The sequence below is a fragment of the Aquibium microcysteis genome (assembly GCF_014495845.1).
GTDB classification, from domain to species: domain Bacteria; phylum Pseudomonadota; class Alphaproteobacteria; order Rhizobiales; family Rhizobiaceae; genus Aquibium; species Aquibium microcysteis.
In genome coordinates this window covers 57,145-114,815 of the sequence record NZ_CP061080.1, presented here as the reverse complement: position 1 = coordinate 114,815, position 57,671 = coordinate 57,145, and the positions used below count along the sequence as shown (strand labels likewise).

The following is a 57,671-nucleotide window of genomic DNA, read 5'->3' as shown; positions in this document are numbered from 1 at the left end:
ATCACCCGCGACATCAACGGCAAGGTCATGACCGGCCGCGTGCTGACGTCCGATCCCATCCTTCCCGGCGATACGGTCTATGTCCGTGAACGCCTGTTCTGATCAGGATGGGTCACGCCTCCGGTGAGCCAGGGCCTGCGCATCGTCCACTGCTTCCGGTCGCCGGTCGGCGGGATATTCCGCCACGTGCGCGACCTCGCGGACGCGCAGGCGGCGGCGGGACACAAGGTCGGGATCGTCTGCGATTCCTCCACGGGAGGAGACTACGAGGCGCGGCTGTTCCGCGCCATGGAACCGAAACTCGAACTGGGCGTGCGGCGCACGCCCATGCAGCGTCACGTCGGGCTCGGCGACATCGCCGCGGCCTGGCGGACGTTCGGACTGATCAGGGAATTGCAGCCGGACATCCTGCACGGCCATAGCGCCAAGGGTGGCGTCTATTCGCGCGTGTTCGGCTCACTGTTGCGGGTATCCAGGTCTCGCGTCGCCCGCCTCTACTCGCCCCACGGGGGCAGCCTGCACTACAGTCCCTCGAGCATGACGGGCCGCGCCACGTTCATGCTCGAGGGCCTGCTGGAGCGGGTTTCGGAGCAGATACTCTTCGTGTCCGAATACGAACAGGACACCTATCGCCGCAAGGTGGGGGAGCCGAAAGTCGGCCATCGCGTGATCTACAACGGCGTGACGCCGGCAGAATTCGAGCCCGTCCTGCCTGCCGCCGACGCCAGCGACTTCCTCTACATCGGCATGATGCGCGACCTGAAGGGACCCGACATCTTCATCGATGCACTCGGGCTGGCCGAGAATGCGCTTGGCCGGCCGCTGACGGCCGTCATGGTCGGCTCGGGTGACGACCGCGACCGCTACGTCGCCACCGTGGCGGAGCGCGGCATGTCGTCCCGCGTCACCTTCCTCGATCCCATGCCCGCCAGACAGGCCTTCGCGCTCGCCCGGACCGTCGTCGTGCCGTCGCGCGCGGAAGCTCTGCCCTACATCGTGCTCGAGGCGCTGGCGGCCGGCCGGCCGATGATCGCCAGCGCGGTCGGCGGCATCCCCGAGATCTTCGCCGGTGCGCCGACGGCGCTGGTGACGCCGGATCCGGTCGCCATCGCCGGCAAGATGGCCCTGGCGGTCGGCGATCCGGATGCCTGGGCCGCCACCATGCCGCGGCCCGCCGACATCGCCGAGCGCTTCTCGGTCGCCCGCATGGCGCAGGAGATCGAGGCCGTCTACCGCAGCGTCCTGCCCTGAGGCCGTGCGGAGACGCGCGTCGAACGCCACGCCCGGCCGCCGGATCCGTCCAATACGCGGCGCGATCGCAAGGGAATGTTAGCCGATCCGCGCTAGCGTTCGAGCCACAACAGGCTCAGCGACATGAACCAGATCGACCCGTCATCGCGCTTCACGCCGGATGCCGTTCGACGCTTCGACGACCCCCACGCGCCGCGGGGAGGGCCGACGGAGCTCGGACCTTTCGCGAAACGGGTGGCCGCGCAATATCGATCGGACACCATGTCGCCGGTGATGGTGAGCGGCAAGCTGCGCATCCTGGAATTCCTGCTGCTCGCACTCTGCGGCGCCGCCGCGCACTACATGCACTACGACCGGATCGGCATGGACTGGAGCTACGTCTGGACGAGCTTCGGCGGCGCGCTGCTCGCGGTCGTCCTGCTGGAGATCGCCGACGCATACCAGATGGCAGCGCTGCGCCGTCCTTTCGCGCATGCCCGCAGGATCGTCCTCGTCTGGTCAGGGGTCTTTGCCCTGATGGCGCTCGGTGCCTTCCTCATGAAGACCTCGCAGGACTTCTCACGCCTCTGGTTCGGCACCTGGTACCTTTCCGGTCTCGCAACGCTCTTCGTCCTGCGGCTCGTGATGTCGCGCCTGATCCGCCGCTGGGCGCGCAACGGCACGATGGAACGCCGCGCGGTGATCGTCGGCGGCGGCAGCGGGGCGGAGACGCTGATCCGCTCGCTCGAACAGCAGGCCGACAACGACATCCGCATCTGCGGCATCTTCGACGACCGCAGCGACACCCGATCGCCGCCGATCGTGGCCGGCTACCCCAAGCTCGGCAACGTCTCGGAACTGATCGAGTTCGCCCGCATCGCGCGCATCGACATGCTGATCGTCTCGCTGCCGCTCACCGCCGAGTCGCGCGTCTTGTCGCTGCTCAAGAAGCTCTGGGTGCTGCCGGTCGACATCCGCCTGTCGGCGCATTCGAGCGAGCTGCGCTTCCGGCCGCGCGCCTACTCCTTCGTCGGGTCGGTACCGCTGCTCGACATCTTCGACAAGCCGATCAACGACTGGGACTCCGTCGCCAAGCGCGCCTTCGACATCGTCTTCTCGCTGCTCGGCATCCTGGTCTTCTCGCCGGTCATGATCGCGACGGCGATCGCCATCAAGCTCGATTCGAAGGGGCCGGTCCTCTTCAAGCAGAAGCGGCACGGCTTCAACAACGACGTCATCGAGGTCTTCAAGTTCCGCTCGATGTATGCCGACCAGTCGGACCCGACGGCGAAGCGCGCCGTCACCAAGGGCGATCCGCGGGTCACGCGCGTCGGTCGCTTCATCCGCAAGACGTCGATCGACGAGTTGCCGCAGTTCTTCAACGCGCTGCTCGGCAGCCTGTCGCTCGTCGGGCCGCGGCCGCACGCCATCGCCGCGCAGTCGCACAACCTGCTCTACACGGAGGTGGTCGACGGCTACTTCGCCCGCCACAAGGTCAAGCCGGGCGTCACCGGCTGGGCGCAGATCAACGGCTGGCGCGGCGAGATGGACACGGACGAGAAGATCCGCAAGCGCACCGAGTTCGATCTGCACTACATCGAGAACTGGTCGCTCTGGTTCGACCTCAAGATCCTCTTCCTGACGCCGATCCGGCTGCTCAACACGGAAAACGCCTATTGAGCGCGAGCGCCGCCCTTTCGCATCGCGCGGTCCCGCGCGCGGAGGTCAACGCCTGGCTGGCCGGCCTGCTGCCGACCGGCGCGGTGACGCTCGGCGTCTTCCTGTCGGGCTTCGTCATCCGCGAGCCGGCGCCTTACGAGCTCTACATGGTGGCGCTGATCGCCGTCTGGGCGCTGTTCGGACTGCGCATCTCGCGCGCCGTCACCCCGCTCGCCGTCCTGCTGGTCGTCTTCAACATCGGCGGGATGATCGCGGCGACCCAGATGGCGGTGCTGGGCGACGCGCCGCTCTACATCGCGGTCTCGCTGTTCCTCGCCTTCACCGCGATCTTCTACGCGGCCGTGCTCGACGGCCGGCCGCAGCTCTTCCGCCTGATCTTCCACGCCTGGGTGGCGGCGGCGCTCTTCACCTCCGTCCTCGGCATCCTCGGCTATTTCCACGCCTTTCCCGGCGCGGAGATGTTCACCAAGTTCGAGCGCGCGGCCGGCGCCTTCCAGGACCCCAACGTCTTCGGCCCGTTCATCACGCTGCCCGGCATCTACCTGCTCTACCGGATGCTCACCGGACCCGTGGCCAGGATGCCGCTGCTCGCCCTGCCGCTCGGCATCATCACGTTCGGCGTGTTCCTGTCCTTCTCGCGCGGCGCCTGGGGCCTGTTCGCCTTCTCGGCGCTGCTGCTCTCGCTGCTCCTGTTCATCCGCAGCCGCAGCGCCTTCTTCAGGCTGCGCCTCCTCCTGATGGGCGGCGTGGCCTTCGGCCTGCTGGCGGTCGGACTCCTTGTGGCGCTGCAGATCCCCGCCATCGCCGACATCTTCTCGACCCGCGCCCAGCTCGTCCAGGACTATGACGGCGCGCGCCTCGGGCGCTTTGCCCGCCATGCCATCGGCTTCGTGCTCGCGATGGAGAAGCCGCTCGGGATCGGCCCGCTGGTCTTCGGCAAGCTCTACGGCGAGGACACGCACAACATCTGGCTGAAGGCCCTGATGGACTATGGCTGGCTGGGCTTCGCCTGCTGGCTCACCATGATCGTCTGGACGCTGGCGGCCGGCCTGCGCATCCTGTTCCGCGACCGGCCGTGGCAGCCCTACCTCCTGTGCGCCTGGGTGGTGTTCCTCGGGCACGTGCTGCTCGGTACCGTCATCGACACCGATCACTGGCGCCACTTCTATCTCCTGCTCGGCCTCGTCTGGGGCGGGATCGCGCTGGAGCAGCGCCACCAGTGGACGGTGATGCGCCACTATCGGCCCGCGACATGCGCAACGACGGCAGCGCGCTGACGCTGCTCCCGGCCTCGATGCGATCCGGCCCTTGCGCCGACGGTCCGGCAAGGGCACTCCTGTCGCGACAAGGGAGACTGACATGGATCTGGGACTGAAAGACAAGGTGGCGATCGTCACCGGCGGCTCGCGCGGCATCGGCTTCGCCTGCGCGGAGGCGTTCCTGGCCGAAGGGGCGCGCGTCGGCATCGTGGCGCGCAACGAGGCCAGCCTTGCGGCGGCGAAGATGCGGCTGCCGGGCATCGCGACCGCCGTGGCGGATCTCGTCAACGCCGAAGCTGCACTGCGAGCCATCGACGCGCTGGAAGAGGAACTCGGAGCCGCCCACATCCTCGTCAACAGCGCCGGTGCCGCGCGCCGGACGCCGCCCGACGAGCTGTCCCCCGCAGCCTACCGGGCCGCCATGGACGCCAAGTTCTTCAGCTACGTCAACGCGATCGATCCCCTGGTCAAGCGGATGGCCGCACGCGGTGCCGGCGTGGTCGTCAATGTCGTCGGCAATGGCGGCAAGGTCGCGTCGCCGACGCACATCCCCGGAGGCGCCGCCAATGCCGCGCTGATGCTGATGACCGCGGGCCTCGCCAATGCCTACGCAGCGCGCGGCGTGCGGGTGGTGGCGGTCAATCCCGGAATCACCGAGACGGAGCGCATGACCCAGGGGCTGGAAGCGGATGCCCGTCTCGCCGGGACGACCGTCGAGGAGGCGCGCGCCCGCGGTCTGGCGCGCATTCCGCTCGGGCGCTTCGCGGCGCCGGGCGAGATCGCCGACATGGTCGTCTTCCTCGCTTCCGCACGCGCCAGCTACGTCACCGGCGTATCGATCGGCATGGACGGCGCGGCGAGCCCGATCGTCGTCTGAGGGAAAGGCACCGGGGGCCGCCCCGCCTTCGAGCGGGAAAGACCGGATTTTCCCCTTGCGCCGGTCCGCATCAGGCGATAGGGCTTCCCGCGGTTCGGAGCCGCGTGCTCACGGCAGGTCCCAGGGATCTCCGGCGGCTTCGGGCGGTTGAACAGGCGCCGAGCAGGGACTTCTTTCCTTCGGGCAGTAGCGCAGCCCGGTAGCGCACTTGACTGGGGGTCAAGGGGTCGTCGGTTCGAATCCGGCCTGCCCGACGGAAAGAAGTCCCGCCGTTCCCGGACCACCGATCCGAGAGGCCGACGCGAAGGCACCGCGGCCGATCGCTGCGAACCTCGTCCATGGTCAGGCCCGCGGCACGCCGGCGTGCGCTGGCCTGGTGGAGCCTAAGGGCGGCCGGCTTGCCGATCGGCCCGGGCTGCATCGGCGAAAGCATGTCTCCCGAAGGCGGGTATCGGTTCGGGCGAAAGACATGTCCGAAGACGAAGCGCCAAGGCGCGGCGAACGGATCTGGGGGATCGACGGACGCTGCAGTTTCAGTCCCGCGGCGGAATGGGCCTGGCGCTCTCCGGCGTCTCCATGTCGCCCGGCGCGTCGGTGTGGGTCTCTTCGCCAGTCGGCGGCGCGATCGGCGACGTCTCGGCGGACGGAAGGATCAGGAAGCACCCCAGGACGAGGCCACGAGCATCAGGACGCCCGCAAGGGCGATGATCTCGGTGCGCCGGCGCGGACGCGGATTGCCACTCGCCACGGCGGGTCGGTCCTCTCTGCTCCGTCCGGCACCGATCGTCTCAGGGCCGGCCGCGCGCGGCGGCCTCGGGGTCGCGACGGGTCACGGCGGCGACGACGATCTCCATCAGACCGACCATCAGGTGCGGCCACCAGATGATGCCGGCGAAACCGAAGAGCCACGGCGAGACGGCCAGCAGCGCCCCGCTCGCCATGTCGACGCCGAGATGCGCCCGCAGCGGGATGACCTTGGCCGCACTGAGTTCGTAGCGCGTGAGCAGGCTCATCACGATGACGACCGCGCCGATCAGCTGCGGCAGCCACTGCTCGACGCCGCCGGTGGCAAAACCGAACAGGTAGGGCGCGACGAGCAGAAGCAGTCCGGTGGCATAGTCGATGTATCCATGTGTCTTGGTGTCGATCATCGGAGGGTTCCCTTCCATCGCTGCGGGACCCGGGCATCCGCCTGCCCTCATGAGCGGCGGGTCCGTCCCCGTTCCGCCCTCCGAACCGCGACGCCGTCGGATCGTTCCGGCGGGAGGCCCGCACCCGGTCGCAGAGACATCCCACGCGCCCTTGGGCTGCTTGACGGCGCCGCGAAAATCGGACCTAACGCGGCCATCGAAAGGCCGGCCGGTCGTCGCCGATCGCGACGCCCGGGGGATCGGCGGGCGCGCGGGAGGCTGCCATGCAGACGGTGTTCATCCTCAACGGACCCAACCTCAACCTGCTCGGCAAACGCCAGCCGGAGATCTACGGCCGCGAGACGCTCGCCGACGTCGAGGCCGCGTGCCGGGCGCTCGCGGAGACGTCCGGCCTCGGCCTGCGCTTCATGCAATCCAACGCCGAACACCAGATCATCGACTGGATCCACGAGGCGCGGGAGGCGGCGGCCGGCATCATCATCAATCCGGGCGCCTTCACGCACACGTCGATCGCGATCCTCGACGCGCTGAACGCGTTCGAAGGACCCGTGCTCGAAGTCCACATCTCGAACGTGCACAAGCGCGAGAGCTTCCGCCATCATTCCTACGTCTCGCTGCGGGCGGACGGCGTGATCGCGGGCTTCGGGGTCGAGGGATACGCGCTCGCGACGCGCCGGATGGCGACGCTGCTGCGGCGCGGGTGACCGCATCGCCGGACGAACATGTCTGCCGGAAGCGGGCATCGGTTTCGGGTGAAAGACATGCGCGGGAACGGGACCAGGACCATCCGCTGCGCGTCACAAGACCACGGCACCACGGCGCGCTCCAGCCGCCGCGGAAATCGCGCCGCCGCGACCTGCGCGACGGCGCGACCGCCGCAGTCGGGTGTTGGGCCAAGTGTGCGGCGGCTTCGCAAGAACCACTGACTCGTCCCGGGGTTCCCTCGTCCACGCCGGCCATCCGCATGTCGGGATTCCGCCCTCTTCCCCGCGGAACCCCGCGCCATTGCCTGCGTTTCGTCCGGATCAGGCCGGCCTGCAAGCACGGGGACGTCGTTTTGGCGAGTTACGAAGATGGGAAGACCAGGATCCGCGCAGGCGACACCGGGTCGCGGATCCTCGTAATGGATCCGCCGCCGTCGGGAACACAGTCCGGGCCGTCCGGCGATACCCAGCGCTTCGATCCCCAGCCGCTGATCGCGTCGCTGGAGCGGCGCGACGCGCTGTCGGACGAGGAGCGGCAGGCGCTGCGCGATCTGCCGTGGCGACTCAAGCGTTTCGGCGACGGCGAGGAGATCGTCGCGGAAGCCGCCCGGCCGACGGAGAGCTGCCTTCTGGTCGACGGGCTGGCCGCTCGCAGCCGGCACCTCGCCAACGGCAACCGCCAACTGACGGCGCTGCACGTGCCGGGCGATTTCGTCGATCTGCACGGCTTCTTTCTCAAGATCATGGACCATGCCGTCATCTCGCTGACCCCGGTGACCGTGGCGATGGTGCCGCACCGCGACATCCAGCGGCTGGCGACCGAGATGCCGCATCTGGGCCGCGTGCTCTTCATGATGGTCGCCATCGACGCCGCCATTCAGCGCAACTGGATTGCCTGTATGGGCCGCATGGAGCCGATCCGCCACCTCGCCTACCTTGTCTGCGAAGTGTACCGGCGCCTGGAAGTGGTGGGGCTCGTGGAGAACGGCTCCTTCGACTTCCCGCTGACGCAGGCGGAGATCGCCGACCTCGTGGGGCTCTCGATCGTGCACACGAACCGGACGTTGCAGGACCTTCGTGCGACCGGCCTCACCACCTGGAAAGGCAATCGCATCACGATTCGCGACTGGGACGGTCTCGTCAGGCTCGCCGACTTCGATCCGACTTATCTCAACCTTTTTCATCACCCGCGCTGACGCCTCTTGCAGGCCGGATCCACCCTTCTTGCGCAAGTGTAACCGCATCGGCTGCACCAACTTTATTCAAATGATCCGCCGTTGCCTTCAAACTGTGCTGCGGCCTGTCGCCGAAACGACACAGTGAGCCGATGGCGGACTAGCGCCGACCCCGCGCAATCTCCAATGCATTGACACGGCTTCTTGTTTGACCCAACGTCAGACTGGAATGACGCGGCGGCCGGAGGGTTTTGTGCAACTGAGGATGCGAGTTCTCTTGGCGGCGGGCGCATTTCTGTGCTCGACCGCCGCTTCCGCGCAGACCGATCCCAAGGTCGCGCCGAAGACGGTTGCCCCTCCACAGGTCACCGCCGACGTCGCGACCCTGCAGGCGCAGCGCACGGCGCTGTTCCAGCGCATGCTCGAAAAGCCCGACGATCTCGACACGGCCTTCCGGTACGCAGCCCTCTCCGCGCAAGTGGGCGATCTCGAAGCGGCGATCGCTACGCTGGAGCGCATGCTCATCTTCGCGCCCGGCCTGCCGCGTCTGCAGCTCGAACTCGGCGTGCTGTACTACCGGCTCGGCGCCTTCGAGACGGCACGGACCTACTTCACGTCCGCGATCTCCGGCCAGCAGGTGCCGGACGAGGTGCGGGCCAAGGTGGAGGAATACCTGGCGGGCATCGCGACGGCGGAGATGGATACGCGGTTCTCGGGTCAGGTCCGTCTCGGGGTACGCTACCAGACCAACGCCAACCGTGCCCCGGGCATCGGCACCGTCCTGACAAGCGGCGGCCTGACGATCGATCCGGGATCGGCAGGCGCGTCCGACGGCAACGTCTACGGCGCCGGGCTGTTTCACTTCAGCTACGACCTGCCCAGCCAGGGCGATTCGCTCGAGGTCGACCTCATCACCTATGCCTCAAAGCAGTTCGAGCGCGACGAGCTCGACACGGCGCTCGGGGAGGTCACCTTCGGCCCGGCCTTCGACATGGGCCGTTTCGGCATCGACAACGCGGTGCTCGGCGTCTACGGCATCGCGTCCGGCGCTTTCGTCAACGACCACTTCTATTCGGCGGCCGGCGGTGCGGGCGCACGCTTCGTCATCCGCCCCTCGGCCCGAACGTCGCTGCTCACCGCCTTCGAATACCGCTACCGGGACTACCAGGAATCCAGCGCGGCTCCGACCGCCGACAACCGCGACGGCAGCGAGTACCGCCTCTACACGAACAACAGCTACATCGTGACGCCGAGCTTCATGCTGACCGGTGGCGGCTACGTGCAGCTGACCGAAGCCGAGCGCAGCTATCTCGCCTATGTCGAGGCCGGCATCTCGGGCGGCTTCAGCTATGCCTTCGCCTCGCCGCTGGGCGGCCAGTACGGTCCCTGGACGCTGTCGCCGACCGCCGGCTACGTGTACCGCGCGTATGACGAGGCCGATCCGGTCATCGACCCGACCCAGGCCGAGGTGGACCACGAGGCCTATGTGGGCGCCAGCCTGCTGGTGCCGGTGTCCAGGAGCTGGTCGCTGATGGCCGACGGCGAGTACCGCAACGTCAGTTCCAACTATGCGATCCGCGACTACGACAACGTCTCCGTCTCGCTCAGCGTCGTGAAGAGGTTCTGACCATGGCTGCCCCCTTCGCACGATCGGTCCCGATGCGCAGCCTCGCCGCCGGCGTGGCCGCCGTCGCTCTCGTGTCGGCACAGGCGCCCGCCTTCGCCAAGGTAGGCGTTGCCGCCGCCGTCAACACCGACGCCAAGGGTCGGCCGCCGGGGGCCGCGCCGCGCATCATCTCGCTTGGTCAGAACGTCATCTTCAACGAAGAGATCACCACCGACGGACGCGGGCTCGTCCAGATCCTGCTGCTCGACGGCACCACCTTCACGGTCGGGCCGAACAGCCAGCTCACCATCGACGAGTTCGTCTACAACCCCGCGACCGGCGACGCCAAGGTCGTCGCTTCCGTCGCCAAGGGCGCGTTCCGCTTCATCGGCGGCCAGACCAGCCGCCGGCCGGACGGCGCCACGATCAACACGCCGGTGGGCACCATCGGCATCCGCGGCGCCATGGTCGAGGGTCGTGTCGAATCCTCCGACAAGGCCCTGTTCTCCATGATCTTCGGCGACGAGGTGCAGTTCCGGGGCCGCGACGGCCGGCGCTCGCGCATCTACGAGCCGGGCTATACGCTGGTCGTCCAGGGCGGCCGCGGCGGCGGGCTCGACACCAACGTGCGGCGCCGAACGGAGAGCGACGCCTCGACGTTCCAGTCCGACCTGTCCGGCGGCGACGGGCAGACGGGCGGCTCCGACGAGCAGCCGAACGACGGGACGGTGCAGAACAGCCCGCTCCCGCAGAGCAACTCGAACCTCCCCAACAACGCGCCGCTGCCCACGCCGCGTTCGGTTGCGGTGAAGGCGACGGACGTCGACGACATCGAGACCAATGTCGGCGACGTCGACACGCGCGGCGAGGTCACGACACCGGCCACGAGCTCCGGCACGGTCTATTATGGCGGACCCGGCGCCGTTTCGGGCTTCAGCTTCAGAAGCCTCAGCGTGCCTCAGATCTTCACGCAGGAAGAGGTGACCTTCACGAAAACCGGCGGACGTCTGGTTTCGGACGAAGCCGCGATCGACCTTCCCGACTACACCGGGACACAGGGCGATGCGGGCCTCGAGACCTTCACGGTCGACGACGGACTCTTCGGCGCCGATTCCCTCACCGGCTATGCCTATGCCGGCCGCGGCGATTTCGCCGCCTACCTGCTCGAATACGGGACGGAGACGGCCTACCCGTTCTACATGATCCACGGCACGGGAACGGAGCTCACGGAAGCGCCGGAGAACGTCTCGCTCAACGACATCCGCCGCTACACGCTGACCTCGGACCCGAGCACGGGCGGCGTGCCGTTCTTCGCGCCGACCTCCTACGGTCCCGTCACGAACGCGAGTTCGACCGATTTCTACATCGTCGAGCCGGGCGGTTCGACCACCGGCGAATTCGAGACCTTCATGAGCTGGATCTCGATCGAGGGCGACGGGCTGAACCAGAAGAGTGCGGCCTTCGTCACGGCTTCGGCGGCCAGCGAAGACGAGGCGGGCACCGATACTCTCGAAGGGTCGCGCCGCGGCAGCTATCGTTCGTCCTCCTATGACGGCGCCGTCAACATGCGCGGCTACATGACCACGCTCGCCGGTCCGGACGGATCGCATTTCTTCGGCGACAATGCCGACCATTTCGTCATCGGCTCGACGCTGGACCCGAACGATTCCTTCGTCGATTCCTCCGTCGATCCCTATGACGAGGACGGCACCTTCGTCACGCAGCACGTGGCCGCGCTGGTCGAGGAAACGCCGCAGGAGAACGTCGCGCGCACGACGCGGACGGTCTCGGGATTCATGGCCGGCGCCATGGAAACCAATTTCGATCCGAACTACCCGGTCGCGCTCGCCGGCGAGGCTGGTCCGAATTTCTTCATGCAGCTGAACGCCGAAAACAATTCGGTGGCGGCGGTCGGCGTGGTCACCGACGTCCGGGGCAACGACCTGGAGGTGGACAAGTATCTGCTCACCTTCGGCGCCGCGCCAGAGGGGGTGGACGGCGTCCCGATCGGCGGCTTCAGTCCGCTGGTTACCACCGGCGAGGGCGCCACGGGCGGCAACACCTTCGTCAATGACGACGTCTACGGCGCGGTCCAGAACAATTCCCCGCTGAACACCCGCATCCTGACGGACGCGGACTATTACAACGAGATCGAAGGCGAGGAGGTCGCCCACACCGACACGACGAATGCGGGCAGCTATCTCGTGTCCGGCCGCGCCGTCCCGATCGAAGGCTATTCGCACTGCGCGGACTGCGACTTCATCGACTGGGGCTGGTGGGGCACGCGCGTCGTCGTGGAGCCGGAGGAGAGCGAAGCGCTCCCCTATGGCCGGCGCGACTACGTCCACATGGGGACCTGGGTCGCAGGCGACATCACCGCAGCGGTCGACATGCCGATCAATGTGCGCGCGACCTACGAAGGCACGATGCTGGGCACGGTCGCATCGTATCAGGGCGAAGCCGGTGCCGCGCAGTACATCGCGTCCGGCACGTTCGGCATGAGCTACAACTTCAACGACCGCGCCGGCGAGTTCTGGATCGACAATTTCGCCGGTGTCTCTCTCGATGGCGTCGCCTACGGGATCGGCGAATCGCAGCAGGCCGAGTTCTACGCCACCAACGGGGAAAGCCAGACCTATTTCTACGTCAGCGGCGCCTTCGTCAACGACGGCGAAACCATCGCCGCCGGCGTGATCGGCGATTTCACGATCAACAACGAAGACTTCTACGCCGTCGGCACGATCGTCGGCAAGCAGACGGAGCGGGTCGAGATCGTGACGGCGCGGGTGCTGACGGCGCCGGACATCTTCGTCCCCCTCGGGTCGGAGGATTCCTTCGAGAATGCGGGCCAGCGCGGTCTCGTCGGCACGACGGAAGCGTCCGACCGCAACATCGTCTTCGACAAGGTCGGCGGTCTCCTCATGAACGAGGACACGCTCACCTCGCTTCCCGACCTCACCGGAACCGTGGGCGACGAGGGGCTCGCGACCACGATCATCGGCGGGACGATCGCCGACGGCCAGGCCGTCTCGGGCGTCGCCTATGCCGGTGCCGGCGACTTCGCGGCCTATTTCCTCGGCTTCGATGGCGATCCGCGCGATCCCTATCAGGTGATCGTCGGCACGCCGACCTCCAGCGAAGTGATCTCCAGCCTCAACACCGGGACGAACGTGCGCGAGTACACGCTGACGCAGGATCCCATCGAAGGAATCGACGCGCCCTTCTTCGTGGACGATCTGTTCGGCGCCGTCGACAACCAGTTCCTCAGTTCCTCGAACCTCTTCATCGTGGAATCGGATACGGCTGCGAACTACGGAACGGGCGAGACCAATCTCGACGCGAAGCTGTTCCAGTCCTGGATCTATATCGAGGGGGAAGGCTCGAACCAGAAGAGCGCGGCCTTCGTCATCGCAAGCCCGGTCGGCATCGACGACGAAGGCGACGCCACGCTTGCCGGCATCCGGCGCGGCTCGTTCCGCTTCGACGCCGGCGAAGGGCCGGCCAACATGCGCGGCTCGGTGGTCGCCACGGCGGGGCCCTCCGGCAATGCGTTCTTCGGCGCCAATGCCGAGCATTTCGTCCTGGGCGCCAGCATCACGCCTGCGGATGGGTTTGCCGATACGACGCTGAACAACGCCGGATACACGGGCAACCAGCAGGACGGTTATCTGGCAGACGGCTTCCCCTTCGCGACCCATCACGTGGCCTCGCTGACGGACACGACCCCGCAGGGCGAACTCAGCCGCACGACGCGCACCCATCAGGGCTTCATGGCCGGCCTGTTCGAATCGAGCGACGGCGGCGCCGAAAACCCCTACATCGGCATGAGCGGCATCAATCCGACGCTCACGCTGTCGACCGATGCGGTGAACAACACCGTTTCCGCGTCGGCGGTCCTCTACGACACCCTCCAGGTGCCGGGCGAGTACTGGCCGAGCACCAACGGCGTCGTCGACTACTACGCGCTCAGCTTCGGCGGTGTCGGAAGCGCCTTCGTCGACGACGACCGCTTCGGTGCGGTCCATGACGGCAGCAACGAGAACACCCGTCTCGTCACGGAGGACGAACAGGATCTTCCCAACAAGGCGGGCGACAATCCTGGCAGCTACATCGTGTCCGGCCGGGCGAATCCCATCGACGGCTATGCCCATTGCAGCGACTGCTCGTTCCTCGACTGGGGCTGGTGGGGTACGCGGGTCAGGACTGAGGTCGATACGGGCGAAGGAACCGAGACGCGGACGGATTATGCCCACATGGGAAGCTGGGTCGCGGGCGACATCACCCATCCGGACGACCTGCCGACGAACATCGTCGCCACCTATTCCGGCACGGCGCTCGGCAACGTCACGCGTCAGAACCAGGAGGGGACATCGACATACATCGCGTCGGGCACGATGAACATGACCTTCGACTTCAACGACCGGACCGGAACCGTGAACCTGAACTCGTTCGATGGCTTGAACCTTTCCGCCGGGGTGAGCGACGCGTCGACCAGCAATCAGGCACTGTTTTCGGGCTATCTCAGCGGCTCCGGGATGAACGGCGCCGTCAACGGCGCCTTCGTGAATAATGGTCCGATCAAGGCCGGCGGGGTCATCGGGAACTTCGGGTTCCAGGGCGTGAGCGGAAGCGACAACGTCATGGCCACAGGAACGATCGCCGGGAGCGCACAGAGCGGGATCGGAAACTGACGCCTGCCATGAACCGTCAGGGCATGGATTCGGGCGATCGGTACCGCGAGGCGGCGTCGGAACCGTGACGTGACCAGCCTCGCCAGGAATCTCGGCGCGACCCTGCGGCGCTATCGCCGGACGTCCATCTGGGCGGCGGGCGTGCTGTCGGCGGCCTTCGTCATCCTCGCCGCCTTTTCGCCGTTCAGCCCGGTCGACCGGCTGAACGCCATGGTCTTCGACGGCTACCAGGCCATCAAGCCCCGGCAGCCGGCCGGCAGCCCGGTCACCGTCATCGACATCGACGACGCCAGCATCGGCGAACTCGGGCAATGGCCCTGGCCGCGCACGGTGCTCGCCCGCATCATCGCCACCATGACCGACATGGGCGCGGCGTCGATCGGGCTCGACATGCTGCTGGCCGAGCCGGACCGCACCTCGCCCGTGCTGGCGCTGCAGGACCTGCGGCGGCAGGGGTTCCAGGTGACCGAGCCGCCGCAGGGCGCGGTGCTCGACAACGATGCCTATCTGGCCGACGTGCTCGCACGCTCGCCCGTCATCGCCGGACTGGCGCTGGCCGAGACCACGCGCACGCCGCCGCCCGATCCCAAGGCCGGCTTCGGCTTCGGCGGCCTCAGCCCGCTCGAGTACCTGCCCGGCTACGAGGGCAGCGTGCGCAACCTCGCCGTCCTCGACGCGGCCGCCCCCGGCATCGGCCTGATCAACTTCCCCCCTGCCCGCGACGGCGTCGTGCGGCAGATCCCGCTGATCGCCCGTTACGGGGAGAAGCTCTATCCGGCCCTGTCCATGGAATCGCTGCGGATCGCGCAGGGCGCCTCCAGCTTCGTGATCCGCAGCACCGGGGCACATGGCGAGCACGACACCGGGTTGCCGGGCATGGTGGCGGTGAAGAACGGCCACTACGAGGTGCCGACGAGCCCCGACGCGACCATGTGGGTCTATTTCTCCGGACAGAAGGTGGCCAACGTCGTGCCTGCGGCCGAACTCGCGCGCGACACGGTCGATCCGGCGCTCGCTGACGTGATCGCCGGCCACATCGTGCTGATCGGCACGTCGGCCATCGGCCTGCGCGACCTCGTCTCCACCCCCCTCGCCTCGGGCGTGCCGGGCGTGCTGGTCCATGCCGAGATCATCGACCAGATCCTCGGCGGCACCTTTCTGAGCCGGCCCGACTGGGCCGTCGGTGCCGAGGTGGCTCTGGCCGTGGTGCTGACGATCCTGGTGCTGGCCTTCCTGCCGGCGCTGCCGGCGCTCGCCAATGCGCTGGTGGCGGCGGCCGCCATCGCCATCGCGGTGGTCACCGGCTGGCTCGCCTTCGCCTGGTACAACATGCTGCTCTCGCCCATCCTGCCGGCGCAGAGCAGCCTGCTCGCCTACGGCATCGCGTCGGGCGTGCGCCTGCTGGTCAGCGAAAGCGAGCGCCGCTACATCCGCTCGGCCTTCAGCCACTATCTCGCGCCGTCGATGGTCGAGAAGCTGATGGACAATCCGCAGAGCCTGGTGCTCGGCGGCGAGAACAAGGAACTGACGCTGCTGTTTGCCGATATCCGCGGCTTCACCACGCTCTCCGAAAAGCTCGGCGCCAACGAGCTCACCGAGTTCCTCAACAACTACCTCACTCCCATGACGGACGTGCTGATGGAGCGCGGCGCGACCATCGACAAATACATGGGCGACGGCATCATGGCATTCTGGAACGCGCCCCTCGACGTCGCCGACCACCGGCGCAGGGCCTGCGAAAGCGTGCTCGCCATGCAGGCGGCGCTCGTCGGCTTCAACCGCCAATTCGGAACGGACATCGCCGTCGGCGTCGGCCTCAATACGGGCATCTGCTGCGTGGGCAATCTCGGCTCGCGCCAGCGTTTCGACTATTCGGCGATCGGCGACCCGGTGAACGTCGCCGCGCGCATCGAGGGCATGACCAAGCAGTACGGACTGTCGAACCTGATTTCGGGCAGCACGGCCGAGGGCATGGACGATTTCGCCATGCTGGAGGTGGACCGGGTGAAACTGGTCGGCCGTGCCGAGCCGACGCCGGTCTACACCCTGCTTGGCCAGCGCGACGTGAAGGAGAGCCAGGCGTTCCGTGCGCTGAAGGCGCGCCACGACCGTTTCCTCGCGCAGTATCGTTCACTCGATTTCGACGCGGCCGAACAGACGCTCGACGATTTCGATGCCGACGCGCCGGTCGAACTCGCGAAGCTCTACAAGATCATGCGCGGTCGTCTGGCCGTGCTGCGGGCCGATCCGCCGCCTGCCGGCTGGGACGGGACCTACACCGCGCGGGAGAAGTAGACCTCGCGATCTCGTCCGGACGTTCGTGGACGGGAACCCCGGACACATCCCCGCGTTGGCGTCCGCGTGATCCGCAGGCTACGATCGGCCCGGATCCGACGCGTCATGGAGGGGTTCGTGGACGAGCAGGCCATCATCGTCGAATACGAAATCGAAGAGGGGCGTATCGACGCCTTCCGCGCGCTGGTTCTCGACCATGCGCGCCGTACGCTCGCCGAAGAGCAGGGCTGCCTTCGCTTCGAGGTGCTGGAACCGGTCGACCGCCAAGGCGAGCCGATCCCCAACCGCTTGATGGTGAGCGAGATCTACGCCAGCCCCCTCGCGGTGGAGCAGCACGGACAGAACCCCCGGCTCGAAAGGGTGCGCGCCGCCATGGCGCCGCTGGTGAAATCGCGCCGCCTCGTGATGGCGCGCGTTCTCGACCACGTCCGCGCAGAGGAAGGCATCCGCCCCGAACATCTGACGGCCGCGAACGACGACTGACCGCCGATCGTGCGCCCGCCCTGCCCGCGGGCTATCGGACCTGGTCGAGCAGCCGCTTGCACTCGAGCAGGTCGAACAGGGCCTCCTGCAGGAGAGCCCGGTTGTCGCGGGTGAGCTTCGACCCGTCGGACGGCACGGCGCCGTCATCCTCCGCCTTGCCGAGGCCGAAAAAGCGCCTGTTGGGGCGAACCTTCGGTTCACCGACCAGCATTTCATCGTCCTGGCCACGCGCCTGCGGAGCGGCCGGCGCCGCCACCGGTGCCGGAGCGGCCTGCTGCTTGCGCTGGGCAATGACCTCGGCTGCGGCGAGATCGCCCGCGCCGATCGCGGCGACGAACTGGTTGCCGTTGTCGCGAAGAAGCTTCTGGACGCCCTTGATCGTGTAGCCCTGGTCGTAGAGCATGCTCTTAATGCCCTTGATCAGGTCGACGTCCTGCGGGCGATAGTAGCGGCGCCCGCCTCCCCGCTTCAGGGGCTTGATCTGCGTGAAGCGAGTCTCCCAGAAGCGGAGCACGTGCTGCGGCAGATCGAGATCCTCAGCCACCTCGCTGATGGTGCGGAATGCATCCGGGCTCTTTTCCATATCTCGGGCTCTCTCGGCGAATCATCGCCCCCCATCTCAACCGGTTGCGCTCCGCCGTTCAAGGGCGCAGCCAATGGCCGCGCCGGCAGAGCCGCGCCGCCCGCCGATGGCGATCAGCCCTTGGCCTTCGCCTTCCGGTGGGCTTCCAGGATGCGGTTCTTCAGGACGTTGGATGCCTTGAACGTCATCACCTTGCGCGGAAGGATGGGCACTTCCTGGCCGGTCTTGGGATTGCGACCGATCCGCTCGTTCTTCTCGCGAACATGGAACGTCGCGAAGGAGGAGAGTTTCACCGTCTCGCCGGCGACGATCGCCGTGCAGATTTCGTCGAGCACCATCTCGACCAGTTGAGCGGATTCGGTGCGCGACAGGCCGACTTTCCGATAGACGGACTCGGCAAGATCGGCGCGCGTCAGAGTCTTTCCCCCCATCGATCCGTCCATTCATCAAAAAGTTGTAATTATTCTATGTGCATAGGTTAGGAAATCGAACCCCGAAGGTCAAGAAGACCCTAGTCTGGGGTTCAGTCGCGATCTACCAGCGGATCAGGACCGCTCCCCAGGTGAATCCGCCGCCCATCGCTTCCAGCAGAACGAGATCGCCGCGTTTGATGCGGCCGTCCGCAACCGCCACCGAAAGGGCGAGCGGAACCGATGCTGCCGACGTATTGCCGTGAAGGTTGACCGTCACCACCACCTTCTCCTCGGCGATCCCGAGCTTCTTGGCGGAGGCGTCGATGATGCGCTTGTTGGCCTGGTGAGGGACGAACCAGTCGAGATCGTCGGCTGTGATCCCGCCCGCCTCGAACGTCGCCTCGATGACGTCGGTGATCATTCCGACGGCGTGCTTGAACACCTCGCGGCCTTCCATGCGCAGGTGCCCGACCGTCCGGGTGGTCGAGACGCCGCCATCGACGTAGAGCTTCTGCTTGTGGGTGCCGTCCGAGCGCAGGCTGGCGGCGAGGACGCCGCGGTCCGCCAGGCCGCCCTCCCCTTCGGCCGCTTCCAGGACGAGCGCGCCGGCGCCGTCGCCGAACAGCACGCAGGTCGACCGGTCGGTCCAGTCGAGCAGCCGTGAAAAGGTTTCCGCTCCGATCACGAGGACGCGCCTGGCGAGACCGCCGCGGATATAGAGGTCGGCCGTGGTCACCGCATAGACGAAGCCGCTGCACACCGCCTGGAGATCGAAGGCGAAGCCGTGGCGCATGCCGAGGCGTTCCTGGATCTCGACCGCGGTCGCCGGAAAAGTGTGGTTGGGCGTCGATGTCGCGAGAACGATCAGGTCGACGTCCTGCGCGGTGAGCCCGGCTGCGTCCAGGGCAGCACGCGCGGCCGCCTCGCCCAGCGAGGCCGTCGTCTCGTCGTCGGAGGCGATGTGGCGCTGCGTGATTCCCGTCCGCTGCACGATCCAGGCGTCGGAGGTCTCCACCATGCCTTCGAAATCGGCATTGCGCATGATGCGCCGTGGCAAGGCGGAGCCGACGCCGCGGACTACAGAACGAATCATTTCCTGCCCCTATAAGTCGGTCGGCTCGCCATCGGGTCGCTGACCGGCGCGCCTTGTGGGCATCGCGGCGTGGAAGGCGTCGATGTCGGCGCGGATCTTGTCGATCAGTTTGTTGCGGGCCATGTCGTAGCCGAGTTCGACGGCGGCTGCAAAGCCCTCGTCGTCGGTCCCGCCATGGCTCTTCACGACGATCCCGTTGAGGCCGAGGAACACGCCGCCGTTGATCTTGCGCACGTCCATCTTCTCGCGCAGGCGCTGGAAGGCGCTGCGGGCGAAGAGATAGCCGATCTTGGCCATCAGCGTCCTGGACATGGCCGAGCGCAGGTATTCGCCGATTTGCTTGGCGGTCCCCTCGGCGGTCTTCAGGGCGATGTTGCCGGCAAAACCCTCCGTGACGACCACGTCCACCGTGCCGCGGCCGATGTCGTCACCCTCCACGAAGCCGTGGTAGCGCATCGAGGCCAGTTCGGCCTCGCGCAGCAGGCGACCGGCCTCGCGCACGTCCTCCTGGCCCTTCACCTCCTCGACGCCGACGTTCAGCAGACCGACCGTCGGCCGTTCGACCTGGAACAGGGCGCGCGCCATGGCGCTGCCGAGGATGGCGAAGTCGATCAGCTGGTGCGCATCGGCGCCGATCGTCGCGCCGACGTCGAGAACGATGCTCTCGCTCCTGGCCGTCGGCCAGATGGCGGCGATCGCGGGGCGCTCGATCGCGGCCATGGTGCGCAGGCAGAATTTCGACATGGCCATCAGCGCGCCGGTGTTGCCGGCCGAGACGCACACGTCGGCGTCGCCCGCCTTCACGGCCTCGATCGCTTTCCACATCGAGGACTTCCAGCGACCGTGGCGCAGCGCCTGGCTCGGCTTGTCGTCCATGCGGACCGACACCTCGCAATGCGTGAAGCTCGAGATCGCGGCCAGGCGCGGATATTTGAGCAGCACGGGCGACACGGCGTCGTCGCGTCCGAAGATCAGAAACCGGACGTCGGACCGGCGCTGAGCGACGTTGTCCAGGCCGTGAAGAACGACCTCCGGACCGTGGTCGCCGCCCATGGCATCGATGGAGATTCTGATCACACTCGTCTCGTCGTTGGTTGCCGGCCTGCGGCGCCTCGCCAAAGCCCGGCGAAAATATCCTTTTTCGAAGCGCGCACAACCGGAATCGGTTCCTGCGATCCCATTCAGCCTTCCGGCTTGAGGGACCGGAGCTTCGCGAAGGGAGAAACCTTCTCCCCCGGTTCGTCGCGGTTGGCAGTTCCGAGGGCTGCCGCGGCGCTGGGGGTGCGCGGATAGGGGTCGATCGCCAGGGCGAAGAATTCCTCGGCCGTCGCGCCGACGTCGATCGTATCGCCGACGAAGAGCTCCGGCGCATCCGGGCCGTCCGGATCGATGAGGAGTTCGCCCGACGGGTCGGCGACGCGCCTGGCGAGCGAAGAGCCTTCGGGAATGTAGATGGCGTCGATGGCCTCGTGGATGGACGCCGGAACCGGCTCGAGCGTCACCACGCAGGCCTGCAGGATCTCCGCCTCCACGTGACCCGTCACCCGCACGCCGTCGCGCTTCCAGGGGACAACGAGCAGGTCGGCATGCAGGCGATCCACCGACAGCAGGTCGTGCTCGGCGGCGAGTGCCGCGCGCTGGCCCTCATCGGCATCGATCAGCACGGGCATTCCCTTGCGCGGTAGCCGCAGGACGTTCGCCTTGAAGGAGATCGGGCTCTGGGTGTAGCTTGGGCTGGTCATGATCGTCCGGCCGTTAATCCGCGCGCGCCGGGAATGCCAGCCGTCCTGCCGCGATTTCCTCCGACGGCTGGGCAGAGAGCCCCGAATGGGCCTCCATGACATAGGCCGCCAGAAGCGGTGCCTCAGCCCAATCCGCAGCTTCGGGCATGACGTTGCGGGCGAGCGCCCTGGCCAGCGCCGCGTGGTCGCCGGCGTCGACCGCTTCGCCATAGGCCTGCGCCCGGCCGTAGAACATCCGCGCGAGCTTCTTCATGCGCTTGGGCACGCCCGTGTCGCCGATCCCCAGTTCGCGAAGCGAGTGGTCGACGTCGGTGAAGAACTCGTCGGTGAGCTGCTGGGCGATCTCGCGCAGCGCGGGTTCGTCGCGACGGCAGCGGTGGAGGAACAGGAACATGTGCAGCGACAGCATTTCGAACCGGCCGAGCGGCGAGTCGGGCACGTTCCACTGCGAATAGAACGCCGGTTGCCGCGCCGCCGCCACTATTCGTTCGTAGAGGCTGTCGAGGACGTTCCGGTTCGATGTCCGCCAATGGCCGAAGAGGCGTGAAAGCATGCCGGGGGGTCTCCACGAGCGCCGGTTCCGGGCTTCCGGTTGCATCGGCGAAGAAGCTGGTTTACCGAGTTCGCGGCCCCGCGCAAGGATGATGGCCGCATTTGCATGGAGATGTCGGTGCCCTTTCACGATTTCAAGTCCCGGATGATCTTTCTGCCGGGTCTCGCGGTTGCCGTGCTCGCGCTGCCGGCCTGCAGCACCGATGCGCTGAACCCGCGCGAGACGATCACCCAGGGCTACGTCGCCGACGAACAGGCGCTCGAACTCGTTCCCGTCGGCTCCAGCCGGGAGCAGGTGCTGCTCGCCCTCGGCACGCCGTCGACGACGGCCACCTTCGACACCGAAGTGTTCTACTACATCTCGCAGACCCGCGTGCGGCAGGCAGCCTTCATGAATCCGAAGCTCGTCGACCAGCGCATCATGGCGGTCTATTTCGGCAAGGACGGCCGTGTCGAGAACATCGCCAATTACGGCCTGCAGGACGGCAAGGTGTTCGACTTCGTCTCGCGCACGACACCGACCGGCGGCAAGGACCAGGGCTTCATCGGCCAGCTGCTGTCGGGCGTGGCCGGCGGCGGCGCCGCGGCTGCCCAGCAGGCGGGCCGCATCCTCGGCGGCAGCGGCATGTGACGCGCACCCGGCCCCTTCGGGCCGGGCTTTCGGACATCCCATCGGTGCGGAAAAAAAGAGACCCGCGGGATCGCTCCCGCGGGTCTTTTCGTCGTCCGTCCGGCCTGCCGGTCAGCTGTGGGCGAGCACGGCCAGCAGCAGGAGCGCCATGATGTTGGTGATCTTGATCGCCGGGTTCACGGCAGGGCCGGCAGTGTCCTTGTAGGGATCGCCGACGGTGTCGCCGGTGACCGAGGCCTTGTGGGCATCGGAACCCTTGAGGTGCTTGACGCCGTCCTTGTCGACGAACCCGTCCTCGAACGACTTCTTGGCGTTGTCCCAGGCACCGCCGCCGGACGTCATCGAAATGGCGACGAAGAGGCCGTTGACGATGACGCCGAGGAGCGAGGCGCCGAGCGCCGCGAAGGCCGAGGCCTTGGAGCCGGAGATCAGCAGCACGCCGAAATAGACGACGAGCGGCGCCAGCACCGGCAGCAGCGAGGGGATGATCATCTCCTTGATCGCCGCCTTGGTCAGCATGTCGACCGCGCGGGCATAGTCGGGCTTCGACGTCCCGGCCATGATGCCGGCGTCGGCCTTGAACTGCCGCCGCACCTCCTCGACGATCGAGCCCGCCGCACGGCCGACGGCCGTCATGGCGATGCCGCCGAACAGGTAGGGGATCAGGCCGCCGAAGATCAGGCCCGCCACGACGTAGGGGTTGGAGAGCGAGAACGACACGTTCTCCATGCCTGCGAAGTAGGGGTAGGTGGCGGCGTTGGCGATGAAGTACTCGAGGTCGTAGGAGTAGGCCGCGAACAGCACGAGCGCGCCGAGGCCGGCCGAGCCGATGGCGTAGCCCTTGGTCACGGCCTTGGTGGTGTTGCCGACCGCGTCGAGCGCGTCGGTCGACTGGCGCACTTCCTTGGGAAGGCCCGACATCTCGGCGATGCCGCCGGCATTGTCGGTCACCGGTCCGAAGGCGTCGAGCGCCACGATCATGCCGGCGAGGCCGAGCATGGTGGTCACGGCGATCGCGGTGCCGAACAGGCCGGCGAGCTGGAAGGTGACGATGATGCCGCCGACGATGACGATCGCCGGAAGTGCGGTCGACTCGAGCGAGACGGCCAGGCCCTGGATGACGTTGGTGCCGTGGCCGGTCACCGACGCCTGGGCGATGGAGTTGACGGGGCGCTTGTTGGTGCCCGTGTAGTACTCGGTGATGACGACGATCAGCCCGGTCACCACGAGGCCGACGAGGCCGCAGATGAACAGGTTGGTGCCGGTGATGGCGACACCGCCGCCCACCCCGATGTCGCCCCAGCCGATGGTCAGCGAGGTCGCCGCGCCGAGGCCGACGATCGACAGCAGACCGGTGACGATGAGACCCTTGTAGAGGGCGCCCATGATCGAGCCGTTGGAACCGAGCTTCACGAAGAAGGTGCCGATGATGGAGGTCAGGATGCAGGCGCCGCAGATCGCGAGCGGGTAGATCATGACGCTGCCGAGCACGGCGGAACCGCCGAAGAAGATCGCGCCGAGCACCATGGTGGCCACCACGGTCACGGCGTAGGTCTCGAACAGGTCGGCGGCCATGCCGGCGCAATCGCCGACATTGTCGCCGACGTTGTCGGCGATGGTCGCCGGGTTGCGCGGATCATCCTCCGGGATACCGGCCTCGACCTTGCCGACGAGGTCACCGCCGACGTCCGCACCCTTTGTGAAGATGCCGCCGCCGAGACGGGCGAAGATGGAGATGAGGGAGGCGCCGAAGCCGAGCGAGACGAGCGCGTCGATGACGGCCCGGTCGTTCGGGGCGAACGCCATCGGTCCGATCAGGACCCAGTAGTAGACGGCCACGCCGAGCAGCGCCAGACCGGCCACGAGCAGGCCGGTGATGGCGCCCGACTTGAAGGCGATGTCGAGACCGGCGGCGAGGCTGTTGGAGGCTGCCTGCGCGGTGCGGACGTTGGCGCGCACGGAGACATGCATGCCGATGAAGCCGGCAACACCCGACAGGATCGCGCCGATCAGGAAGCCGATCGCGGCGAGGCCGGACAGCAGCCACCACGCGAGAAGAAAGACGACGACGCCGACGATGGCGATGGTGGTGTACTGGCGCGACAGGTAGGCCTGCGCACCCTCGCGGATGGCGCCGGCGATCTCCTGCATGCGTGCGTTGCCCTGATCGGCCGCAAGGACCGATTGCGTCGCCCAGATGGCGTAGACGACCGACAGCACGCCGCAGAGTATGACGACATAGAGCATGGTCATTGCGGAATTCCTCGAATGGTGGCCCGACGAACCCCTCCCCGGGCCTTTGGGTGACCAGGCGGAACCGGCAGGAACCGGTTTGCGCCCAGCGTCCGGCTTTATCCGGAACGGCCAAGGCAACGTCAAGGATTTGTTATGGTTTTGCGCGGCTTTCGGTGCCGCCCGGCAGCACCCGGTCGAGGTCGGGTCCCCGACCGCCGCTGCGTCAGGCGGGGCGGTGGACGCTGCCGCGCGTCAGCAGCCACAGCCAGCAGAGCGACCCGAGGCAGAGCGCGATGACCGGGAAGGTGATCCAGGCCAGCATATCCCAGCCCCAGTTGTTGTAGACTGCGCCCGCCATCAGTGATCCGAAGGCGACCGAGCCGAACAGGAGAAAGTCGTGCAGGCCCGACACCTTGCCCTTCTCGGCGTCGGTGTAGGTCTCCGATACCATCGCGGTCGCGCCGATGAAGCCGAAGTTCCAGCCGATGCCGAGCAGGATCAGCGCGGTCCAGAACTGCCAAAGCGCGATGCCCGAAAGAGCCACGACCGAACAGGCGACCAGAAGCAGCAGCCCGATCGCCACGATCGTCTCCTTGCCGAAGCGCGCCACCAGCCGGCCGGTAAAGAAGCTCGGCGCGAACATTGCCATGACGTGCCAGGAGATCCCGAGCGCGGCCTCGTCGGGCGAGAAGCCGCAGCCGACCATGGCGATCGGCGCGCCCGTCATCATGAAGCTCATCAGCGCGTAGCTGCCGATGGCGCAGAGCAGGGCCACCATGAAGCGCGGCTGGGTGAAGATCTCCAGGGTCGAGCGCGGCGGCAGCGTCGATTCCACGACCGGCCGGGCCTGCCGGTCGTGCAGGCGCAGGAAGGACAGGATGACGGCGCCGATCGCCGCCAATACGATGATCGCGACATAGGACCCGGCGAACATCACAGGCGCGAACAGTTCGCGCGAGAAGATCACCACCTGCGGCCCGACCACCGCCATGACCACACCGCCGGTCAGCACGGTCGAGATCGCCTTGCCCTTGTAGGTGGACGGCGCGTTGTCGGCGGCCGCGAAACGATATTGCTGCACGGAGGCGCCGCCGAAACCGACGACGAGCAGCCCGACGGCGAACAGCCAGAAGTCGCCGCGGAACAGGGCGAAGGCGGCCAGTGCCCCGCCCGCCGCCGTCGCCAGCGTGCCGCCGATGAAGCCGTTGCGCTGGCCGAAGCGGCGCACGATCATGGCCAGCGGCAGAGCGCCGAGCGCGACGCCGACGTTGTAGGCGGTCACCGGTGCGGTCGCGAGCGACTTGTCGGCGTCCAGCAGATAGTGGCCGGCGAGACCGCCGGTGGAGATGGAGATCGGTGCCGCCGCACCGACGATGGCGCTGGCGCATGCGAGGATGATGGCGGTGCGCCGCGCCTCCTTCTCCCGCGCTGCCAGCCCTTCGATCACGATGCGTCCCTGCCCCGGCCCTCGCCGCGGATGCGACGCGAGACGCGGTCGAGCACCGCGTTCACGAGCTTCGGCTCCTCCTCCTCGTAGAAGGCCTTGGCGATGTCGACATATTCGGACACGATCACGGCGATGGGAACGTCCTTGCGCTCCATGAGCTCGTAGACGCCGGCGCGAAGGATGGCCCGCAGCGTCGAATCGAGCCGCGACAGCGGCCAGTCCTCCGTCAGCGCCTGGCGGATCAACGGGTCGACCACCTTCTGGTTCTCGACCACGCCGGCCAGGATCGCGCGGAACCATTGCGGGTCGGACTCCAGATAGAGCGCGCCGTCGATCTCCTTGCCGAGCCGGAAGGACTCGTACTCAGCGGTGATCTCCAGGAGCCCGCTTCCGGCGACGTCCATCTGATAGAGCGCCTGTACGGCCGCCAGACGCGCCGCACCGCGCTTGTTGGCCTGGCGCGGCCCGCCCGGGGTCGGCTTTCCTTCCGGTGCCACGCCTCAGGCTCCGAGCTTGTCGCGCAGCGCGATCATGGTCAGCGCGGCGCGCGCGGCGAATCCGCCCTTGTCGCCTTCGCTGCGGCGCGCCCGGGCCCAGGCCTGCGCCTCGTTCTCGGTGGTCAGGATCCCGTTGCCGATCGCCAGCGATTCAGCGACGGCGAGGTCCATCAGCTTGCGGCTGGATTCATTGGCGACGATCTCGAAATGATAGGTCTCGCCGCGGATCACGGTGCCGAGCGCCACGAAGCCGTCATAGCTCGTGCCGCCCTCCTCCGCGCCGTCGAGGGCGAAGGTGATGACGCCGGGAATCTCCAGCGCCCCCGGCACGGTGACGACGTCGTAGGTTGCCCCGGCCTCGTCGAGCGCCGCCCTGGCGCCGTCGAGCAGCGCGTCGGCGAGGTCGTCGTAGAAGCGCGCCTCGATGATGAGAAGATGGGTCTTTCCCTCGGGCCGAAGGAAAGCCGAGCCCTGATGCGTCGTGGATGCCATGTCTGTCTCCGGATCCTCGGTGACTTATGCCGATCGGCGTCGCGCCGCAAGCCATTTGCGCCCTCGGCCGGTGCGACTTCGCCGCGCCGGTCAGCCGATGTCGAGCAGCAGCGGCCGATGATCCGATACTTCGGGGCTCGCGACGACGTCGAAGCGGCGGACGTCGACGTTCGGCGTCACCAGCAGATAGTCCGCGAAGCGGCTGTCCTTGCCGTAGAACGAGGTCCGCGTGTCCGTGAAACCCCGCGTCGTGACGAGATCGGTGAGGCCGAGCCTGCCGAGGATGGCGAAGGTCTCGCTGCCCGGCAGCAGGTTGAAGTCGCCGCAGACGACCAGTCGTTCGCCCTCGTTCCAGATGCGCCGGATCAGCCGGACCAGCGCGTGGGCCTGCGCGCGCCGGTGCGGCGTGTCGCCCTTGCCGGACAGTTCGCGCAGCCCGTGCAGGTGCACCACGCAGATGACCTCGCCTGTCGCTTCGTCGAAGAGCCGGACGCCATGGGCGTTGCGCGGACGCGGATGCGCGCCCCATCCGTCGGGCGAGAAGGAACCGTGGACGAAGTCGAGCGCCTGCCCGATCACCGGCAGGGAGCGGCGCGTGCAGGTCGCGAGGCCGAACTCGGACGAAAAGGCGCCGTCATCCTCGTGCAGTCCGCCGTCGGGGGCGTGCAGCACGCCGCCATGGCCGTGCAGCACGCCACGTGCCGACGGGAAGAAACACGAGTCGTGGCCGGGAAAGGTTGCGCGGATCTCGTCGTAGAGGTTTGCCCGCTGCGGCAGCTCGTCGCCGTCGCCCCTATAGCTCAGCCAGCCGATTCCGGCACCGGGCGTGCGCACGACCTCCTGGAGGCAGAGCACGTCGGCGTCGACGGCCGCCAGAAAAGGCAGCAGCGGCTCGAAGACCCGACCGCCCCAGGCGTTGAGCGACAGGATCCGCATCGCCGGTCTCCCTCCCGTCCTCGGCTTCGTCCGCCGCCGCGGCGGGTGTTCAGGCCGGTTCCCGGTCGGCCTCCGCCAGCCGCGCCGCATATCGGGCCATGGTGTCCACCTCGAGGTTCACCGCATCGCCCACCTGCCGCGCGCCCCATGTCGTGACGGACAGGGAGTGCTGGATGAGGAGCACGTCGAATCGGCGTCCCTCGACCCTGTTGACCGTCAACGAGGTGCCGTCGAGCGCCACCGAGCCCTTCGGCGCGATGAAGCGGGCGAGTTCGGCCGGCGCCTCCAGGGTGAAACGCACCGCGTCTCCCTCCTCCTTGCGGGCCACGATGGCCGCCTTGCCGTCGGCATGGCCCGAGACGATGTGCCCGCCCAGTTCGTCGCCGATCTTCAACGCGCGCTCGGTGTTGATGCGGGTGCCGACCTGCCACTCGGCGACCGTGGTCAGCCGCAGCGCCTCTTCCCAGGCCTCGACTTCGAACCAGCGCGCATTGGAGCCTTCCGGCGGCAGCGACACGACGGTCAGGCACACGCCCGAACAGGCAATCGAGGCGCCGATGGCGATGGTCGCCGGATCGTAGGCGGTCTCGACGCGGAACCGCACGCCCTCGTTGAGTGGGCGCTTCTCGGCGACGGTGCCGACGTCGGTGATGATACCCGTGAACATGGTCAGGCCCTGTCGAAGATGAACGAGCGGTCTTCGCCGAAAGCCTCCGTCGCTGTCAACATGAAGCCCTGCGGACGCGTGTCCGGGCCGATCGGCGAGATGACATGGCGCGCCGGATCGATGCCGGCGCCCACCGGCCGCGCGCCGACGAAGAGCACGATCCGGTCCACCAGCCCGGCCTCCAGGAAGGCCGCCGCGACCCGAGCGCCGCCTTCGACCATGACGCTCTGGACGCCGCGCGCGCCGAGATCCTCGAGCAGTTCGGGAAGCGCGATCCGCCCGTCGTCGAACTCGCAGGCGAGAAACTCCGCACCGCTGTCGGCGAGCGCGGGATTGGCAGGTCCTGCCACCAGCAGCGGCACGTCACGCGCGGTGGCGACGAGCTTCAGCCCGGCATGGAGCCGCGAATTCGCGTCCAGCACGATGCGCAGCCGGGACTGGTCCGCCAGCCCTGCCAGGCGGCAGGTGAGTTCCGGATCGTCCTCGATCGCCGTGCCCGCGCCGATCAGGATCGCATGGTGTTCGGCGCGCATCAGGTGGACCTGCGCGCGCGCCTCGGCGCCGGTGATCGCCACCTGCCGTTCGTCGCGCACTCCGAGCAGCCCGTCGGGCGAGACGGCGAGCTTCAGCGTGACGAAGGGCCGGCGCAGGCTCTTGTGAACGAGGTATGACGCGAGGCCGTGCCTGGCCTCGGCCTCCATGAGCCCGGTCTCGACGGCAACGCCGGCCGCGCGCAGCATCGCATGGCCCTTCGAGTTCACCCGCTCGTCCGGGTCGACCACCGCCGTCACCACCCGCGCGATGCCCGCCGTGATCAGCGTGCGCGCGCAGGGCGGCGTGGCGCCGTGGTGGGCGCAGGGTTCGAGCGTCACGTAGGCGGTGGCGCCTCTGGCCAGTTCGCCGGCCTCTGCCAGCGCGACGGGCTCGGCGTGCGGGCGTCCGCCCGGCGCCGTGACGCCGCGCCCCACGACCATGCCGTCGCGCACGATCACGCAGCCGACGGACGGGTTGGTCCCCGTGCGGCCGAGGTTGCGGCGGGCCAGTCTGATCGCGGCGGCCATGAAGCGGCTGTCTTCGTCTGTCGTGCTCATGGCGCCTGCCATAGCCCAGGCCGGTGCCGCCAGGGAAGCGCCAGCGCAGCCGTCGGATCGGGCCTGCGCGGTTCAGCGGCGCGGCAGGCTGAAATCCGCCGCCTGGCGCAGGTGCTGGCGCAGCAGGGCTTCCGCCCATTCCACGTCGCCCGCCTCGACCGCGTCGAGGATCGCCACGTGCTCGCGGCAGGACTGCTCGATGCGGCCGGGCGGCAGTTCCTCGTAGCCCGCCGATTCCTGCATCCGGCGCAGATTGTTCTGCTGGCGGACGGCGTCGGCGAGGAAGCGGTTGCCCGAGCAGGCCGCCAGCGTCTCGTGGAAGGCGGAGTTGATGCGGAACCACTCGTCGGCGCCGGTGCTGCGGCCGCTGTCGGCGAGCACCCGCTCATGCGCCCGGCGGATCGGCGCGAGTTGCGCCGGATCGGCGTGGAAACCCGGCGCCCTGAGCCCGGCGCATTCCACGACCATGCGGAACTCGTAGCTCTCGCGGTAGGCGTCCTCGCCTTCCAGCGATTCGGCGAAGCGCCAGCCATGGCCGGGCAGCCGTTGCGCCAGCCCCTCGGCGGCAAAGCGCAGCAGAAGCTTGCGCACCGCGCCGCGCGGCAGGTTGTAGCGCGGCATCAGCTCGGCCTCCGACACCTCCTGCGGCAGTTCTCCGCGCGCGCGCTCCCGCATCATCTGCCGGTAGAGCGCCTCGTGCGGCGACGTCGGCAGCACCGTCTCGGGATCGATCGCGGCGAGATCCTGCGCCACCTGGAGACCGCGCGTCTCCATCGGCGCGAGCACGCCGCGGGCGACGAGCAGGTCGAGGGCAGCGCTCACCGGCGAGCGCGACACGCCGAAGCTGCGCGCGAGTTCCGGCGCCGAGACGCGGGCGCCGACCGCGGCACCGCCGTCGCGCAGGCGCTGCAGGATTCGCCGGGCGAGATCGATCTGCAGCGGACTGGCGCCGTCGGCCCCGAGGTCCTCCTCCGTCTCGCTGTCCATCGGCCCAGCCTCCCGTGTCGCAGCCATACCATCCATGCGCCACTATAGAAGCATCGCAAGACATTGCCTAAGCGTCTTCGGGTGAAAATAATGCTTTTCATGCGCTCATAATGCACTAAGGTGTACACAAACGCAGTCGGAAGCAGCCCATGACCGTCACCCCGTTTCCCCTCGTCGAGATTTCCGGCGCACCGCGCGCGCGCGGCCGCCTCTACGGCGAACAGGCACGGCAGCGGATCGCAGCCTCGGTCGATCTCTACGCGGGCAGCCTCGGCCGGCTGGGCTTCGCCAAACCCGAAATCGACCGCTTCACGGCGGCCTTCCGGCCGCGGCTCACCGCTTTCGCCCCCGACCTCGTCGAGGAAATGGAGGGCATCGCCGAGGGTGCCGGCGTCGACTTCGCCGCCATCATGCTGGTCAATGCCCGCACCGAGGTGCTGCAGCTCGCCCGCCGCGAGAAGGGCATCGCCGACGACGAGCCCGACGGCTGCACCGGCGCCGTGGTGCTGCCGGGCGAGACCCGCGACGGCGACCTGATCCACGGCCAGAACTGGGACTGGCGGGCCGAATGCGCCGAGACTTCGGTGGTGGTGCGCATCCTGCGCGACGACGGGCCGGACCTCCTGACCTTCACCGAGGCCGGCGGCCTCGCCCGCAGCGGCTTCAATTCGGCCGGCATCGCGATCACCGCCAACTACCTCGAATCCGACCGCGACTACCGCGAGCTCGGCATCCCCCTGCCCTTCATCCGCCGCCGCGCGCTGGAGGCACGACATTTCGCCCTGGCGCTGAAGGTGGTGGCGACGACGCCCAAATCGGGCTCCAACAACATGATGCTCAGCACCGCCGAAGGCTATGCCGTCGATCTCGAATGCGCGCCCGACGAGGCCTTCGCGATCCATCCCGACCGCGGCATGATCGTCCACGCCAACCATTGGCAGAGCGCGGTCGCGCTGTCGAAGCTGCGCGAGACCGGGCTCGCCGACGTGCCCGACAGCCTCTACCGCGACAAGCGCGTCGAGATGCTGCTGCGGGCGCGCCAGGGCGACGTCGTCGTCGACGACCTGAAGGCGGCGCTGTTCGACGATTTCGGCTCGCCCTTCTGCGTCTGCCGGCCGCCACTGCGCAAGGAAGGAGGCAACCTGTCGGCCACCGTGGCGATGATCGTCATGACTCCGGCGCAGGGCGTCATGGAGATCGCGCCACTGCCGGCCGTCAACCGCACATTCACCCGCTACGACCTGACCATGGACGTCCGCGCGACCGAACGCGCCGCCTGAGGAAGGGCAAGGCCTGCCGATGGGACGCTTCATCCTCACCCGCATCCTGAGCGCGATCCCCACGCTGCTGATCGTGTCGCTCACCGTCTTTGCGCTGATGCGGATGATCCCGGGCGACCCGGCCGCCTTGATGCTGGGCGACCTCGCCCAGCCCGGCCAGGTGGAGGCGCTGCGCGAGGAGATGGGTCTCGATCGGCCGGTCGCCGTGCAGTACCTCTTGTGGCTCGGCGACGTCATGACCGGCGATTTCGGCCGGTCGATCGCCACCGGCGATCCGGTGCTGCCGGAGATCTGGGACCGCTTCACCGTCTCGGCCACGATCGTCTTCGCCGCCATCCTGCTCGCCACGCTGGTCGCCGTTCCGGCCGGGATGATCGCCGCCTGGCGGCAGAACAAGGGCACCGACCTCGCCGTCATCGGCATCGCCACCGTGCTCCTGTCGATCCCGAGCTTCTGGCTCGGGCTCATGCTGCTGCTGGTCTTCGGGCTGTGGCTCGGCTGGCTGCCGATCGTCGGCTACGTGCCCTTCAGCCGCGACCCGGGGCTGGCGGCGCTCGCGCTCATCCTGCCGGTCGCGACCCTGGTGCTCGCCGAATCCGGTTCCATCGCCCGCATGGCGCGGGCCTCGACCATCGAGGTGGCGCGCCTCGAATACATCACCCATGCCCGCGCCAAGGGCCTGTCGGAGGCGGCCGTCATGTGGCGCCACGCCTTCCGCAACGCGTTCGCCCCGACCTGGACGCTGATCGGCCTGATCCTCGGCAGCCTGCTCGCCAACATCGCCGTCATCGAGACGGTGTTCACCATTCCCGGCCTCGGCCGCATGCTGGTCGACGGCATCTATGCCCGCGACTATCCCGTTGTGCAGGGCTGCATGCTCTATATCGCCTTCATGTACGTGCTGGTGAACCTCGCGGTCGACCTGGTCTACCCGCTGCTCGACCCGCGGGTGACGGCATGATCGCCGGCGCCCGCCGCCTGCCGCGCCTGCGCCTCAACGCGCTGTTCGGCGGCACGGTGGTGGTTCTGCTGGCGCTGCTTGCGCTGTTCGGCCCCTTCATCGCGCCCTACGATCCGCTGAAGCTCGACTTGCCGGCACGGATGAGCGGCTTCACCGCGCAGCACTGGCTCGGCGCCGACGAATTCGGCCGCGACGTGGCGAGCCGCCTCATCGTCGGCGCCCGCACCAGCGCCTGGATCGCGCTCGCCACCGTCGCCTTCGCGCTCGTCACCGGCACCGCCGTCGGCGTCGCCGCCGGCTACCTGCGCGGCTGGACCGACCGCATCCTGATGATGGTCAACGACGCCTTCCTGGCCTTCCCCGGCCTGCTTCTGGCGCTCGGCTTCATGGCGGTGTTCGGCGCCAGCCGAAACGGCATCATCGTGGCGCTCGGTCTCGCCTACATGCCGGTGGTGGTGCGCGTGGTACGCGCGACCGTGCTCTCCGTGCGCGAGCGCGAATTCGTCGAGGCCTCGCGGGTGACGGGCAATTCGGAACTCGTCACCATGCTGCGCCACGTGCTGCCCAACTGCGTGGCGCCCGTCACCGTGCTCGCCACCACCATGTTCGGCTGGATCATCCTGTCGGAGAGCGCGCTGTCCTTCCTCGGTCTCGGCGTACCGCCCCCGGCGCCGAGCTGGGGCAACATGCTGGCCACCGCGCGGCCCTACATCAACCAGGCGCCGCACCTGATCGTGCTGCCGGGCCTGTGCATCTCGATCACCCTGCTCGGCGTCAACATGCTGGGCGACGCCGTGCGCGACTGGCTCGATCCGAAGATGAAGACATAGGAGGCGAGGCTGGCGGAGGCGGGACCCATGCTCGACGTCAAGGACCTCTCGGTGGAAGTCGGCCCCGGCGGCGCCCGCGTGGTCGACGGGCTGGCCTTCCGCCTCGAGGCCGGCGAGATGCTGGCGCTGGTCGGCGAATCCGGCTCCGGCAAGACCATGGCCGCGCGCGCCGTGCTCGGCCTCCTGCCCCCACCCCTCGTGACGACGCCGCAGAGCGTCATTGCCTTCGACGGCCGCGACCTGACCCGCCTCGAACCGGCCGCGCTCAGGGCGGTGCGCGGCGGCGAGATCGGCATGGTGTTCCAGGAGCCGATGGTGTCGCTGAACCCGGCCATGACCATCGGCGAGCAGATGGCCGAGGGCCTGCGGCTGCACCGCGCGATGGGCGCGGCCGAAATCCGCGACCGGTCGCTCGCCATGCTGGAGCGCATCCGCATCCAGCACCCCGCGCGGTGCCTGTCGGCCCACCCGCACGAATTCTCCGGCGGCATGCGCCAGCGCATCATGCTCGCCTCCGTCATGCTGCTCGAACCGAAGCTGCTGATCGCCGACGAGCCGACCACCGCGCTCGACACGCTGGTGCAGCGCGACGTGCTCGACCTGATGGTGGAGCTGACCCGCGAGAAGGGCACCGCCGTGCTTCTGATCAGCCACGACCTCGGCATGGTGTCGCATTACGTGCGCGACGTCGTCGTCATGCGCGCGGGCAAGGCGGTGGAGCAGGGTCCGAGCCGAGCGGTGCTGCGCGAGCCCCGTCACGACTATACGCGCAAGCTGGTCGATGCCCTGCCGCGCCGCGCGGCAGGCGGCGACCGCGGCGCCGTCTCTCCCGAGCCGCTGGTCGAGCTCGAAGGCGTCGTCATCGACTATCCCGGCCGCGCGCGCCTGTTCGGCCGCACCGAAGCGAAGCGCGCCGTGCACGGCGTCGACCTCGTCGTGCGGCGCGGCGAGACGCTGGCGCTGGTCGGCGCCTCCGGCTCGGGCAAGACCACGCTCGGCCGCGCCATCGTCGGTCTCGTCCAGCCCTCCGCCGGCACCATCCGCTTCCGCGGCGAACCGATCGCGAAGGGGCACGGCGCGATGGCCCGGCGCCAGCGCCGCGACATGCAGATCGTCTTCCAGGACCCCTATTCCTCGCTCGACCCGCGCCAGCGCATCGGCTCGATCGTCGAGGAGCCGCTGAAGCTCGACCGAGGCCTCACCCGCGCCGCGCGGCGCGCCCGGGTGGAGGAGGTGTTCGGCGAAGTCGGGCTGCCGCTCGATTTCCTGGGGCGGCTGCCGCACCAGCTCTCCGGCGGCCAGCGCCAGCGCGTGGCGATCGCCCGCGCCATCGTGCGCCGCCCGGCCTTCGTGGTGGCCGACGAGCCGGTTTCGGCACTCGACATGACGGTGCAGAAGCAGATCCTGCTGCTGATCCGGTCGCTGCAGGCACGCTACGGCTTCGCCTGTCTCTTCGTCTCGCACGATCTCGGCGCGGTGGAACAGGTCGCCGACCGCGTCGCGGTGATGGAGGACGGCCGCATCGTCGAACTCGGCGACCGCGACGCGGTGTTCGACGCGCCCGCCCACCCCTATACCCGCCGCCTGCTCGACGCGGCCATGCTGCTGGACAGGCGCTTCACGAGCGATGGCCACGCCGTCGCGCAGCAGGCATGATCGCCTTGGACCAGGGGAGCCCGGCATGACCGTGATCGGCGAAATCAGCGAATTATGGCGCTATCCGGTCAGCTCGACCGGCGGCGAGCGCCTCGACGCGGCATCGGTGGCGGCGGGCGGCCTGGTCGGCGACCGGCTCTGGGGCATCGTCGACCTGCGCGATGGCTCCGTGGCCGGCCCGGAGACGCGGCGGCACTGGCGGCCGGTGCCGAACCTCGCCTCGCGGCTGGGCGCCGACGGCCCGCAGCTGCGCCAGGGCGACGGACCCTGGCTCGACGCCGGCAGCCCGGCGGCCGACACGCTGGTCTCGGACTTCCTCGGCTTCCCCGCCGCCCTGCGCCCGCACGCGCCCTTCGGCACCGAGCGCGCGGACCATGTGACGCCGCGCTACGGGCGCGCCGACCTGCACGTGCTGACGACCGCCTCGATGCGGGCGCTCGGCGACCTGCTTTCCGATCCGGCGCAGGTGGACCCCCGCCGCTTCCGCCCCAACCTCGTCGTCGACACCACGCCCTCGCTCGCCGGCTTCGTCGAGCATGGCTGGGTCGGCAGACGCCTCGCCATCGGCGACCTCACGCTCGCCGTCTCCGAGCCCTGCGCGCGCTGCGCCTTCACCTCGCTCGCACAGGGCGAACTCGCCTTCGAGCCGGCGGTGCTGCACCAGATCGCCCGCCATGGCGAGGGCGGCTTCGGCGTGCTGTGCGCGGTGGAGGCCGCAGGCGAATTGCGGGTCGGCGACGCCGTGCGGCTGATCGGGTGACAAGGCCGAGGCCGCCACAACAGCTCCAACGCCGTCATCCTCGGGCTTGTCCCGAGGATCTGCCCGCGTCCTGCAGTTCGGGCGATCTTGCCAATGCATGGAGCACTCCGAAGCGCCAACGGGGCGGGAGTCGCAGATCCTCGGGACAAGCCCGAGGATGACGGCGGTGCGATGTCGCACGTGCTTTCGGCCGGCAGCAGGCAAAGGATGTGCAGCCGGACAGACGTCGAAGCCGCAGGCGTGATGCCTGCGGCCCCTGTCCTCGACTGCCGTCCTCGGACGGCCTACTTCGTCTTCCACACGCCCCAGGCGCGGGTCTTGTCGGCCGGCCAGGCCGCGTAGCCCTGCACGCCGGGCGCCACCGCGTCGATGACCGGCTCGTAGTAGAGCCCGAGGATCGGCACGTCCGCCGCCATCAGCGCATGGATCTGCTTGAACAGGGCCTTGCGCGCCGCGAAATCCGTCGTCTTCGTGGTCTCGATGTAGAGCCTGGAAGCCTCGTCGTTCTGCCACTGCCGCGTCGGCGTCTTGGCCTTGTCGCCGATCAGGATGCCGTAGAGCTGGGAGGGATCGAGGCGGGCCGAATAGCCGAAGGACTGGATCTGGAACTTGCCGGCGAGATAGTTGTCGAGCTGCGCGGCCCAGTCGAGCACCTCGAGTTCGGCATTGATGCCGGCTGCCTGCAGCATGGCCTGCAGCAGGATCGAGTTCTCGTACATGCCCTGGTAGCGGGTGTTGGTCTGGATCTTGACCGGCTCGCCCTTGTAGCCGGCCTCGGCGAGCAGAGCCTTGGCCTTCTCCGGGTCGTAGTCCGGCCAGGCGAGGAAATCGTCGTCGAAGAAGGCGCTCGCCTGCGCGACGGCCGAAGGATTGGCCTGCGCCAGCCCGCTGGTACGGACCGTGGCGATCTGGCCGAAATCCACCGCATGCGCCAGCGCCCGGCGCATCGTCACGTTGGACAGCAGCGGATCGCTGGTCTGCAGCAGGATCGGCGTCCAGGAGAGGCCGGGCGTGGTCGAGACCGTGATGCCGCGCCCCTTGGCCTCCTCGATACGGCTCGATTCCAACCCGGGAAGCACGTCGACTTCGCCGGCGAACAGCGCCGTCTCGGCTGCCGACGTGTCGGGAATGATCCGGAAGTCGACCGCATCCACATAGGCCGTCCGGTCGCCGGCGAGACCGCTCGCGGCTTCCGCCAGCGGCGCGTAGCCGTCGTAGCGCTCCAGCCGGACGAACTGGCCCTTTTCCCAGGTCCCCAGCTTGAAGGAGCCGCTGCCGATCGCGGAGCCGGCGATCCAGGTGCCGTCGGCGGCGATGTTCTTCGGGCTGGCGATCCAGCCGTTGCACTGGACGTTGGCGAGCTGTGCCAGGAACAGCGCGTTGGGCTCGTTGATGCGGAACACCACGGTGCGGTCGTCAGGCGTCTCCACCGCCTCGACCTTCAGCCCCTGGCTGCCGTCGAAGAAGGGATTGCAGAACCAGTCCTTGCCCCTGGAGACCCGCCAGTCCCAGATGGTTTTCACGTCGGCCGACCTCACCGGCGACCCGTCATGGTAGGTCGCGCCCTCGCGTAGCGTGAAGGAGTAGGCGCGGCCGTCGTCCGACACCGTCCAGGACTGCGCCAGCACCGGTCCGATCGACAGGTCGTCGCGGAATCCGACCAGCGTCTCGAAGATGTGGTGCAGCACCGTGTCGGTGTTGGCGTCGCGGTTCAGGCCGTCGGTGCCGCGGATGTCGGCGTTCATGCGCACCGTGAGCGTTCCGCCCTTGACCGGTTCCTGCGCCAGGACCGGGGCAGCCACCAGCAGTGCTGCACCGGCCAGCAAGGATGAAATCGTCAGTCTTCCCATCGTCTGAGTTCCCTTGTCTCGTGTTCCCGTTCTTGGTCAGGCCGTGCCGGGCTCGTCTGGCGGAGCCCGTGCGATGATTCAGGCGGGACGCGACGCCGCCAGCGTCTCGGCGAAGAAGGCCTTGACGTGCTTGAGCAGCGTGCGGTCGTCGTGGGCGACGCCGGGCTCGACGTCGAGCCGCACGGGAATGCCCTGCGCCTCGAGGCTCTGCTTCAGGGCGCGGATGCGGTCGTTGCGGTTGGCGCCGGCGAGGTCCGCACCCGGCATCCACCAGGCGTCGTCGGGCGTGATGGTGATCTCCCAGGTCTCGGTGTCGGCGGCGCCGATGACGGCCTGCACCGCGACCTTGCGCATGGCCTCGACGTCGACCGGCTTGCCGAACAGCGCCTCGAAATTGCGCAGCCCGACCCACCAGTCGTGCTCGAAGTCGAGCAGGGTCACCACGCCGGGCGCGCCGATGGAGGCCGCGAGCAGCCGCTCGGGATGCAGATAGAGGAAGCGGTGGGTGAAATGGCCGCCGCCGGAGAAGCCGTACATCATCACCCGGTCGCCGGCGATGCGGTAGCGCTCGCGCATCTCTTCCACCATGTCGAGCAGCACAGCGTCGTAGTGCAGGTCGCCGTACCGCAGCGCCTTGTAGCTCGAGAGATCCCCGGGGAAGCAGATGCCGGTCGGGAACAGCGGGCACAGCACGATCACGCCATGCGCCTCGGCGAAATCGGCGAAGGCATCGCGGTAGCGCTGCATGCCGCGCTCCGTGCCGTGCACGATGACCGCAAGCGGGTAGGTCCGGTCGCCATCCTCGTCATAGTCCTGCGGGACGTAGGCGCAGTAGGCGAAACGCTGGTCGAAGCGCGACGCATAGACCGTCGTGTGGCCGAAATCATAATAGGACAGCGTCCGGCCGTGGCCCGGCACCTTGCGCATGCAAACGCACTCCCTCTGACATGAAGGTACTATTTCATGATTTTGTATTCATGAAAAGCATCTTTGCGAGGGGCGCCTCTCGAAATTTTGCCTTTTGAACGCATAATGAGGACAGCGATTTCCGAGGCCGGGATCGCCTCGGTGCGGGGGGCGCGGCGCGACGGTCGGGAATGGTGAAGCATGGCGGGAGACCGTGGCGTCGCGGCGTTCAGTCTGGCGGAGCCGCGCCGCGGATCGCGACGAGGCGCATTCCCCTGCGCCGGCGGCCGGGCGCGCCGCAAGGCTGCTCCGACCTGCGGCCTGCGCGACGGCGAGATTTCCGATGGCGAGATTCGCGGCCGGGCCGGAGACGCGGGGGTCAGTCCTGGCGGTCCATCTCGCGCAGGAATCCCTCGAAGTCTTCCGCCTTCTGGAAGTCCTGATAGACCGAGGCGAAGCGGACATAGGCCACCTCGTCGATGTTCTTCAGACCCTCCATGACCAGGCGGCCGATGGTGCTGGACGAGACCTCGCTCTCGCCGGAACTCTCCAGCTGGCGCACGATGCCCGAGATCATGCGCTCGACGCGCTGCGGATCGATCTGGCGCTTGCGCAGCGCCGTCTGAACCGACCGCTCCAGCTTGTCGCGGTCGAAGGGCGTGCGCCGGCCCGACTTCTTCGTCACCACGAGGTCGCGCAGCTGGACGCGCTCGAAGGTCGTGAACCGTCCGCCGCAGTCCGGGCAGACCCGTCGTCTGCGGATCGCCGCGCCGTCCTCGGCCGGACGCGAATCCTTCACCTGGGTGTCTTCGGACTGGCAGTAGGGGCAGCGCATGGCAGACCTGTCACGTTCGTTCGGACGCGCAAGGCTTACGGGATTCGGCTGGCGCGCGCAAAGCGACCGTTCGGGCGTCCCTCTCCGCTGCTGCGCGAAGCCGCCGGCGGACACAGAATCGGGGTTCCGGGACCACGCCTGGGGCGTGGTTGGGCGAGCGTCGCTGGCTCATCCCCACCGTCGGAGCGGGAATCGCGGATGATTCCGGATCGCCGCGAAGCGTCGCCGAACCGGAGCACGGCGCGTTCGTTCCGCCTCGCCCTGCACGCTCTGGTCAAAGCGGGCGGCCTTCTCAGGCGGAAGGCCGCCGCGCGCATTCACCCCATGAAGGGATACAGCGGGAAGCGGTCGGTCAGCGCGATCACCTTCTGCTTCACTGCGGCTTCCACCGCCGCGTTGCCCTCGTCGGAATTGGCCGCCTTCAGTCCGTCCATCACCTCCGCGATCAGCCGGCCGATCTCGGCGAACTCGGCCTGACCGAAGCCGCGCGTGGTGCCGGCCGGGGTGCCCAGGCGGATGCCCGACGTGACGAAGGGCTTTTCCGGATCGAAGGGGATGCCGTTCTTGTTGCAGGTGATGTTGGCGCGGCCGAGGGCCGCCTCGGCGCGCTTGCCGGTGGCGTTCTTCGGGCGCAGGTCGACCAGCATCGAGTGGTTGTCGGTGCCGCCCGAGACGATGTCGAGGCCGGTCTCCTTGAGGCTCGCCGCCAGCGTGCGCGCATTGGCGACGACGGCATGGGCATAGGCCTTGAAGTCGGGCCGCAGCGCCTCGCCGAAGGCCACCGCCTTGGCGGCGATGACGTGCATCAGCGGACCGCCCTGCAGGCCCGGGAACACGGCCGAGTTGACCTTCTTGGCGATGTCCTCGTGGTTTGTGAGGATCAGGCCGCCGCGCGGGCCGCGAAGCGACTTGTGCGTGGTCGAGGTGACGACGTGGGCATGCGGCAGCGGCGAGGGATGCGCGCCGCCCGCCACCAGGCCGGCGATGTGGGCCATGTCGACCATGAAGATCGCGCCGACCGAATCGGCGATCTCGCGGAAGCGCTTCCAGTCCCAGATGCGCGAATAGGCCGTGCCGCCGCCGATGATCAGCTTCGGCTTGTGCTGGTGGGCGAGACGCTCGACTTCGTCCATGTCGATCTGGTGGTCGTCGCGGCGCACGCCGTAGGAGACGACGTTGAACCACTTGCCCGACATGTTGACCGGCGAGCCGTGCGTCAGGTGGCCGCCCGAATTCAGGTCGAGGCCCATGAAGGTGTCGCCCGGCTGCAGCATCGCCAGGAACACCGCCTGGTTCATCTGCGATCCCGAATTCGGCTGGACGTTGGCGAAGCCGCAGTCGAAGAGCTTCTTCGCCCGCTCGATGGCGAGATCCTCGGCGATGTCGACGAACTGGCAGCCGCCATAATAGCGCTTGCCCGGATAGCCCTCGGCATATTTGTTGGTCATCACCGAGCCCTGCGCCTCCAGAACGGCGCGGCTGACGATGTTTTCCGAGGCGATCAGCTCGATCTCGTGGCGCTGGCGACCGAGTTCCTTGCCGATGGCGCCGAAGATTTCCGGATCGGCCTCTTCGAGCGGCAGGTTGAAGGGGTTCTCCTCGAACGTCTTGGCGGCGGTCGCGGTGGCCATGGGCATCCTTCCTCGGACGGTGGTTGCGGTTGCGGGCGCAATATCACATCGCCCTAGCTGCCGCCACGCGGGAGGGTGCGAAATCCGTTGTCCCGAATGCGGCAGATCGTCGGTCCCGGCCGGCGCGGGACGCAGCAACGAAAGAAGGGCCGCGCGCAGGCGGCCCTCCTCGTTCGTCGCGGTCCGGCGGGGCTCAGAGAGCCGCGGAGATCATCAGTTCGTCGACGCCGTCGCGGCCGTAGATGTCGTTGCGGAAATGCACGACGCGGTCGCCGGTCGACCAGGCGGAGACGTAGGTGAAATAGACCGGCACCGGCGCCGTGAGCGCGACCGGCGTGCTCTCGCCGCTCTTGATGGTCTGCTCGAAGCGCTGACGGTCCCAGCCCGGCGTGTCGCGCAGCAGCCAGGTCACCAGGTCGCGGACGTTCTGAACGCGCACGCAGCCCGAGGAATGGAAGCGCTCGATCTGGTTGAACAGGCTCTGCTGCGGCGTATCGTGCATGTAGACGGCATGCGGGTTGGGGAAGTTGATCTTCACCGATGCCATCGCGTTGATCCTGCCCGGATCCTGCCGGAAGTGCAGCTTGGCCGCCTCTTCGGTGTTCCAGTCGATGCTCATCGGATCGACCTCGCCCTGCGGGCCGAGGATACGGATGTTGTTCTCGGTCAGATAGTTCGGGTTCTTGCGCATCAGCGGAATGATGTCCTTGCGGACGATCGATTCGGGCGCGTTCCAGAACGGGTTGACGATGACCTCGTTGATCTTGGAATTGAGGATCGGCGTCTGGCGGTCGATCTTGCCGACGATGGCGGTGTGGCGCAGCACGACGCGGCCGGCCTCGACGGCCTCGATCTGGGCGGCCGGGATGTTGACCATCACGTAGCGGTCGCCGAGGAAGCCCGACATGGCGCGCAAGCGCACGAGATTGGTCTCGAGCTGGCCGAGGCGCACCGGCGCCGAGACGTTCATCGCCGCGTAGGAATACTCGCCCATGACGCCGTCGGACGGCAGCCCGTGGCGCAGCTGGAAGCGCTTGACGGCCGCGTCCACGTAGGAATCGAAGGCGGGCGAGATGCCGGCGCTGGTGGACAGGTCGCCCGAGATCATCAGGCGGCGGCGCAGGAACTCCACGTCCGGATCGACGACGCCGAGGCGCAGCTTCTTGGTCGCCGGAACAACCGGCCAGCCGCCCTGCGCGACGATCCCGCTGTACTGGCCGATGGCCATCTCGACATAGGTCACGGTCTCGGGGCTGAAGATCGGCAGGCTGGTCGCCACGCGGCCGCCCTCGGTCGCACGGGCGTCGAACTGGTCGTCCCAGTTGCCGCGGCGCGGCGACAGGATGAGATCGCGGATGAGGTCCTGCGCCTGGGCCGAGCCGGACGCCAGGGTGGCGGCAACCGCGCCGGCACCGGTCAGGAAGGAACGACGGTCAGTCTTCATCGGGCAAACGGCCTCATTCTGGAACGCGGGCTTCCGCGGCGGACGGGTCTCGACGATAGGCAAGGTCCGTTAAGAAAGCACCAACCATGCCTCGCACGCGACCGCAGGATGCGGCGGTCGACCGTTCAGGCATGACCATCCGAATATGGCCGCAACATGGCTCAGGCTGCACACGAACCGGTGAAGTCCCGGCGCGGTGGGTCCGATCGCCGGTCAACCGGGTTCCGCCCCGCGCGCATCGACCGCTCGCCGCGCGCTACATCCGATAGGCGATGGTGTCGTTCCAGAAGCGGTCGAGGCGCAGCAGCGCCTTGTTCATGGCGCGGAACTCGTCGACGTTGATGCCGCCCACCTGCTCGATCGAGCCGATGTGGCGGTCGTAGAGGCCCGCCACGATCTCGGCGATGTCCTGGCCCTTCGGCGTCAGGCTGATGCGGACCGAGCGGCGGTCGATGCGCGAGCGCTGGTGATTGATGAAGCCGAGGTCGACGAGCTTCTTCAGGTTGTACGAGACATTCGAGCCGAGATAGTAGCCGCGGGTGCGCAGTTCGCCCGCCGTCAGCTCGGAGTTGCCGATGTTGAACAGCAGCAGCGCCTGGATCGCGTTGATGTCGGAGCGGCCGTTGCGCTCGAACTCGTCCTTGATGACGTCGAGCAGCCGGCGGTGCAGCCGCTCGACCAGTTGCAGGGCCTCGAGGTAGAGCGAGCGGATGGCTTCCTTGCGATCGTCCGGTGCCGGGACGGGCTTGGGAGCCTGTCGGGAGTTGATCATGGTCGTGCCTCTCGTTTGACGCCTGGCGAGTATTTTTTTCTCTCACCTTGGCCCCACTCTATCGAGCACACCTAAAATTCGACTTAAACGTCAGGATTAACGAGTACTTTCGTTCCTTCGCCCGCCTGCCGCGGTTAACGTTCCGCTACTTCCTGGCCTGTCGCGCATGCCACACGAGCGCGGTGCGGAAGCCGACATAGAGCAGCGCGATCATGACGTAGGATGCGACGAGCATCCAGCGGCTGCCGAAGACGCCTCCCATCACCCCGTACATGACGATCTCCACGGCGGCGCAGATGAACCAGATGACAGGTCCCCACGAGGCCGTCATCCACAGGCCGATGCCGGCGACCGGATAGAGCGCGGCCAGCGTGACGGATGCGATCTGCCACTCGACCGGCATGGTGTCGAAGCGCCAGAGCGGGCCGGGGAAATAGCCGATCAGCCGGATCCAGTAGAACACGCCGAACAGCAGGCAGTAGGCCGCCACGATGCGCTGGAAGGCGGCGAAGAGGCTTTCGACCAGCGCCGGCTGCAGGACCGATGCCTTGATGCCATCCTGCGTCAAACCGCGAGCTCTCCGTCGGTCAGCGGTGCGAAATAGGCCTCGATCGCGGCGGGATCGACGTCCTCGATCCGCGCCGGACTCCAGGAGGGCGTCGAGCCCTTGTCGATCAGCACGGCGCGGATGCCCTCGTAGAAGTCATGGCCGGCCAGCATCCGGCTGAGGATGCGGAACTCCATGCGCATGCACTCGTCCATGTCGAGCATGCCGCCGTCGAGGATCTGCCGCAGCGTGACGAAGAGGCTCGTGGGCGACCGGGTCCGGATCGTGGCCAGCGCCTCGCGCGCCGTCTCGTCGCCCCGATCGGCCGCCTGCCCGAGGCTGGCGACCACGTCCTCCATCCGCTCCAGCGAGAAATGCCGGCCGATCGTGGTGGCGGCGGCATCGCTCGTCTCGCGCGGCGCCTCCACCGAAAGGCGCGCGCAGGCGGCGTCGGCATCGCCCGTCTCGCAAAGCTCGTCGAGGAGAGCCGGCAGGTCGCCGGCCTGGGCGGCATGCGTCGCGATCCCGCACCAGAGCGCGTCGCCACGGCGGATGCGGTTGCCGGTGAGCGCCAGATAGGCGCCGAAGCTGCCCTTCAGGCGCGGCAGGAAATAGCTGCCGCCGACGTCCGGAAAGAAGCCGATGCCCACCTCGGGCATGGCGAAGACGGCGTTCTCGGTGAAGACGCGGTGGCTGCCATGCACCGACACGCCGACGCCGCCGCCCATGACGATGCCGTCGACCAGTGCGACGTAGGGCTTGGGGAACCGCGCGATGGCGGCGTTCAGCCGGTATTCGTCGGCGAAGAAGCCGTAGAGCGGCGTCCCGGCCTTGCCTGCCTCATAGACCTTGAGGATGTCGCCGCCGGCGCAGAAGGCGCGGCCCTCGCCCATGATCACGACGAGGTCGACCGAATCATCCTTCGCCCAGGCGTCCAGCGCGCGCGACAGCGCCCGCACCATGTCGTGGGTCACCGCATTGAGCGCCTTCGGGCGCGTCATCGTCACGATGCCCGCCCGCCCCCGCTGCTCGAAGCGGATCTCCTGGCCTCCTCCGAAATCCATCTGCGGCCCTTCCTAAATCCCGTCACGAGGCTTAAGCAGGGTTGGTCGTAGCGTCAATGCCGGCGAATGCACGGCGGCGGTGTGGCGATCGAAGGGCGCCGCGCGCAGCGCGGCGTTGCGGAATCTCGGAGGGACCGTCATGAACAGGATCTTTCGCGGGGCCGGTCCGGCGGCCCGTTCGGTGGACGAGATCACGGGCTCGCGGCGGATGCGGCGCATGCGCAAGGCCGACTGGTCGCGCCGGCTGGTTCAGGAGAACAGGCTCACCGTCGACGACCTGATCTGGCCGATCTTCGTGATCGACGGCGAGAATCGGCGCGAGCCCATCGACGCCATGCCCGGCGTCTTCCGCATGACCATCGACATCGCCGTCCAGGAAGTCGAGAAGGCGGCGCGGCTGGGCGTGCCGGCGATCGCCACCTTCCCGAACGTGGATCATTCGCTGCGCGACCAGACCGGCTCGGAAATCCTCAACCCCGACAATCTGCTCAACCGGGCGTCGCGCGCCATCAAGGCGGCCGTCCCGCAGATCGGCATCATCACCGACGCCGCGCTCGATCCCTTCACCAGCCACGGCCATGACGGCATCCTGCGCGACGGCATCATCGTCAACGACGAGACCGTGGCGCAGATCGCGCAGGCGGCGGTGCTGCAGGCCGCGGCCGGGGCCGACATCGTCGCGCCGTCCGACATGATGGACGGGCGCATCGGCGCCATCCGCGACGCGCTCGACGACGCCGGCTTCCACGACGTCGCGATCATGTCCTACGCGACGAAGTTCGCGTCCGCCTTCTACGGCCCCTATCGCGAGGCGATCGGCACGGCCGGCCTGCTCAAGGGCGACAAGAAGACCTACTACATCGACCACGCCAATTCGGAAGAAGCGGTGCGGGAGGCCGAGCAGGACGTCGACGAGGGCGCCGACATGCTGATGGTCAAGCCCGGCCTGCCCTATCTCGACATCATCCGGCGGCTGAAGGACGAACTCGGCCTGCCGACCTTCGCCTACCAGGTGTCGGGCGAGTACTCGATGGTCAAGGCGGCCGCCGCGAACGGCTGGATCGACGGCGAGAAGGTGATGATGGAGACGCTGCTCGCCTTCAAGCGCGCCGGCTGCGACGGCATCCTGACGTATTTCGCGCCGGAGGCGGCGGAGATATTGCAGCGGCGCGGCTGAGGGGCCGCAATGCCGCCGGCGGGAATGAAGGCGACGAGAGGGGAATGACGGGGATGAACGACCGGGTCGCGTATTTGCAGAGCCTGTTCTCGGGCGCACGGCAGGAGGAGCGTTTCGACCGCCAGCACCAGATCTTTCCGGTCTCCACGATGCGCCCGGCGCCGGAACCGCGGCCCTTTCCGACGGGACCGGCGATGGAACTGCCGGCGACCTACCGGTTCGAGGGCGCGGAGAAGGAGAGTGCGGCCTTTCTCGCCGAGACCGACACGGCTGCGCTGATGGTGATCCACCGAGGAAGGCTGCGCCACGAGGCCTACCGGCTGACCGGCGGCCCGTCGGTGACCTGGGTGTCGATGTCGGTGGCCAAGAGCTTCGTTTCGGCCGCGCTCGGCATCGCGCAGGCCGAGGGCGGCTTCGGCTCCGTCGAAGAAGGCATCGTCGACTACCTGCCCGAGCTCAGGGGCTCGGCCTATGACGGCGCGCGGATCAAGGACGTGCTTCAGATGTCGTCGGGCGCGCGCTGGAACGAGGACTATTCGGATCCGCAGTCCGACATCAGCCGCTTCATCTCGATCTTCGCGCAGGGCGGCTCGTTCAACGACTTCGCGGCGACGCTGGTGCGCGAGCGGGCACCCGGGACCTACAATCTCTACAATTCCACCGACACGCAGGTTCTCGGCATGCTGCTGAAAGCGGTGACGGGGGAGACGATCCGCGACTATGTCGAGGCGCGTCTCTGGCACCCGCTCGGCATGCAGGACCCCGGCCACTGGCTCGTCGATTCGACCGGCATGGAGATGGCCTTCGGCGGGCTCAACGCAACCGCGCGCGACTATGCCAAGCTCGGCGAGCTCTACCGTCTGGGCGGATCGTGGAACGGCCGGCAGATCGTGCCCGAAACCTGGGTGCGCGATTCGGTGACGGCCGACGCGCCGCACCTGAAGGCCGGCGCCGGGGAGCTCGCCGGCACGATCTTCAGCTATGGCTACCAGTGGTGGCTGCCGGGCGACGACGGCGAATTTTCCGCGATCGGGGTCTACAACCAGTTCGTCTATGTCGACCCGCGGCGCGACCTCGTCATCGCCAAACTGTCGGCCAACCACCGCTACGGCCTCACGAACGACGAGAGCTCCTACCGCGAGGCCGAGACGATCGCCCTGTTCCGGGCGATCGGCCGGGCTCTGGAAGGCTGACCGGCGTCAGCGGGACAGCGGGCGACACCGAAACCCGGCCGCGCCCGGTTCCGTAGTTCATCGGGCGAGACGTCGCGGGGCACTTGAAACGGTCCGGCGCGATAGACATCTGCCGATCGGATGCGATGCGGCCGGTTCGATGGTCCGCGACAGGACCCGGAGGAGAACAGGTGATGGCCGACGCGCCTTCGGAGAATTTCTACGCGCAGCTGACGCCCGAAAGCGAGTTCGACCGCCTTGCCGAGGCCAGCGCCTACGTCCCCCTCCCCGAAGACTGGTATGTCGGCTCCGCCGACATCGTCGGCTCCACCGCCCACATCGCCGCGGGGCGATACAAGACCGTCAACACGGTCGGCGCGGCCGTCGTCTCCGCCCAGATCAACGCCGCCGGGGGCATGACCTTCCCCTTCGTGTTCGGCGGCGACGGGGCGGGCTTCGCCTTTCCGCCCGGCCACCTGGAGCGCGCGCGCGACGCGCTCGCGCGGGTTCTGCGCTGGGCCGACCAGTCGTTCGGCTTCGAGATGCGCGGCGCGATCGTTCCGGTGGCCGAGATCCGAGCCGCCGGTCTCGACGTCTCCGTGGCGCGCTACCGACCGTCGCCGACGATCGACTATGCGATGTTCGCCGGCGGCGGCCTGGCCTGGGCCGAGCGCCAGATGAAGGCCGGGCGCTACCGGGTCGAGCCGGCGCCCGAAGGCGCCGTGCCGGACCTCGCCGGCCTTTCATGTCGCTGGACGCCGATGAAGGCCCGCAACGGGTCGATCCTGTCGATCCTCGTCCTGCCGCGTCCGGGCGCGGCGCCGGCCGCGGTCGCGGCGGTCTCGCACCGGGTCGTCGCCATGACGCGCGACCTGGCCCGCGGCGGCCATCCCGTCCCACCGGAGGGGCCGAGCGTCACCTGGCCGACCGGCGACATCGCCATCGAGGCGCATGCCTCACGCGGCAAGGGGTCGCTGCTGCGGCGGAAGATCGAACTGCTCGCCACGACCCTGATCGCCAACTTCTTCTTCTTCACCCGGCTCAAGGTCGGTTCCTTCGATCCCACTCACTACATCAAGGTGACGCGCGACAACGCGGATTTCCGCAAGTTCGACGACGGGCTGAAGATGACGATCGACTGCGATGCCGAGACGCGCGCCAGGATCGAGGCGGTTCTCGAGGAGGCTTCGGCCGCCGGGATCGTCTCCTACGGGCTGTTCGAGCAGGATTCGGCGATCATGACCTGCATCGTCCCGTCGATCACCAGCGACAACCACGTCCATTTCATCGACGGCGCGGCCGGCGGCTACACCAGCGCCGCCATGGCGATCAAGGGCAGGCCGGAGGCGGAGGCCATCGCCTGAACTCCCGCAGGGCATGCCGCACTTCACATGCTGCAAGGCATATGATCGCGGGTCCATGACGGCAAGAACGCAGCCGCGAGGAAGCCGCATGAGGCTTTGCGCCCGGACGCCGGCCGGGCCGCGGCGGAGATGCCGATCTTGCATTCGCGGCCGCCGTCCCCATTTCTGCACCATGGCGCCGACAGGGCGACGAGGACGAGGACGATGACGGAACGCATTTTCGACGGCGAGATCATCCAGGGGCGGCTCGACGATTGGCGCGCCTATGACGGCGTGCGCACGCGCCGCGTCTTCGCCTTCCTGCTCGACTATCTGATCATCGGCCTGCTGTGCATCCCCTTCGCCATTCTGGTCGCGGTGCTCGGCGTGCTGACGCTCGGGCTGGGCTGGGCCCTCTACGGAATTCTCGGTCCGCTGGTGGCGCTGATCTACGTCTGGAACACGCTCGGCGGCGAGAGGCAGGCGACCGTCGGCATGCGGATGATGGGCATCCGGCTCGACCGGCTCGACGGACGGCCCGTGGAGGGCGTGCTGGCGGTCGTCCACACCGTCCTGTTCTGGGCCGGCAACGTGCTGCTCACGCCCCTGGTCCTGCTCGCGCCTCTCTTCATCGACCGCAAACGGACCCTGCACGACCTGCTCCTCGGCACCGTCGTCACCCGCGACGACGTCTGAGGCGGGACGTCCCCGCCCGCCGGCGCGGGCGGTCTCCATTTCTCGCAGGCGTGCATCCCACCCTGTTGACCTTTCGCCCCGCGCGGACGATTTTGCGGGACAGCCCCAGAGTCCGCGATCGATGACGCATCACCCGACACAGTCGCCGCAGTTCTTCCTGACCGCCCCTTCCCCCTGCCCCTACATCGACGGTCAGTTCGAGCGGAAGGTCTTCACGCATCTCGTCGGCGACAAGGCGCCGGAGATGAACGACCTCCTGACTCAGGGCGGCTTCCGCCGGTCGCAGAACATCGCCTACCGGCCGGCCTGTGAGACATGCCGTGGATGCGTGTCCGTGCGCATCCTCGCCAACGAGTTCGAGCCGTCCCGGAACATGAGGCGCGTTCTGCGCCGCAACAGCGACCTGATCGGCGCCGTCCACGACGCCGAGCCGACCACCGAGCAGTACTCCCTCTTCCGCACCTATCTCGACGCGCGCCACCGCAAGGGCGGCATGTCGGACATGACGGTGCTCGACTATGCCATGATGGTCGAGGATACCCATGTCGACACCAAGATCATCGAGTATCGCCGCCGCGGACCCGATTCCTTCATTACCGGCCGTGGCGAAGGCGAACTGATCGCCGTGGCGCTGACCGACCGGATGGCCGACGGCCTGTCGATGGTCTACTCCTTCTACCTTCCCGATCAGGAGGAGCGGTCGCTCGGTTCCTTCCTCATCCTCGACCATATCGCCCGTGCGCGGTCGGCCGGCCTGCCCCACGTCTATCTCGGCTACTGGGTCGCGGGCTCCCGCAAGATGGCCTACAAGATCCGCTTCGGCCCTCAGGAGCATCTCGGGCCCCGCGGCTGGGAGCGCTACGAGACCCCGCACGGCTGACCGGTCCACGGTCTGCCGCCGGACCGCAGGGCTGCCGGAGGGGGCGTCGCCCGTCCGGATGCGATGGCCCAGCGCCCGCGCCGGTCGCCGGTTCCGGATTGACGCGGGACGTCGAAAGACCGAAGAACGGCGTCGATTCCTCCCCGCGGAACCAGCCCGGCCGACGAGGCCGCCGCCCTCCGTCAGCCTCCTCCATGACGGAAACGCTCCGATGTCCGGACCTGCCAGCGATCACACGAAAGGCCTCGTCATCACCGCCATCGGCGGTCTGGCCCTGACGGTGGACATCCCGCTCATCCGGCTCGCCGACGGAGAGCCCTGGTCGATCCTGCTCCTGCGCTGCGGCGCGACGGTCGCCGCCACCCTCCTGATCTGGACGCTCTGGCGGCTTCTCGGCGGGCGGCCGCCGGCGCTGGTGCCCGGGCGCGTCGGCCTCGCGGTCGCCGGGCTCTACGCGGTCTCGACCCTGACCTTCATGACGGCGGTCTACAATACCTCGACCGCCAATCTCGTCTTCATCCTGGCCTTCAACACCATGTTTGCGGCGCTGCTGTCCTGGATCTTCCTCAAGGAGCGGCCGCGGCCGGCGACGCTGATCGCCATGGCCCTGATGATGGTCGGCGTGCTGGTCATCGTCGGCGACGGCATCTCCAGCGGCAATCTCTTCGGCGACCTGATGGCGCTGTCGTCCGCCTTCTTCATCGCCTGTGCGATCACCATCACGCGCGCGTCCGGCGCCGAGATGGGTTTCACGGCGCTCATCGCGGTCGTGGCGCCGCTGCTGGTCGCCCTGGCGATGGTCGCCCAGGTGGGCTACCGGGTCGAGGCGCCCTGGTGGATCCTGTTCAACGGCGCGGTGATCATGCCCATCGCCTTCTTCTGCCTCGCCACCGGACCGCGCTACATTTCCGGCCCCGAGGTGGCGATGTTCTACCTGCTGGAAACCGTGCTCGCACCGGTCTGGGTCTGGCTGATCTTCACGGAGGTGCCGTCGCGCGCCTCCATGATCGGCGGCACGATCCTGATCGTCACGCTGGTCGGCCACTCGCTCTGGCAGCTGCAGTCGGGCCGGCGCCGGAAGGCGGCGGCGGCGGTGCGGCATCCCGCCTGACGGCTGCGCGGCGCGGCAAACTGGCCACCGTCATTGCCGATGATCGCGGCCGACACTATTCTCTGCCCATCACGGCAGGGTTGCGACCGGCTCGGCACGGCCGGCGCCGGCTTCCGCCGGACGCAGCGACCACTCGACCCCCTCCCGGAGGCGACCCGACGATGATCGACGGCCCGGCCGCCTGGCTGCTCGTCCTCGACCACCAGTTCCTTGCCCCGCTCGTGGGCGCGACCACGCTCGGCCTTTCCGCGCTCACCTTCGAGCCTGCTGCCTTCCGCGCCGCCGCGACACCCGCGGGACGCGATCTCGCGCTGCTTCTCGCCTTTCTCGCGGGGGTCTCGCAGGCGGCCGGACACGGGCTCGTGCTGTTCCTCAACCGGGTGCCCCTCGCCCGCTTCGCGCTCAGCCTCGTCCTGATGGCCTTCATCTATGTGGCCAGCGCCGTCGTCACCGCCGTCACGACCACGCTTGCCGTCGACTACGCATTCCGGCGGGAGGTCGCCTACGGGCCGGTGATCGGCATCATCGCGCTCGCGCAGGCGCCACGGCTCTTCGGCATCCTGACGCTCGCGCCCTATTTCGGCGAGGCGCTCAGCCGGCTGCTCGACGTGCTGGTCTTCGGGCTGATCCTGTTCGGCCTCTACCACGGCATCGGCATTCCGGTCGGAATTGCCGCGATGGCGGCCTTCCTCGGCTGGGCAGCGATCCGGCTGATGTCGCTGCTGTTCGGGCGGCCGCTCGGCCGGGCGATCGACGGGCTGCGCCATGCCGTGGCCGGCGGGGCCTTCACGGTGACGCCCCAGAACCTCGCCGAGCACCTCAAGGGCCAGGCCCGCAAGCTCACCCCCGGTCGCAAGCCCCGCGAATGACCGGCGTCCTCGACCACGTCGTCCTGCTCGGGCTGCTGATCTTCGTGGTCTCCACGATCATGGCTCCCTTCGAGACGCTCGGCTGGTGGGCGGGCTGGCTCGGACCGCACGAGGAGCCCGAACGGCAACAGACCGAGGACGGGCCGGCGCCCCGGCCGGACGACCCCGAGCCGCCGGCCGCGCCGCGCGCCCACGTCGTGTTCCTGTCGGGCATCGGCTCGATCTCCGGCGAGGATCAGGTCCCGACCGACGAGGTTTTCCTCACGCGGCTGCGGGCGAAGCTGCCGCGGCTGGCGATCGTGCACGACGTCTTCCCCTACGCGCCGTCCGGACGGCCGCTGTTCACCGGCCAGCGCGTCTTCCGCTGGCTCTGGCGCATCGCGCGACGCTGGCACGGCGCGCAGACCTTCCTGCTGCCGCCGATCCTGCACATGCGCAACATCTTCCAGGTGCTGGTGGCAGCCGACAACCGCTACGGCCCGATCTACGGCTACGGCCTGTCGCGCGTCATCCTCGACCGGCTGGTCGCCAACGGCTACCTTGCCAATGGCGGCGGGCCGATCATCCTGCTCGGATCGAGCGGCGGCGGCCAGATCGCCGTCAGCGCCGCGCCCTATCTCGGCGCCGCCACCGGAGCGCCGGTCTCGGTCGTGGCCTTCGGCGGCGTCATGGCCTCGGACCGCGGCGTGACGGAAACCGGCCGCCTGATCTCGCTCTACGGATCGCGCGACGCCGTCTACCGGCTCGCCCGGTTCGCCTTCCCGGGCCGATGGCCGGTCTTTGCGTCCTCGCACTGGAACCGGGCGCAGCGCGCGCACCGACTGGTCGAGCGGGACATCGGCCCGCTCCAGCACTCCGGCCGTGGCGGCTATCTCGACGACAGGTCGAGCTGGAACGGCGTCACCCATCTCGACCTGACGGTTCGCGAGGTCGGCGCCGCCATCCGCGCGGTCGTGGAAGAGACCGCGCGGGACTGTCTCGAGGCCGCCTGAGCCGCTATTCGGCTGCCAGCGGCATGGGCGGCGTCGACGGCCGGGCCGCAGCATGCGCCTCGTCCGCGGCATGCGCGGTCCCTGCTCCGTCCGCCTCGTCGCGCGCGTTGGGACGCAAGATCCACCGCGCCACCTTGCCGGTGAAGATCGAGGCATCGTCCATGATCGTGTACATGGACGGGATGAAGACCAGCGACAGCACGGTCGACACCAGGAGGCCGCCGATCACCGCCACGGCCATGGGCGCGCGGAACTCGCCGCCGTCGCCCAGCGCCAGCGCCGCCGGGATCATGCCCGCCGACATGGCGATCGTCGTCATGATGATCGGACGGGCCCGCTTGCGGCAGGCGTCCATGATGGCCTCGGCGCGCGGCACGCCGTGGCGCACCTCCTCGATGGCGAAGTCCACCAGCATGATGGCGTTCTTGGTCACGATGCCCATCAGCATCAGGATGCCGATGACGACCGGCATGGAGACCGCGGCGTTGGTCAGCCACAGCCCCGCCACCACGCCGCCGATCGACAGCGGCAACGAGCCGAGGATCGTCACCGAGTGGAAGATCGAGCCGAACAGGAGGATCAGCACCACCAGCACCAGCATCAGGCCGGTGATCATCGCCAGCGCGAAGCCCGCGAAGACCTCGCCCATGATCTCGGCGTCGCCGGTCTCCTGGACGCGCACCCCGGCCGGCAGGTTCTTCACCAGCGGCAGGTCGTTGACGAGCGCCAGGCCCTCGCCGATCTCGTAGCCCGGGGCCATGTCGGCGCCGATGACGACGCGGCGCTCGCGGTTGAAGCGCTGGATCGACGACGGACCCTGGCCGTAGCTGATCTCGGCGACCGACGACAGCGGCACCGTCCCCCCGGTCGCCGTCGGCACCGGCAGCGCGCTGACGACAGCGAGATCGTGGCGCGATGCTTCGTCGATCTGGACCCGGATCGGAATCTGCCGGTCGCCCACCGTATACTTGGCGAGGTTGGCGTCGACGTCGCCGATGGTGGCGATGCGCAGGGTCTCGGCCAGCGTCGCCGTCGAGATGCCGAGCTCCGACAGACGGTCGAGATCGGGCCTGACGATCACCTCGGGCCGGTCCAGCGCGGCATTGGACGTGATCGCCCGGTACTTGCCGGTCTGCGCCATCGCGGTCTGGATCGCGCGCGCCGTCTCGTCGAGCAGCGCGCCGTCGGTGCCCATGACGCCGAATTCGAGCGCGCGCTGGCCCCGGTCGTTGACGAAATAGACGCGCAGGTCCGGCACCGCCTCGAGCTTCGTCAGGAGGATCTCCTCGATCTGCTCCTGCTTGATGTCGCGCTCCGACTTGTGGACGAGATCGGCGATCACCGTCGCGCGGCGCGGCTCCAGCGTGCCGGTCGGGCTCGCTCCGCCGATGACATAGACGTTCTCGACCTCCGGCAGTTCACGCATGATGTCGGTGACGCGGTCCGTGGTCGAGCGGGTTTCCTCCAGCAGCGTGCCGGGCGGAAGCTCGAGCGAAAACACGATGCGGCTCGCGTCCTCCTTCGGGATGAAGCCGGACGGCAGCAGGCCGATCGCGTACATGGAGCCGGCGAAGAAGCCGACGCCGGCGAGCATCGTCAGCCAGCGGAAGCGCAGCGACGTCGACAGGAAGGCGAGGTAGCCGCGCATGATGGCGCCGGGCTTCGGCTCCTCGTGGCCATGGCCGCGCAGGAAGTAGGCGGCGAGCATGGGCGTGATGAGGCGCGCGACCAGCAGCGAGAAGAACACCGCAACCGCCACCGTCAGGCCGAACTGCTTGAAGTACTGGCCGGCCACGCCGCCCATGAAGGAAACCGGCGCGAAGACGGCCATGATGGTCGCCGAGATCGCGATGACGGCGAGGCCGATCTCGTCGGCCGCCTCCAGCGAGGCGCGGTAGGGCGACTTGCCGAGCTTGATGTGCCGGACGATGTTCTCGATCTCGACGATCGCATCGTCGACCAGAATGCCGACCACCAGCGTGATGCCGAGCAGGCTGACGAGGTTGAGCGAGAAGCCCATCAGATCGAGCGCCCAGAAGGTCGGGATGGCCGACAGCGGCAGGGCCGAGGCCGCCACCAGCGTCGCCCGGAAATCGCGCAGGAAGAGGAACACCACCACGACCGCCAGGACGGCGCCCTCGACCAGCGTCTCCATCGCCGAATCGTAATTGCCCTCGGTGTAGCTGACGGAATCGTCCACCAGCTCGATCGTCACGTTCGGGTTCTGCGCACTGAGTTCCGCGATCGCGGCCGTCGCGCGCTCGTTGACCTCGACGTCGCTCTCGCCCTTGCCGCGGAAGATGCCGAAGGACACCACGGTCTGGTTGTTCACCCGGGCGAAGGACTTCGGCTTCGCCCAGGAATCCGTCACCGTGGCGATGTCGGACAGGACGACGCGGCGCCCGCCGGCCAGCGGGATCTCGAGGCTGCGCAGCCCCTCGATGCTGCGGGTGCTGCCCAGCGTGCGGATGGTCTGGTCGCGGCCGCCGAACTCGCCGTTGCCGCCGGTCAGGTCGACGTTCGCCGCGCGCAGCGCCCGGTTGACGTCGCCTGCCGTGGCGCCGAGCGCCCGAAGCCTGTCCGGATCGATCTCGACCTTGATCTCGCGCGTCACGCCGCCGTTGCGGTCGACGCGCGCCACGCCCTTCAGGCCCTGGAGCTTGCGGATCACCACGTCGTCGACGAACCAGGACAGTTCTTCCAGCGTCATGGCCGGCGCCTGGACGGCATAGGTCAGGATCGCCTGGCCCTCGACGTCGACCCGGTTGATCAGCGGCTGGTCGGCGGTGGCCGGCAGGTCTCCGCGGATGCGCTCGACCGCGTCCTTGATGTCCTGGACGGCGGTCTGCGTCTCGACCTCCAGCCGGAACTCGATCACCGTCTGCGAATTGCCCTCGGTGATGGTCGAGACGACGTTCTTGACGCCGGTGACGTTGGCCACCGCGTCCTCGACGCGCTTGGTCACCTGCGTCTCGAGTTCGCTCGGGGCGACACCGGGGTCCTTCACGACCACCGAGACGAGCGGGATGTCGATGTTGGGGAAGCGCGTGATGGGCAGGCTGGCGAAGCTGTAGAGCCCGAGCGCCGTCAGCACGATGAAGAGAAGGACGGACGGAACCGGATTGCGGATCGACCAGGCCGAGAAATTCCAGTTCATTGGCTGACCGCTCCCGTCTCTTCGTCGCGAACCGGGGTGACGACGTCTCCGTCGGCCACGAAGGTGCCGGCGCGCGAGACGACCTCGTCTCCTGCCGCGATTCCCTCGACCACTTCGACGAAGCCCTCCGAGCGGACGCCGATCCGGACCGGGACGGTCGAGATGCGGCCCTCGGCCACCTTCTGGAGGAAGCCGTCGGTGCCGCGATAGACGAGTGCCGCCGACGGGACGGCGACGCCGTCCCGCCGCATCGTCTCGATGGCGCCGCGCGCGAAGTTGCCGGCGCGAACGACCTCGCTGTCGTCGAGGGCGATGCGGACGACGCCCATGCGCGTCGTCTGGTTGATCTCCGGCTCGATCTTGCGGACCGTGCCGGGAACCGGTCCGGACCCGCCGGCGACGCTGATTTCCGCCGGCATGCCAGCCTTCAGCCGTCCGAGCGAGGTCTCGGCGACGCTGGCGGAGAGCTCGAGGTCGCCGTCGATTGCGATGCGGAACAGTGCGCCGCCGCTCGCGCCGACGATGCCGCCGAGCGTGGCGTTCCGGTCGAGGATCAGGCCGTCGACCGGCGAGCGGACCTGCGTCTTCTCGATCTGAAGTTCGACGTTGCGTTTCTGCGCGTCGATGACGCCGAGCTGTGCGGTCGATGCGGCGAGCGCCTTGCGGGCGGATTCGAGCTTGGCCAACGCGCTGTCATAGGCGTTCACGGCATTGTCGAGCTGCGACTGGGCTGCGATGCCCTTCCTCTGCAGCTCGCGCGCCCGCTCCAGCGCTTCCGACGCCTGGCGCACACCGATCTCGGCATCGGTGATCTGGGCGGCAACCTGTGCGATGCTGGCTTCGGCCTGGGCGCGGTTGGCCTCAGCCTGCGCCAGCTGCGTGTCGAGCATGGAGCGGTCGAGCACGGCGAGAACCGCGCCCTTCTTCACGACATCTCCCTCGTCCGCCAGGAGTTCCTGGACGATCATGCCGGAGAGGTCGACCCCGACCGCGGCTTCCTGGCGGGGGACGATGCTGCCCGTCACCACCAGGGTTTCGACCAGTTCGCGCCTTTCGGCCGCCACCACGCGGATCGCGGGCGGTGCGGCGGTGCGGATCGCGGCGGCCGGCTCCGCCGCGGCAGACCCGTCGCTCTGGACGGTCTGGGCGTAGCCGTAGGCGGCGGCGCCGCCGAGGAGGGCGAGCGCAGTCAGGACAAGGATGCGGCTTTTCTTCATCGGG

50 protein-coding genes and 1 tRNA gene (1 of these 51 running past the window's edge) are annotated in these 57,671 nt (G+C 68.2%); 26 read left to right on the top strand and 25 right to left on the bottom strand.

The genetic code is table 11. The annotated features are described in order from the left end of the window. The 6 genes from IAI54_RS00510 to IAI54_RS00485 all read left to right on the top strand — a co-directional run. Positions 1–102 carry the final stretch of a polysaccharide biosynthesis/export family protein gene (locus tag IAI54_RS00510; protein ID WP_187970519.1) on the top strand. Its footprint begins 462 nt before the window's first position, so only the last 102 of its 564 coding nucleotides appear in the window; its start codon lies off the left edge, out of view; it ends in the stop codon at positions 100–102. Between the two features lie 21 nt (positions 103–123). Beyond that, positions 124–1,251, top strand: a complete 1,128-nt coding sequence (locus IAI54_RS00505) for a glycosyltransferase family 4 protein (protein ID WP_187970518.1) — start codon at positions 124–126, stop codon at positions 1,249–1,251. 123 nt (positions 1,252–1,374) lie between these two features. Beyond that, positions 1,375–2,910, top strand: a complete 1,536-nt coding sequence (locus IAI54_RS00500) for an undecaprenyl-phosphate glucose phosphotransferase (RefSeq protein WP_187970517.1) — start codon at positions 1,375–1,377, stop codon at positions 2,908–2,910. Further along, positions 2,907–4,187 carry an O-antigen ligase family protein gene (locus IAI54_RS00495; protein WP_187970516.1) on the top strand — a complete coding sequence of 427 codons (1,281 nt, stop codon included), beginning with the start codon at positions 2,907–2,909 and terminating at the stop codon, positions 4,185–4,187. The genes IAI54_RS00500 and IAI54_RS00495 overlap by 4 nt, the downstream gene beginning before the upstream one ends. An 82-nt stretch (positions 4,188–4,269) precedes the next feature. Further along, positions 4,270–5,046 carry an SDR family oxidoreductase gene (locus IAI54_RS00490; protein WP_187970515.1) on the top strand — a complete coding sequence of 259 codons (777 nt, stop codon included), beginning with the start codon at positions 4,270–4,272 and terminating at the stop codon, positions 5,044–5,046. Between the two features lie 180 nt (positions 5,047–5,226). Next, positions 5,227–5,300 (top strand) — tRNA-Pro (locus tag IAI54_RS00485). A 534-nt stretch (positions 5,301–5,834) separates the two neighbouring features. Here IAI54_RS00485 and IAI54_RS00480 read toward each other — a convergent pair. Then, positions 5,835–6,197 carry an SPW repeat domain-containing protein gene (locus tag IAI54_RS00480; protein WP_187970514.1) on the bottom strand — a complete coding sequence of 121 codons (363 nt, stop codon included), beginning with the start codon at positions 6,195–6,197 and terminating at the stop codon, positions 5,835–5,837. A 263-nt stretch (positions 6,198–6,460) separates the two neighbouring features. Here IAI54_RS00480 and aroQ point away from each other — a divergent pair, with 263 nt between their 5' ends. From aroQ to IAI54_RS00450, 6 genes are all read left to right on the top strand, one after another. Further along, positions 6,461–6,901: a type II 3-dehydroquinate dehydratase gene (gene aroQ, locus IAI54_RS00475; RefSeq protein WP_187970513.1), complete on the top strand. Its 441-nt coding sequence runs from the start codon at positions 6,461–6,463 to the stop codon at positions 6,899–6,901. 419 nt (positions 6,902–7,320) lie between these two features. Beyond that, complete coding sequence (locus IAI54_RS00470) at positions 7,321–8,097, top strand: Crp/Fnr family transcriptional regulator (protein WP_187970512.1); 777 nt, start codon at positions 7,321–7,323, stop codon at positions 8,095–8,097. Positions 8,098–8,353: 256 nt separating this feature from the next. Beyond that, positions 8,354–9,703 (top strand): tetratricopeptide repeat protein, encoded by a 1,350-nt coding sequence (locus IAI54_RS00465; RefSeq protein WP_187970511.1) that lies wholly within the window; start codon positions 8,354–8,356, stop codon positions 9,701–9,703. Positions 9,704–9,705: 2 nt separating this feature from the next. After that, positions 9,706–14,373 (top strand): FecR family protein, encoded by a 4,668-nt coding sequence (locus IAI54_RS00460; RefSeq protein ID WP_187970510.1) that lies wholly within the window; start codon positions 9,706–9,708, stop codon positions 14,371–14,373. 69 nt (positions 14,374–14,442) lie between these two features. Next, complete coding sequence (locus IAI54_RS00455) at positions 14,443–16,668, top strand: CHASE2 domain-containing protein (protein WP_187970509.1); 2,226 nt, start codon at positions 14,443–14,445, stop codon at positions 16,666–16,668. A gap of 117 nt (positions 16,669–16,785) precedes the next feature. After that, the gene (locus IAI54_RS00450; RefSeq protein WP_235679207.1) at positions 16,786–17,151 is read left to right on the top strand and encodes a putative quinol monooxygenase; all 366 of its coding nucleotides are present in this window, start codon (positions 16,786–16,788) and stop codon (positions 17,149–17,151) included. A gap of 31 nt (positions 17,152–17,182) precedes the next feature. On the opposite strand, the gene IAI54_RS00445 is transcribed toward IAI54_RS00450, so the two are convergent. The 6 genes from IAI54_RS00445 to IAI54_RS00420 all read right to left on the bottom strand — a co-directional run bounded on the left by IAI54_RS00445 (position 17,183) and on the right by IAI54_RS00420 (position 21,535). Further along, complete coding sequence (locus IAI54_RS00445) at positions 17,183–17,734, bottom strand: MerR family transcriptional regulator (protein WP_187970507.1); 552 nt, start codon at positions 17,732–17,734, stop codon at positions 17,183–17,185. Between the two features lie 113 nt (positions 17,735–17,847). Further along, positions 17,848–18,165 carry an integration host factor subunit alpha gene (locus IAI54_RS00440; RefSeq protein WP_187970506.1) on the bottom strand — a complete coding sequence of 106 codons (318 nt, stop codon included), beginning with the start codon at positions 18,163–18,165 and terminating at the stop codon, positions 17,848–17,850. A 103-nt stretch (positions 18,166–18,268) separates the two neighbouring features. Then, positions 18,269–19,240, bottom strand: a complete 972-nt coding sequence (locus IAI54_RS00435; RefSeq protein WP_187970505.1) for a beta-ketoacyl-ACP synthase III — start codon at positions 19,238–19,240, stop codon at positions 18,269–18,271. Between the two features lie 9 nt (positions 19,241–19,249). Next, a complete protein-coding gene (gene plsX, locus IAI54_RS00430; RefSeq protein WP_187970504.1) occupies positions 19,250–20,317 on the bottom strand; it encodes a phosphate acyltransferase PlsX in 1,068 nt (355 codons plus the stop codon). A 104-nt stretch (positions 20,318–20,421) separates the two neighbouring features. Next, a complete protein-coding gene (locus IAI54_RS00425; RefSeq protein WP_187970503.1) occupies positions 20,422–20,982 on the bottom strand; it encodes a YceD family protein in 561 nt (186 codons plus the stop codon). A 13-nt stretch (positions 20,983–20,995) separates the two neighbouring features. Then, positions 20,996–21,535: a ubiquinol-cytochrome C chaperone family protein gene (locus tag IAI54_RS00420; RefSeq protein ID WP_187970502.1), complete on the bottom strand. Its 540-nt coding sequence runs from the start codon at positions 21,533–21,535 to the stop codon at positions 20,996–20,998. Between the two features lie 111 nt (positions 21,536–21,646). On the opposite strand from IAI54_RS00420, the gene IAI54_RS00415 reads away from it, so the two are divergent. After that, positions 21,647–22,165, top strand: coding sequence for an outer membrane protein assembly factor BamE (locus IAI54_RS00415; RefSeq protein ID WP_187972951.1), 519 nt, complete (start codon positions 21,647–21,649; stop codon positions 22,163–22,165). A gap of 111 nt (positions 22,166–22,276) precedes the next feature. On the opposite strand, the gene IAI54_RS00410 is transcribed toward IAI54_RS00415, so the two are convergent. From IAI54_RS00410 to IAI54_RS00375, 8 genes are all read right to left on the bottom strand, one after another. Continuing rightward, positions 22,277–24,418 carry a sodium-translocating pyrophosphatase gene (locus tag IAI54_RS00410; RefSeq protein ID WP_187970501.1) on the bottom strand — a complete coding sequence of 714 codons (2,142 nt, stop codon included), beginning with the start codon at positions 24,416–24,418 and terminating at the stop codon, positions 22,277–22,279. A gap of 205 nt (positions 24,419–24,623) precedes the next feature. After that, positions 24,624–25,847, bottom strand: coding sequence for an MFS transporter (locus tag IAI54_RS00405; protein ID WP_235679206.1), 1,224 nt, complete (start codon positions 25,845–25,847; stop codon positions 24,624–24,626). After that, positions 25,844–26,251, bottom strand: coding sequence for a transcription antitermination factor NusB (gene nusB / locus IAI54_RS00400; protein ID WP_420838329.1), 408 nt, complete (start codon positions 26,249–26,251; stop codon positions 25,844–25,846). Before nusB ends, IAI54_RS00405 begins: the two co-directional genes overlap by 4 nt. Before the next feature lie 96 nt (positions 26,252–26,347). Continuing rightward, the gene (gene ribH, locus IAI54_RS00395) at positions 26,348–26,836 is read right to left on the bottom strand and encodes a 6,7-dimethyl-8-ribityllumazine synthase (protein ID WP_187970499.1); all 489 of its coding nucleotides are present in this window, start codon (positions 26,834–26,836) and stop codon (positions 26,348–26,350) included. A gap of 90 nt (positions 26,837–26,926) precedes the next feature. Beyond that, positions 26,927–27,772, bottom strand: a complete 846-nt coding sequence (locus IAI54_RS00390; RefSeq protein ID WP_187970498.1) for an endonuclease/exonuclease/phosphatase family protein — start codon at positions 27,770–27,772, stop codon at positions 26,927–26,929. Between the two features lie 49 nt (positions 27,773–27,821). Continuing rightward, positions 27,822–28,439, bottom strand: coding sequence for a riboflavin synthase (locus tag IAI54_RS00385; RefSeq protein ID WP_187970497.1), 618 nt, complete (start codon positions 28,437–28,439; stop codon positions 27,822–27,824). Positions 28,440–28,441: 2 nt separating this feature from the next. Beyond that, entirely contained in the window at positions 28,442–29,530 is a 1,089-nt protein-coding gene (gene ribD, locus IAI54_RS00380) for a bifunctional diaminohydroxyphosphoribosylaminopyrimidine deaminase/5-amino-6-(5-phosphoribosylamino)uracil reductase RibD (RefSeq protein WP_235679205.1), read from the bottom strand. A 72-nt stretch (positions 29,531–29,602) separates the two neighbouring features. Continuing rightward, complete coding sequence (locus IAI54_RS00375; RefSeq protein WP_187970495.1) at positions 29,603–30,517, bottom strand: GntR family transcriptional regulator; 915 nt, start codon at positions 30,515–30,517, stop codon at positions 29,603–29,605. A 149-nt stretch (positions 30,518–30,666) separates the two neighbouring features. Here IAI54_RS00375 and IAI54_RS00370 point away from each other — a divergent pair, with 149 nt between their 5' ends. Genes IAI54_RS00370 through IAI54_RS00350 form a run of 5 tightly spaced genes read left to right on the top strand, consistent with a single transcriptional unit; the run spans position 30,667 to position 36,004 of the window. After that, the gene (locus IAI54_RS00370; RefSeq protein WP_187970494.1) at positions 30,667–31,797 is read left to right on the top strand and encodes a C45 family autoproteolytic acyltransferase/hydrolase; all 1,131 of its coding nucleotides are present in this window, start codon (positions 30,667–30,669) and stop codon (positions 31,795–31,797) included. Between the two features lie 19 nt (positions 31,798–31,816). Further along, the gene (locus IAI54_RS00365; RefSeq protein WP_187970493.1) at positions 31,817–32,758 is read left to right on the top strand and encodes an ABC transporter permease; all 942 of its coding nucleotides are present in this window, start codon (positions 31,817–31,819) and stop codon (positions 32,756–32,758) included. A 17-nt stretch (positions 32,759–32,775) separates the two neighbouring features. After that, a complete protein-coding gene (locus IAI54_RS00360) occupies positions 32,776–33,588 on the top strand; it encodes an ABC transporter permease (RefSeq protein ID WP_235679461.1) in 813 nt (270 codons plus the stop codon). Positions 33,589–33,615: 27 nt separating this feature from the next. Next, positions 33,616–35,244 (top strand): ABC transporter ATP-binding protein, encoded by a 1,629-nt coding sequence (locus IAI54_RS00355; RefSeq protein ID WP_187970491.1) that lies wholly within the window; start codon positions 33,616–33,618, stop codon positions 35,242–35,244. Between the two features lie 25 nt (positions 35,245–35,269). Beyond that, positions 35,270–36,004 (top strand): MOSC domain-containing protein, encoded by a 735-nt coding sequence (locus IAI54_RS00350; RefSeq protein ID WP_187970490.1) that lies wholly within the window; start codon positions 35,270–35,272, stop codon positions 36,002–36,004. A 284-nt stretch (positions 36,005–36,288) separates the two neighbouring features. On the opposite strand, the gene IAI54_RS00345 is transcribed toward IAI54_RS00350, so the two are convergent. From IAI54_RS00345 to IAI54_RS00310, 8 genes are all read right to left on the bottom strand, one after another. Continuing rightward, the gene (locus IAI54_RS00345) at positions 36,289–37,854 is read right to left on the bottom strand and encodes an ABC transporter substrate-binding protein (RefSeq protein ID WP_187970489.1); all 1,566 of its coding nucleotides are present in this window, start codon (positions 37,852–37,854) and stop codon (positions 36,289–36,291) included. A gap of 78 nt (positions 37,855–37,932) precedes the next feature. Next, complete coding sequence (locus IAI54_RS00340; RefSeq protein WP_187970488.1) at positions 37,933–38,781, bottom strand: alpha/beta hydrolase; 849 nt, start codon at positions 38,779–38,781, stop codon at positions 37,933–37,935. 358 nt (positions 38,782–39,139) lie between these two features. Further along, the gene (nrdR, locus tag IAI54_RS00335) at positions 39,140–39,595 is read right to left on the bottom strand and encodes a transcriptional regulator NrdR (RefSeq protein WP_187970487.1); all 456 of its coding nucleotides are present in this window, start codon (positions 39,593–39,595) and stop codon (positions 39,140–39,142) included. A gap of 317 nt (positions 39,596–39,912) precedes the next feature. Further along, complete coding sequence (gene glyA, locus IAI54_RS00330) at positions 39,913–41,226, bottom strand: serine hydroxymethyltransferase (RefSeq protein ID WP_187970486.1); 1,314 nt, start codon at positions 41,224–41,226, stop codon at positions 39,913–39,915. 193 nt (positions 41,227–41,419) lie between these two features. Continuing rightward, positions 41,420–42,670 carry a L,D-transpeptidase family protein gene (locus tag IAI54_RS00325; protein ID WP_187970485.1) on the bottom strand — a complete coding sequence of 417 codons (1,251 nt, stop codon included), beginning with the start codon at positions 42,668–42,670 and terminating at the stop codon, positions 41,420–41,422. Between the two features lie 256 nt (positions 42,671–42,926). Then, positions 42,927–43,442 carry a transcriptional regulator LdtR gene (gene ldtR, locus IAI54_RS00320; RefSeq protein WP_187970484.1) on the bottom strand — a complete coding sequence of 172 codons (516 nt, stop codon included), beginning with the start codon at positions 43,440–43,442 and terminating at the stop codon, positions 42,927–42,929. Between the two features lie 145 nt (positions 43,443–43,587). Continuing rightward, on the bottom strand, positions 43,588–44,010 hold the full coding sequence (locus IAI54_RS00315) for a DUF6163 family protein (RefSeq protein WP_187970483.1): 423 nt from the start codon (positions 44,008–44,010) through the stop codon (positions 43,588–43,590). Continuing rightward, positions 44,007–45,053 (bottom strand): enoyl-CoA hydratase/isomerase family protein, encoded by a 1,047-nt coding sequence (locus IAI54_RS00310; RefSeq protein ID WP_187970482.1) that lies wholly within the window; start codon positions 45,051–45,053, stop codon positions 44,007–44,009. The genes IAI54_RS00315 and IAI54_RS00310 overlap by 4 nt, the downstream gene beginning before the upstream one ends. A gap of 139 nt (positions 45,054–45,192) precedes the next feature. On the opposite strand from IAI54_RS00310, the gene hemB reads away from it, so the two are divergent. From hemB to IAI54_RS00270, 8 genes are all read left to right on the top strand, one after another. Then, a complete protein-coding gene (hemB, locus tag IAI54_RS00305) occupies positions 45,193–46,230 on the top strand; it encodes a porphobilinogen synthase (RefSeq protein ID WP_187970481.1) in 1,038 nt (345 codons plus the stop codon). 53 nt (positions 46,231–46,283) lie between these two features. Beyond that, the gene (locus IAI54_RS00300; RefSeq protein WP_187972949.1) at positions 46,284–47,423 is read left to right on the top strand and encodes a serine hydrolase domain-containing protein; all 1,140 of its coding nucleotides are present in this window, start codon (positions 46,284–46,286) and stop codon (positions 47,421–47,423) included. A 173-nt stretch (positions 47,424–47,596) separates the two neighbouring features. Continuing rightward, positions 47,597–48,766 carry a DUF3095 domain-containing protein gene (locus IAI54_RS00295; RefSeq protein ID WP_187970480.1) on the top strand — a complete coding sequence of 390 codons (1,170 nt, stop codon included), beginning with the start codon at positions 47,597–47,599 and terminating at the stop codon, positions 48,764–48,766. 204 nt (positions 48,767–48,970) lie between these two features. Continuing rightward, positions 48,971–49,441, top strand: coding sequence for an RDD family protein (locus IAI54_RS00290; protein WP_187970479.1), 471 nt, complete (start codon positions 48,971–48,973; stop codon positions 49,439–49,441). 121 nt (positions 49,442–49,562) lie between these two features. Beyond that, complete coding sequence (locus IAI54_RS00285; RefSeq protein ID WP_187970478.1) at positions 49,563–50,321, top strand: arginyltransferase; 759 nt, start codon at positions 49,563–49,565, stop codon at positions 50,319–50,321. 211 nt (positions 50,322–50,532) lie between these two features. Next, positions 50,533–51,432 (top strand): DMT family transporter, encoded by a 900-nt coding sequence (locus tag IAI54_RS00280; RefSeq protein ID WP_187970477.1) that lies wholly within the window; start codon positions 50,533–50,535, stop codon positions 51,430–51,432. A 161-nt stretch (positions 51,433–51,593) separates the two neighbouring features. Then, complete coding sequence (locus IAI54_RS00275; RefSeq protein WP_187970476.1) at positions 51,594–52,301, top strand: hypothetical protein; 708 nt, start codon at positions 51,594–51,596, stop codon at positions 52,299–52,301. Then, a complete protein-coding gene (locus IAI54_RS00270) occupies positions 52,298–53,293 on the top strand; it encodes a hypothetical protein (RefSeq protein ID WP_187970475.1) in 996 nt (331 codons plus the stop codon). Before IAI54_RS00275 ends, IAI54_RS00270 begins: the two co-directional genes overlap by 4 nt. A 4-nt stretch (positions 53,294–53,297) precedes the next feature. On the opposite strand, the gene IAI54_RS00265 is transcribed toward IAI54_RS00270, so the two are convergent. Both IAI54_RS00265 and IAI54_RS00260 read right to left on the bottom strand, forming a co-directional pair. Further along, entirely contained in the window at positions 53,298–56,450 is a 3,153-nt protein-coding gene (locus IAI54_RS00265; protein ID WP_187970474.1) for an efflux RND transporter permease subunit, read from the bottom strand. Continuing rightward, positions 56,447–57,667 carry an efflux RND transporter periplasmic adaptor subunit gene (locus IAI54_RS00260; protein WP_187970473.1) on the bottom strand — a complete coding sequence of 407 codons (1,221 nt, stop codon included), beginning with the start codon at positions 57,665–57,667 and terminating at the stop codon, positions 56,447–56,449. The genes IAI54_RS00265 and IAI54_RS00260 overlap by 4 nt, the downstream gene beginning before the upstream one ends. Positions 57,668–57,671: the final 4 nt, after the last annotated feature.

Bases quoted from the DNA above. Each gene is read 5' to 3' on its own strand.
- IAI54_RS00500 (WP_187970517.1), top strand. From the start codon at position 1,375: ATGAACCAGATCGACCCGTCATCGCGCTTCACGCCGGATGCCGTTCGA.
- IAI54_RS00490 (WP_187970515.1), top strand. From the start codon at position 4,270: ATGGATCTGGGACTGAAAGACAAGGTGGCGATCGTCACCGGCGGCTCG.
- IAI54_RS00480 (WP_187970514.1), bottom strand. From the start codon at position 6,197: ATGATCGACACCAAGACACATGGATACATCGACTATGCCACCGGACTG.
- aroQ (WP_187970513.1), top strand. From the start codon at position 6,461: ATGCAGACGGTGTTCATCCTCAACGGACCCAACCTCAACCTGCTCGGC.
- IAI54_RS00470 (WP_187970512.1), top strand. From the start codon at position 7,321: ATGGATCCGCCGCCGTCGGGAACACAGTCCGGGCCGTCCGGCGATACC.
- IAI54_RS00460 (WP_187970510.1), top strand. From the start codon at position 9,706: ATGGCTGCCCCCTTCGCACGATCGGTCCCGATGCGCAGCCTCGCCGCC.
- IAI54_RS00445 (WP_187970507.1), bottom strand. From the start codon at position 17,734: ATGGAAAAGAGCCCGGATGCATTCCGCACCATCAGCGAGGTGGCTGAG.
- IAI54_RS00440 (WP_187970506.1), bottom strand. From the start codon at position 18,165: ATGGGGGGAAAGACTCTGACGCGCGCCGATCTTGCCGAGTCCGTCTAT.
- IAI54_RS00435 (WP_187970505.1), bottom strand. From the start codon at position 19,240: ATGATTCGTTCTGTAGTCCGCGGCGTCGGCTCCGCCTTGCCACGGCGC.
- IAI54_RS00425 (WP_187970503.1), bottom strand. From the start codon at position 20,982: ATGACCAGCCCAAGCTACACCCAGAGCCCGATCTCCTTCAAGGCGAAC.
- IAI54_RS00420 (WP_187970502.1), bottom strand. From the start codon at position 21,535: ATGCTTTCACGCCTCTTCGGCCATTGGCGGACATCGAACCGGAACGTC.
- IAI54_RS00415 (WP_187972951.1), top strand. From the start codon at position 21,647: ATGTCGGTGCCCTTTCACGATTTCAAGTCCCGGATGATCTTTCTGCCG.
- IAI54_RS00410 (WP_187970501.1), bottom strand. From the start codon at position 24,418: ATGACCATGCTCTATGTCGTCATACTCTGCGGCGTGCTGTCGGTCGTC.
- nusB (WP_420838329.1), bottom strand. From the start codon at position 26,251: ATGGACGTCGCCGGAAGCGGGCTCCTGGAGATCACCGCTGAGTACGAG.
- ribH (WP_187970499.1), bottom strand. From the start codon at position 26,836: ATGGCATCCACGACGCATCAGGGCTCGGCTTTCCTTCGGCCCGAGGGA.
- IAI54_RS00390 (WP_187970498.1), bottom strand. From the start codon at position 27,772: ATGCGGATCCTGTCGCTCAACGCCTGGGGCGGTCGGGTCTTCGAGCCG.
- IAI54_RS00385 (WP_187970497.1), bottom strand. From the start codon at position 28,439: ATGTTCACGGGTATCATCACCGACGTCGGCACCGTCGCCGAGAAGCGC.
- ribD (WP_235679205.1), bottom strand. From the start codon at position 29,530: ATGAGCACGACAGACGAAGACAGCCGCTTCATGGCCGCCGCGATCAGA.
- IAI54_RS00375 (WP_187970495.1), bottom strand. From the start codon at position 30,517: ATGGACAGCGAGACGGAGGAGGACCTCGGGGCCGACGGCGCCAGTCCG.
- IAI54_RS00370 (WP_187970494.1), top strand. From the start codon at position 30,667: ATGACCGTCACCCCGTTTCCCCTCGTCGAGATTTCCGGCGCACCGCGC.
- IAI54_RS00365 (WP_187970493.1), top strand. From the start codon at position 31,817: ATGGGACGCTTCATCCTCACCCGCATCCTGAGCGCGATCCCCACGCTG.
- IAI54_RS00355 (WP_187970491.1), top strand. From the start codon at position 33,616: ATGCTCGACGTCAAGGACCTCTCGGTGGAAGTCGGCCCCGGCGGCGCC.
- IAI54_RS00350 (WP_187970490.1), top strand. From the start codon at position 35,270: ATGACCGTGATCGGCGAAATCAGCGAATTATGGCGCTATCCGGTCAGC.
- IAI54_RS00345 (WP_187970489.1), bottom strand. From the start codon at position 37,854: ATGGGAAGACTGACGATTTCATCCTTGCTGGCCGGTGCAGCACTGCTG.
- IAI54_RS00340 (WP_187970488.1), bottom strand. From the start codon at position 38,781: ATGCGCAAGGTGCCGGGCCACGGCCGGACGCTGTCCTATTATGATTTC.
- nrdR (WP_187970487.1), bottom strand. From the start codon at position 39,595: ATGCGCTGCCCCTACTGCCAGTCCGAAGACACCCAGGTGAAGGATTCG.
- glyA (WP_187970486.1), bottom strand. From the start codon at position 41,226: ATGGCCACCGCGACCGCCGCCAAGACGTTCGAGGAGAACCCCTTCAAC.
- IAI54_RS00325 (WP_187970485.1), bottom strand. From the start codon at position 42,670: ATGAAGACTGACCGTCGTTCCTTCCTGACCGGTGCCGGCGCGGTTGCC.
- ldtR (WP_187970484.1), bottom strand. From the start codon at position 43,442: ATGATCAACTCCCGACAGGCTCCCAAGCCCGTCCCGGCACCGGACGAT.
- IAI54_RS00310 (WP_187970482.1), bottom strand. From the start codon at position 45,053: ATGGATTTCGGAGGAGGCCAGGAGATCCGCTTCGAGCAGCGGGGGCGG.
- hemB (WP_187970481.1), top strand. From the start codon at position 45,193: ATGAACAGGATCTTTCGCGGGGCCGGTCCGGCGGCCCGTTCGGTGGAC.
- IAI54_RS00300 (WP_187972949.1), top strand. From the start codon at position 46,284: ATGAACGACCGGGTCGCGTATTTGCAGAGCCTGTTCTCGGGCGCACGG.
- IAI54_RS00295 (WP_187970480.1), top strand. From the start codon at position 47,597: ATGGCCGACGCGCCTTCGGAGAATTTCTACGCGCAGCTGACGCCCGAA.
- IAI54_RS00290 (WP_187970479.1), top strand. From the start codon at position 48,971: ATGACGGAACGCATTTTCGACGGCGAGATCATCCAGGGGCGGCTCGAC.
- IAI54_RS00285 (WP_187970478.1), top strand. From the start codon at position 49,563: ATGACGCATCACCCGACACAGTCGCCGCAGTTCTTCCTGACCGCCCCT.
- IAI54_RS00280 (WP_187970477.1), top strand. From the start codon at position 50,533: ATGTCCGGACCTGCCAGCGATCACACGAAAGGCCTCGTCATCACCGCC.
- IAI54_RS00275 (WP_187970476.1), top strand. From the start codon at position 51,594: ATGATCGACGGCCCGGCCGCCTGGCTGCTCGTCCTCGACCACCAGTTC.
- IAI54_RS00270 (WP_187970475.1), top strand. From the start codon at position 52,298: ATGACCGGCGTCCTCGACCACGTCGTCCTGCTCGGGCTGCTGATCTTC.
- IAI54_RS00265 (WP_187970474.1), bottom strand. From the start codon at position 56,450: ATGAACTGGAATTTCTCGGCCTGGTCGATCCGCAATCCGGTTCCGTCC.
- IAI54_RS00260 (WP_187970473.1), bottom strand. From the start codon at position 57,667: ATGAAGAAAAGCCGCATCCTTGTCCTGACTGCGCTCGCCCTCCTCGGC.